This is a genomic window from Micrococcus sp. GbtcB5 (genome assembly GCF_019091605.1).
Taxonomy (GTDB): domain Bacteria; phylum Actinomycetota; class Actinomycetes; order Actinomycetales; family Micrococcaceae; genus Micrococcus; species Micrococcus luteus.
Map to the genome: position 1 here is coordinate 1 of NZ_JAGXJK010000020.1, position 49,251 is coordinate 49,251.

49 protein-coding genes and 1 pseudogene are annotated in these 49,251 nt (G+C 73.4%); 32 read left to right on the plus strand and 18 right to left on the minus strand.

From position 1 onward, the window contains the following. From KVS67_RS08535 to KVS67_RS08560, 6 genes are all read left to right on the plus strand, one after another. On the plus strand, positions 1–333 hold a 333-nt coding region (locus tag KVS67_RS08535), incomplete at its 5' end, for a crosslink repair DNA glycosylase YcaQ family protein (protein WP_217565250.1). Between the two features lie 109 nt (positions 334–442). Further along, positions 443–1,660 (plus strand): Fic family protein, encoded by a 1,218-nt coding sequence (locus tag KVS67_RS08540; protein ID WP_217565251.1) that lies wholly within the window; start codon positions 443–445, stop codon positions 1,658–1,660. 421 nt (positions 1,661–2,081) lie between these two features. Then, entirely contained in the window at positions 2,082–2,789 is a 708-nt protein-coding gene (locus KVS67_RS08545) for a GntR family transcriptional regulator (protein ID WP_135019591.1), read from the plus strand. Beyond that, positions 2,786–3,148: a CidA/LrgA family protein gene (locus KVS67_RS08550; protein WP_002855541.1), complete on the plus strand. Its 363-nt coding sequence runs from the start codon at positions 2,786–2,788 to the stop codon at positions 3,146–3,148. The genes KVS67_RS08545 and KVS67_RS08550 overlap by 4 nt, the downstream gene beginning before the upstream one ends. Beyond that, the gene (locus KVS67_RS08555) at positions 3,145–3,879 is read left to right on the plus strand and encodes an LrgB family protein (RefSeq protein WP_135019590.1); all 735 of its coding nucleotides are present in this window, start codon (positions 3,145–3,147) and stop codon (positions 3,877–3,879) included. Before KVS67_RS08550 ends, KVS67_RS08555 begins: the two co-directional genes overlap by 4 nt. Positions 3,880–4,056: 177 nt before the next feature. Then, a complete protein-coding gene (locus tag KVS67_RS08560) occupies positions 4,057–4,809 on the plus strand; it encodes a metal-dependent hydrolase (RefSeq protein WP_135019589.1) in 753 nt (250 codons plus the stop codon). Between the two features lie 12 nt (positions 4,810–4,821). Here the strand turns inward: KVS67_RS08560 and KVS67_RS08565 are convergent, their stop codons facing one another. From KVS67_RS08565 to KVS67_RS08590, 6 genes and pseudogenes are all read right to left on the minus strand, one after another. Next, entirely contained in the window at positions 4,822–6,102 is a 1,281-nt protein-coding gene (locus KVS67_RS08565) for a Wadjet anti-phage system protein JetD domain-containing protein (RefSeq protein WP_217565252.1), read from the minus strand. 44 nt (positions 6,103–6,146) lie between these two features. Next, on the minus strand, positions 6,147–9,503 hold the full coding sequence (locus KVS67_RS08570; RefSeq protein WP_135019549.1) for an ATP-binding protein: 3,357 nt from the start codon (positions 9,501–9,503) through the stop codon (positions 6,147–6,149). Further along, the gene (locus KVS67_RS08575) at positions 9,500–10,180 is read right to left on the minus strand and encodes a DUF4194 domain-containing protein (protein WP_010079828.1); all 681 of its coding nucleotides are present in this window, start codon (positions 10,178–10,180) and stop codon (positions 9,500–9,502) included. The genes KVS67_RS08570 and KVS67_RS08575 overlap by 4 nt, the downstream gene beginning before the upstream one ends. Further along, complete coding sequence (locus tag KVS67_RS08580) at positions 10,180–11,643, minus strand: DUF3375 domain-containing protein (RefSeq protein WP_135019550.1); 1,464 nt, start codon at positions 11,641–11,643, stop codon at positions 10,180–10,182. The genes KVS67_RS08575 and KVS67_RS08580 overlap by 1 nt, the downstream gene beginning before the upstream one ends. 49 nt (positions 11,644–11,692) lie before the next feature. Next, positions 11,693–12,229, minus strand: coding sequence for a GNAT family N-acetyltransferase (locus KVS67_RS08585; protein ID WP_135019551.1), 537 nt, complete (start codon positions 12,227–12,229; stop codon positions 11,693–11,695). Between the two features lie 185 nt (positions 12,230–12,414). After that, positions 12,415–12,687: pseudogene (locus tag KVS67_RS08590) on the minus strand (IS481 family transposase); the annotation flags it as partial. A gap of 187 nt (positions 12,688–12,874) precedes the next feature. On the opposite strand from KVS67_RS08590, the gene KVS67_RS08595 reads away from it, so the two are divergent. Beyond that, positions 12,875–13,702, plus strand: coding sequence for a MerR family transcriptional regulator (locus KVS67_RS08595; protein ID WP_135019552.1), 828 nt, complete (start codon positions 12,875–12,877; stop codon positions 13,700–13,702). 141 nt (positions 13,703–13,843) lie between these two features. Here the strand turns inward: KVS67_RS08595 and KVS67_RS08600 are convergent, their stop codons facing one another. Then, positions 13,844–14,404 (minus strand): hypothetical protein, encoded by a 561-nt coding sequence (locus tag KVS67_RS08600; RefSeq protein ID WP_010079833.1) that lies wholly within the window; start codon positions 14,402–14,404, stop codon positions 13,844–13,846. Between the two features lie 124 nt (positions 14,405–14,528). On the opposite strand from KVS67_RS08600, the gene KVS67_RS08605 reads away from it, so the two are divergent. Genes KVS67_RS08605 through KVS67_RS08615 form a run of 3 tightly spaced genes read left to right on the plus strand, consistent with a single transcriptional unit; the run spans position 14,529 to position 16,733 of the window. Next, positions 14,529–15,503 carry an asparaginase gene (locus tag KVS67_RS08605; protein WP_135019553.1) on the plus strand — a complete coding sequence of 325 codons (975 nt, stop codon included), beginning with the start codon at positions 14,529–14,531 and terminating at the stop codon, positions 15,501–15,503. A 30-nt stretch (positions 15,504–15,533) separates the two neighbouring features. Further along, a complete protein-coding gene (locus KVS67_RS08610) occupies positions 15,534–16,421 on the plus strand; it encodes a polysaccharide deacetylase (protein WP_135019554.1) in 888 nt (295 codons plus the stop codon). 30 nt (positions 16,422–16,451) lie between these two features. Beyond that, a complete protein-coding gene (locus tag KVS67_RS08615; protein ID WP_235186485.1) occupies positions 16,452–16,733 on the plus strand; it encodes a hypothetical protein in 282 nt (93 codons plus the stop codon). 133 nt (positions 16,734–16,866) lie between these two features. On the opposite strand, the gene KVS67_RS08620 is transcribed toward KVS67_RS08615, so the two are convergent. Further along, positions 16,867–18,369 (minus strand): long-chain fatty acid--CoA ligase, encoded by a 1,503-nt coding sequence (locus KVS67_RS08620; protein ID WP_036382418.1) that lies wholly within the window; start codon positions 18,367–18,369, stop codon positions 16,867–16,869. 265 nt (positions 18,370–18,634) lie between these two features. On the opposite strand from KVS67_RS08620, the gene KVS67_RS08625 reads away from it, so the two are divergent. From KVS67_RS08625 to KVS67_RS08650, 6 genes are all read left to right on the plus strand, one after another. After that, entirely contained in the window at positions 18,635–19,696 is a 1,062-nt protein-coding gene (locus KVS67_RS08625) for a zinc-binding dehydrogenase (protein WP_141844073.1), read from the plus strand. 89 nt (positions 19,697–19,785) lie between these two features. Then, positions 19,786–20,682 carry a MerR family transcriptional regulator gene (locus KVS67_RS08630; RefSeq protein ID WP_217565253.1) on the plus strand — a complete coding sequence of 299 codons (897 nt, stop codon included), beginning with the start codon at positions 19,786–19,788 and terminating at the stop codon, positions 20,680–20,682. Positions 20,683–20,822: 140 nt separating this feature from the next. Next, a complete protein-coding gene (locus tag KVS67_RS08635) occupies positions 20,823–22,367 on the plus strand; it encodes a sodium:alanine symporter family protein (protein ID WP_217565254.1) in 1,545 nt (514 codons plus the stop codon). 98 nt (positions 22,368–22,465) lie between these two features. Beyond that, on the plus strand, positions 22,466–23,056 hold the full coding sequence (locus tag KVS67_RS08640) for a DinB family protein (RefSeq protein WP_010079843.1): 591 nt from the start codon (positions 22,466–22,468) through the stop codon (positions 23,054–23,056). Positions 23,057–23,067: 11 nt separating this feature from the next. Then, positions 23,068–23,595 (plus strand): hypothetical protein, encoded by a 528-nt coding sequence (locus KVS67_RS08645; protein ID WP_036315583.1) that lies wholly within the window; start codon positions 23,068–23,070, stop codon positions 23,593–23,595. Between the two features lie 188 nt (positions 23,596–23,783). Then, positions 23,784–24,614, plus strand: coding sequence for an alpha/beta fold hydrolase (locus tag KVS67_RS08650; RefSeq protein ID WP_217565255.1), 831 nt, complete (start codon positions 23,784–23,786; stop codon positions 24,612–24,614). A gap of 7 nt (positions 24,615–24,621) precedes the next feature. Here the strand turns inward: KVS67_RS08650 and KVS67_RS08655 are convergent, their stop codons facing one another. Further along, positions 24,622–25,359: a Pr6Pr family membrane protein gene (locus KVS67_RS08655; RefSeq protein WP_217565256.1), complete on the minus strand. Its 738-nt coding sequence runs from the start codon at positions 25,357–25,359 to the stop codon at positions 24,622–24,624. Between the two features lie 104 nt (positions 25,360–25,463). Between KVS67_RS08655 and KVS67_RS08660 the strand changes: the two genes are divergently transcribed. Continuing rightward, complete coding sequence (locus tag KVS67_RS08660; RefSeq protein WP_020627043.1) at positions 25,464–25,913, plus strand: SRPBCC family protein; 450 nt, start codon at positions 25,464–25,466, stop codon at positions 25,911–25,913. Between the two features lie 45 nt (positions 25,914–25,958). Here KVS67_RS08660 and KVS67_RS08665 read toward each other — a convergent pair whose 3' ends face one another. Then, entirely contained in the window at positions 25,959–27,707 is a 1,749-nt protein-coding gene (locus tag KVS67_RS08665; RefSeq protein WP_217565257.1) for an ABC-F family ATP-binding cassette domain-containing protein, read from the minus strand. A 61-nt stretch (positions 27,708–27,768) separates the two neighbouring features. Here KVS67_RS08665 and KVS67_RS08670 point away from each other — a divergent pair, with 61 nt between their 5' ends. The 3 genes from KVS67_RS08670 (at position 27,769) to KVS67_RS08680 (ending at position 31,922) form a co-directional block, all read left to right on the plus strand. Continuing rightward, positions 27,769–28,947 carry a cystathionine gamma-lyase gene (locus tag KVS67_RS08670; protein WP_020627041.1) on the plus strand — a complete coding sequence of 393 codons (1,179 nt, stop codon included), beginning with the start codon at positions 27,769–27,771 and terminating at the stop codon, positions 28,945–28,947. 189 nt (positions 28,948–29,136) lie between these two features. After that, complete coding sequence (locus KVS67_RS08675) at positions 29,137–30,768, plus strand: amidohydrolase (RefSeq protein WP_217565258.1); 1,632 nt, start codon at positions 29,137–29,139, stop codon at positions 30,766–30,768. 233 nt (positions 30,769–31,001) lie between these two features. Then, positions 31,002–31,922, plus strand: a complete 921-nt coding sequence (locus tag KVS67_RS08680; protein WP_036315591.1) for a glucose 1-dehydrogenase — start codon at positions 31,002–31,004, stop codon at positions 31,920–31,922. A gap of 30 nt (positions 31,923–31,952) precedes the next feature. Here the strand turns inward: KVS67_RS08680 and KVS67_RS08685 are convergent, their stop codons facing one another. Together KVS67_RS08685 and trpB are read right to left on the minus strand one after the other, a co-directional pair. Continuing rightward, on the minus strand, positions 31,953–32,654 hold the full coding sequence (locus tag KVS67_RS08685) for a ZIP family metal transporter (protein ID WP_036337122.1): 702 nt from the start codon (positions 32,652–32,654) through the stop codon (positions 31,953–31,955). Positions 32,655–32,708: 54 nt separating this feature from the next. Continuing rightward, the gene (gene trpB, locus KVS67_RS08690; RefSeq protein ID WP_217565259.1) at positions 32,709–34,010 is read right to left on the minus strand and encodes a tryptophan synthase subunit beta; all 1,302 of its coding nucleotides are present in this window, start codon (positions 34,008–34,010) and stop codon (positions 32,709–32,711) included. A gap of 248 nt (positions 34,011–34,258) precedes the next feature. Here trpB and KVS67_RS08695 point away from each other — a divergent pair, with 248 nt between their 5' ends. Then, positions 34,259–34,834 (plus strand): hypothetical protein, encoded by a 576-nt coding sequence (locus tag KVS67_RS08695; protein WP_217565260.1) that lies wholly within the window; start codon positions 34,259–34,261, stop codon positions 34,832–34,834. A gap of 245 nt (positions 34,835–35,079) precedes the next feature. Continuing rightward, on the plus strand, positions 35,080–35,460 hold the full coding sequence (locus KVS67_RS08700; protein WP_144825851.1) for a hypothetical protein: 381 nt from the start codon (positions 35,080–35,082) through the stop codon (positions 35,458–35,460). 630 nt (positions 35,461–36,090) lie between these two features. Here KVS67_RS08700 and KVS67_RS14085 read toward each other — a convergent pair. Then, positions 36,091–36,246 (minus strand): hypothetical protein, encoded by a 156-nt coding sequence (locus KVS67_RS14085; RefSeq protein WP_236649628.1) that lies wholly within the window; start codon positions 36,244–36,246, stop codon positions 36,091–36,093. Positions 36,247–36,308: 62 nt separating this feature from the next. On the opposite strand from KVS67_RS14085, the gene KVS67_RS08710 reads away from it, so the two are divergent. Both KVS67_RS08710 and KVS67_RS08715 read left to right on the plus strand, forming a co-directional pair. Next, the gene (locus tag KVS67_RS08710) at positions 36,309–36,872 is read left to right on the plus strand and encodes a GNAT family N-acetyltransferase (protein WP_069941220.1); all 564 of its coding nucleotides are present in this window, start codon (positions 36,309–36,311) and stop codon (positions 36,870–36,872) included. 17 nt (positions 36,873–36,889) lie between these two features. Next, positions 36,890–37,921: a DMT family transporter gene (locus KVS67_RS08715; RefSeq protein ID WP_069941219.1), complete on the plus strand. Its 1,032-nt coding sequence runs from the start codon at positions 36,890–36,892 to the stop codon at positions 37,919–37,921. A 39-nt stretch (positions 37,922–37,960) separates the two neighbouring features. Here the strand turns inward: KVS67_RS08715 and KVS67_RS08720 are convergent, their stop codons facing one another. Beyond that, positions 37,961–39,196, minus strand: coding sequence for an MFS transporter (locus KVS67_RS08720; protein ID WP_049144897.1), 1,236 nt, complete (start codon positions 39,194–39,196; stop codon positions 37,961–37,963). A gap of 24 nt (positions 39,197–39,220) precedes the next feature. Between KVS67_RS08720 and KVS67_RS08725 the strand changes: the two genes are divergently transcribed. Next, a complete protein-coding gene (locus KVS67_RS08725; protein ID WP_041104137.1) occupies positions 39,221–39,730 on the plus strand; it encodes a MarR family winged helix-turn-helix transcriptional regulator in 510 nt (169 codons plus the stop codon). Between the two features lie 15 nt (positions 39,731–39,745). Here the strand turns inward: KVS67_RS08725 and KVS67_RS08730 are convergent, their stop codons facing one another. Then, positions 39,746–40,564, minus strand: coding sequence for a spermidine synthase (locus KVS67_RS08730; RefSeq protein ID WP_217565261.1), 819 nt, complete (start codon positions 40,562–40,564; stop codon positions 39,746–39,748). 35 nt (positions 40,565–40,599) lie between these two features. Here KVS67_RS08730 and KVS67_RS08735 point away from each other — a divergent pair, with 35 nt between their 5' ends. From KVS67_RS08735 to KVS67_RS08745, 3 genes are all read left to right on the plus strand, one after another. Next, on the plus strand, positions 40,600–40,854 hold the full coding sequence (locus KVS67_RS08735; RefSeq protein ID WP_020624868.1) for a glutaredoxin domain-containing protein: 255 nt from the start codon (positions 40,600–40,602) through the stop codon (positions 40,852–40,854). Positions 40,855–41,069: 215 nt separating this feature from the next. Further along, positions 41,070–41,954, plus strand: a complete 885-nt coding sequence (locus KVS67_RS08740; protein WP_063189383.1) for an Ltp family lipoprotein — start codon at positions 41,070–41,072, stop codon at positions 41,952–41,954. Between the two features lie 79 nt (positions 41,955–42,033). Beyond that, positions 42,034–42,513, plus strand: a complete 480-nt coding sequence (locus tag KVS67_RS08745) for an SRPBCC family protein (protein ID WP_069941216.1) — start codon at positions 42,034–42,036, stop codon at positions 42,511–42,513. Between the two features lie 173 nt (positions 42,514–42,686). On the opposite strand, the gene KVS67_RS08750 is transcribed toward KVS67_RS08745, so the two are convergent. Further along, positions 42,687–43,964: an acyl-CoA desaturase gene (locus KVS67_RS08750; RefSeq protein ID WP_217565262.1), complete on the minus strand. Its 1,278-nt coding sequence runs from the start codon at positions 43,962–43,964 to the stop codon at positions 42,687–42,689. A 67-nt stretch (positions 43,965–44,031) separates the two neighbouring features. Continuing rightward, positions 44,032–45,084 carry a ferredoxin reductase gene (locus tag KVS67_RS08755; protein ID WP_044659332.1) on the minus strand — a complete coding sequence of 351 codons (1,053 nt, stop codon included), beginning with the start codon at positions 45,082–45,084 and terminating at the stop codon, positions 44,032–44,034. 90 nt (positions 45,085–45,174) lie between these two features. Here KVS67_RS08755 and KVS67_RS08760 point away from each other — a divergent pair, with 90 nt between their 5' ends. The 4 genes from KVS67_RS08760 (at position 45,175) to KVS67_RS08775 (ending at position 48,579) form a co-directional block, all read left to right on the plus strand. Beyond that, on the plus strand, positions 45,175–46,404 hold the full coding sequence (locus KVS67_RS08760) for a CdaR family transcriptional regulator (RefSeq protein ID WP_020624876.1): 1,230 nt from the start codon (positions 45,175–45,177) through the stop codon (positions 46,402–46,404). Between the two features lie 99 nt (positions 46,405–46,503). Further along, positions 46,504–46,848 (plus strand): hypothetical protein, encoded by a 345-nt coding sequence (locus KVS67_RS08765; protein WP_010079880.1) that lies wholly within the window; start codon positions 46,504–46,506, stop codon positions 46,846–46,848. Positions 46,849–47,115: 267 nt separating this feature from the next. Continuing rightward, positions 47,116–48,231, plus strand: a complete 1,116-nt coding sequence (locus KVS67_RS08770) for a type I restriction endonuclease (protein WP_036314529.1) — start codon at positions 47,116–47,118, stop codon at positions 48,229–48,231. Positions 48,232–48,366: 135 nt separating this feature from the next. Further along, entirely contained in the window at positions 48,367–48,579 is a 213-nt protein-coding gene (locus KVS67_RS08775; protein WP_010079881.1) for a hypothetical protein, read from the plus strand. A gap of 35 nt (positions 48,580–48,614) precedes the next feature. Here KVS67_RS08775 and KVS67_RS08780 read toward each other — a convergent pair whose 3' ends face one another. Next, a complete protein-coding gene (locus tag KVS67_RS08780; RefSeq protein WP_020624710.1) occupies positions 48,615–49,160 on the minus strand; it encodes a GNAT family N-acetyltransferase in 546 nt (181 codons plus the stop codon). Positions 49,161–49,251 lie beyond the last annotated feature (91 nt).

Below are 49,251 nucleotides of genomic sequence, written 5' to 3' on the forward strand. Positions count from 1 at the left end.
CGGCCGGTACACCAGCTCACCCGCGAGGCCGGCGTCCTGGAGGCGCGTGGGAACGGCCGGGCGCAGCGGTACATGCTGACCGCGCGGTTCTACGAGCTGGCCGAAGACCGAGCCGCCTACCTGCGCCTGCGTCCGGTCGACCGAATCCAGCAGCGGCGGCTGATCGCTGACTACGTCCGCGAGTTCGGGTCCATTACCCGAAGCAAGGCCGCTGAACTGTGCCAGATCGCGCCCACGGCAGCGAGAGCGGTGCTCAAGAGCATGACGGAAGAAGGCCTCCTCGAATTGCGTGGGGAGCGGCGCGCAGCGCACTACGTGCTCCCGGGCTCGTAGCAGTGTGCCCGGCCGCGCGCGCCGAGGCGATCGCGCGGCTCAGCAGTGTCCGTGCACAATGATGGCTCTTACGCAACGATCGATCCATATCGTTGCGTAGGATGCCCGTATGGGTACGGATCGGACTACCAGTACGGCCATCGGCTCGGAGGAGCGCCCCTGGACCGCGGACCCCGACGACGCCGGCATCCTTACCCGGCGCGCTCGCGTGCGCGCCTCGGGCCCGTATCGAGCCGCGCTCCCGGCCCGCATCGCCCGACTCGGGCTCGACCTGCCCTCTGATCTGGCGACCGAGGTCGAGGAGGCGACGGCCGCCGTCGTGCGCTTCGATGCTGAGATCAGCCACGCCCTCCCGGGGCTCACGGGAGAGATCGCCCCGATCGACGCGGTGCTCCTGCGCACTGAGTCCGCGTCCTCCTCGCAGATCGAGCACATCACCGCGGGCGCGCGAGCCCTCGCCCTGGCGACTCTCGGCGAACGCACCCGCCCGAACGCAGCGCTCGTGGCGGCGAACGTGAGGGCCATGGGCGCTGCTTCCCGGCTGGCCGCCGACCTCGACGAGCCCGCCCTGCTGGCCGCCCATCGTGCCCTCATGGACGGCCAGGAGCATGCCCGGCCGGGCGCCTACCGCGATGCGCAGGGGTGGATCGGGGGCGGGGCGCCCACGCCGCACACGGCGCAGTTCGTCCCGCCCCACCCGGAGCGCCTGCGTGCCGGGATGGACGATCTCTTCGCCTATCTGCGACGCACGGACGTACCCGCCCTCGTGCAGGCCGCCATCGCGCACGCCCAGTTCGAGACCATCCACCCGTTCGCCGACGGCAACGGCCGCACCGGGCGCGTCCTCGTGCACGCCGTGTTGCACCGGGCCGGCGCGATCACCCGTATGGGGGTGCCCCTCTCCGCGGGACTCCTCACGGACACGGCCGGATACTTCGACGCCCTCACCGCCTACCGCGACGGCGACCCCGCGCCCATCGTGCGCCGCTTCGCGCAGGCCGCCCTGGCCGCCGTCGGCAACGGCCGAGAACTCGTCGCGGACCTGGACGAGGCCCTGACCGGCTGGCGCGAGCGGCTCACCGCCCGGCGGGACGCGGCGGTCTGGCGGGCGCTCGCGGTGATCATCGCGCAACCCGCCGTGACTGTGGACCATCTGGCTCAGGCGCTGGGTGTCTCGCGCCCGGCCGCCCAGCGGGCCGTGGACCAGCTCGTCGAGGCCGGTGCGCTGCAGCCGGTCTCCAGCCAGCGTCGGAACCGGGTGTGGCTGGCCACCGAGGTGCTCGCCTGTCTGGACGAGTTCGCCGCGCGTGCGGGCCGACGGGGTTGACGGGGGCGGACGACCGGGGCGACCAGCCTCAGTGTCGTGTGTAGTGTCCCGGCCATGGTCAGGCGAACACACGAGGTGAGGCCCGCGGGATGACTCGCGGTCCGTCAGCCACAGGATCACGTCCCCACGGGCATGCCCACGTTCCCCACCACCAGAGACACCGATCCGGCAGGGCCAGCTGAGGTCGTCCTCCCGGTGTGGGCGCAGCGTCAGGCGCGCGGTGCGCAACGGCCAGTCAGGGGCGGGGCCGCCCGCAACCGCGTACTCCCCGCGCACCCCTGACCGGCACAGGACTCGGCTGACAGCCGTCCCGCATGCCCGCTTCGACAGGCGCCGGCATCTTATGCCCCTCCCCACCCGGCCCCTTCCGAGTCCGACACAATGCATACATCCATGCATGCATCTGATTATTCTGGCCCGCATGACTCCACTCTCCGACCCCTTATGGGGCAGTCGTGCCACGGCTGCCGGCCGCCTGGCCCACGACGTCGCCTGGCGCATCGTCCGCGGTGAGATCGCCGCGGGGGAGATGCTCACCGAGGTCCAGCTCTCCACGGAGGCCGGCGTCTCCCGGACGCCGGCCCGGGAGGCCCTCCTCCAGCTCGAGCGCTGGGGCCTGGTGCGGCTCCTCCCCAAGAAGGGCGCGGCCGTGCAGGCCCTCACGCCGCAGAGCGTGGCCGACCTCACGGCCCTGCGCGGCCTCCTCGAGTCCACCGCCCTCGCCACGGTCGCCGCGCGGCCCGACGCCGTCGGGCCCCTCATCGCCACGCTCACCGCCAACCTGGAGCAGCAGCGCGCCGCCCTGGACGCCGGCGACCTCGCGGCGTTCTCCGCGCTGGACGTGCGGTTCCACCGGGACGTGATCGCCACGTGCGGCAACGCCGCCTTCGACGAGGTCGTGCGCACCTTCGCCCCCCGCCTGGCCCGCCTGATCCACGCCGCCACCGGCGGATCCGTCGACGTCGCCCGCCGCCTCCTCGATGGGCACGCCGAGATCTGCGCGCAGCTGGCCGCCGGGCGCGCCGCAGACGCCCAGCGCGCCCTGCAGGCGCACCTCGACGCCGCGGGGAGCGGCGTCGTCCCCGGCCTGCCCCCCGTGGGCCCGTCCGAGGCAGGTGAACCCCGATGATCGAGGGTCTGCTGATCCTGCTGCTCTGCCAGCTGGCGGGCACGCTCGTGGCCGACACGCTGCACCTGCCGATCCCCGGGGCCGTGCTGGGCATGCTCCTGCTGCTCGGCCTGCTCGCGTGGCGCCGGCCGGCCGAGGACGCGCCGGTGATGACGGCGAGCCATCACCTGCTCCAGCACCTGCCGCTGCTGTTCGTCCCGGCGGGCGTCGGCGTCGTCGCGGTGCTGGGCCTCATCGGGGAACACCGGGCGCTGATGCTGGTCGGCTTCGTGGTGCCCTGGCTGCTGGGGCTGGTGGTCACCGCCGGCGTCGCCGCCCCGCTCGCCCGCCGCCTCACGGACAAGGAGGACGCACAGTGAACGCCGCCGAACTCACCGATTCCCTCGCGGAGGCCTGGGACGCGCTCCTGCACACACCGCTGTTCGGCATCGCGCTGACCCTCGCCGTCGCCGTGCTCTCCCGCCGTCTGTGGCTCGCCGCCCGGCAGACCGCCCTGCTCACGCCCGTGCTCGTGACGATCGTGCTGGTGGCCGCGTTCCTGGCCCTGACCGGCATCGACTACGAGACCTACATGATCGGCGGCAGCTACCTCACCTTCCTGCTCGGCCCCGCCACCGTGGCCCTCGCCGTCCCCCTGTACCGGGCCGGCCCTGACATCCGGAAGCTGCTGCTGCCGGTCGCCGTCGGGGTCACCGTCGGCTCGCTGACCGCCATGGTGAGCGCCGTGCTGATCGTGCGGATGATGGGCGGGGACGCCGCGCTGGCCGCCACGTTCGCCCCCAAGTCCGCGACGACGCCGATCGCCATGGCGGTGGCCGACGCCGGTGGCGGGATCGTCTCCCTCGCCGCCGTGCTCCCCGTGCTCACCGGCGTGCTCGGCGCCGTGCTCGCCCCCTGGGTGCTCGACCTGCTGCGCGTGCGCGACCCCCGCGTGCGCGGCCTGGCCATCGGCGTGAGCTCCCACGGCATCGGCACCGCCCGTGCCCTCGCCGAGGGGCCGAAGACCGGTGCGTTCTCCGCCCTCGCCATGGCCTGCTCCGGCGTGCTCACCGCCCTGCTGGCCCCGCTGGTGCTGGCGATGACGGGGTGAGGGGCCGGGTGGCCGCCCCCGGCCGGGCAGCCGCCTCGACCCGCTCCAGCCGCGGCGGCGTCCTTACCGTGTCCGCCCCGCCTGCCACCCTGGTCCTCTTCCTTCCCCGCGGGCCGTCCGCCGGCCCTCGCAGGCGCAGTGACGCGGCCCGGTCCTGCGAACGAGAGGACCCCACCCATGATGGGCCCGTCCCACGCGGCCACCGGCGCCGCGGCCTGGCTGGCGCTCACGCACTGGCAGTCGCCGATCGCCGTGCTGCACCTGCCCGCCGAACTCCAGCTGCTCGGCGCCGCGACCACCGCCGGCGCGGCCATGATCAGCGACTGGGACCACCCCCGCGCCACCGTCGTCCACGCCCTGCCGCCCGTGACCGAGCTGATGGCGCGCGGCATCCGCCACGTGGCCGGCGGGCATCGACGCGGCACACACTCGCTGGTGGGGATCGCGGCGTTCACCGCCGTCGCGACGGCGGCCGCCTCCATCCAGGTGCCGGTCGCGGGGCACGTCTACACGCCGGGGCAGGGGGTCATCGCCGCGTTCCTGGCGGCCGTGGCCGCCAAGGCCCTCCGACTGCTCCCGAACCGGGGATGGAGGGCCGCGTGGGCACTCGGCATCCTGGTCGCGGTGTCGGCGACCGTCCTCAGCGACGGGCTGTGGTGGATCCCCGCCTCCGTGGCCGTCGGCGTGAGCGTGCACATCCTCGGCGACGCCCTCACCAACAACGGGGTGGCCCTGCTCTGGCCGCTCAGCCCGGAGCCCCCCGCGCGCCTGTGGTGGTGGCAGTCCTCCGGACGGTTCCGGCTCCCGCTGCTCGGCCGAACCGGGTCCTGGCGGGAGTGGGTGCTCGTCTCGGTGGTCACCGCGTTCACCGTGGTGCGGGCCGTGCGGCTCGTCCCGCTCGCCGCTCGCGGGGTGGCGGCACTGTTCTGAGCGGCGGCCCCGTCATGACGCGATCCGCCGACCGTCCGCGTCCTCGCCACCGGCGGCACGATCGCCCGCGTCGCAGAAGACGAAGTGCGCGTCCAGCGCCGAGAGCGCGTGGTCCCACCCGACCCGCTCCTGCTCGAGCCGCACGTCGCCCTCGGCACGCAGCCGCTCCAGCGCGCGCGCCTCGTCCGAGGTCAGCGTGGCCAGCGCGCCACGGAAGGGCGTGGGATCCGGGACGCACAGGTCGCGGAACGCCTCGAGGGTCCGGACGTCCATGAGCACGCTGCGCAGCTGCGGCAGGCGGGTGCGGTACCGGTGGAGGATCGCGAAGCCGTGGGAGTCCAGGTCGCCCCAGTAGTGCAGCTCCGCGCCCCGCAGCCACGGCAGCACTGTTGCCGCGGTGTCGAAGCCCCGGCCCCACACGGCGACGGCGCCCGGGGCGTCCGGCAGACACAGCAGCGTCTCGCTGTTCTCCACCACGAGCACGCGCGCGGGCGCGATCGGCCACGCGGCGGCCTGCTCCAGCGGGACCTCCAGATCACGCAGTCCCTCCGGGCGCAGGGCCGGATCGAGGATGCGGACGCGCACCGTCGGGTGGGCGTCGACGATCCCGAGACCGCCCTCCTGTGGCGCGTGCAGCGCTTCCAGCAGGGTGCGGTGCGCCCCGAACCACTTCGAGTCGACCCCGCGGATCGGCAGCTGACGCGGCCGCAGGCCCTGCACGGGCGTGGTCCGCAGCCACTCCAGCACCGCGACCACGCGCAGGAAGTCCGGCTCGCTCAGGTCGGTGAGGCGCTGCGCGTGGCGCCGCAGTGCCGCGGCGAGTGTCAGCTCGCGGGGGTCGGCGGCGGCCTCGTCGTCGTCGTCCTGTGTCTGCGGGGCTGACCCCGCCCCACCCGCAGCCGACGGGCCCGACCCGCCCCACGCCTCGGCCAGCCGCCGCATCGCTGCGACGCGCTCCGCGAAGACCCGCTGCTCCCGCGCCTCGCGCCCGCCGACCCACGCCACGAGCGCGTCCGGGGTGACCGCGTGGACGCGTACGGGCACCTGTTGCCGCCCGACGCTGCGCCAGCTGCGCTCGGCCCACTCCACCCGGATGCCCGCGGGCAGGGTGGCGGCCCGCCAGCCCCGTGCCCAGGACTGCGCGGCCTGCGGGTCGGCGAGGACGACCTGCTCCGTGGGCGGCTTGAGCGGCAGCGACCACGCGGGGGTGGGCACCTCGCCGAGGGTCCACCCGCGATGCGACCGGGCCAGGGCCCGACGCGCCAGCTCGCGCGCCGCCTCCGGAGCCACCATCGGCCAGGCCCCCGTCCCATCCCGGCCCCGTCCCGTCGCCCCGCTCACTTCTCCTCGTCCTCCCACATCACCTCGGCGATCTGGGTGAGCCGCCGCGTCGGGTTCTCCACCGTGGTGATGCCGCCGACGTAGGGGGCGATGGTCTGCAGGAGCTTCTGAGGGGTGGCGAGCACCATCTGGAAGCCGAACTCCACGAACACGTCCATGGCCATGCGCGTGTAGCGGGCGTCGGCCTTGTCGAACGCCTCATCCAAGATCACCGTCCCGTACCGCGGGCGCGGGTCCTCGGGGGCGGCCAGCTGGTAGCGCAGAGCCGCGGCGAGGCAGAAGACCACGAGCTTCTGCTGCTGCCCGCCGGACATCGCGGCGCCCGAGTCGTACGTGGCGTGGACGGCGCCGGCGTCGTCGACCTCCTGCGCGAGGAAGGTGACGTGCTCGCGCGTGTCCAGGCACTGCTGCCGCCACACCCGGTCCACGTGGTCCGAGGAGGCGAGGCGGTCCATGATCCCGGCCAGCGCGGTGTAGCGCCGCTCGGCATCGTCGAGGGAGTCGTCGGCCCACGCGTTCTCCGCCACGGCGGAGAGGTCGCGGAGGAACTGCTGCGCCGCCTCGGGACGACGCACGCGCACACGCAGGTGCAGGAACCGCCCCTCGTCGAAGGGGGAGCGCCGCAGCGCCGAGTTGATGGGGTCCACGCGGTCCTCGATCTCCCCGGGCGCGGTGCTGATGGCCCGGTGGAGCTCGCCGAAGAGCACGGAGGAGCGCTCGTGCAGGATCTGGTGGAACCGGTCCTCGTGCTCGGGCAGCCCCTGCCCCACGATGCGCTCGAGGATCGCCAGGTACGTGCCGCGGTCCTCGACGCCGGGCGAGGCGTCCGCGGCCGCCACCGCCCACTGGCGGGAGAACTGCGTGGTGAGCACGGTGCAGCGCTCCCCCGCCTGCGCACCCGCGGAACGCGCGCGTTCGGCCAGCGCGCTCACGTCCCGGCGCACGAGGTCGGCGCTCTCCGTCAGGGCGGAACGCGTGGCGGAGCGGCGCACGGCCCGGAAGCGGGCGTCGAGCTCGGCGGTGAGCTCCGCTGGGAGCGGCTCGCGGCCGGTGCTCTCCGCCTCGAGCTCTCGCGCCTCCTGGGTGAGCTCGGCTCGGCGGCGCTCGGCCTGGGCGGCGGCCAGTCGGGCCTCGTCAGCGGCCTGGCGGGCGGTCCGGAGGTCCTGCTGGGCGGCCTCGTCCCTGCGACGGGCGGCCTGCAGATCGCCGCTGGCGGCGCTGAGCTCATCCGCCTGCGCCCGGAGGTCCGCGATCCGGCGCTCCAGTGCCGCGTGGTCCACGTCCGTCCACGGGGTCTCGAGCACGCTGCGCAGAGTGGCGCGGCGCCGGCGCTCCGCATCGGCCCGCTCCTGGGCCCGCTGGACCTCGCCCTCGACGACGGCGAACGCCGCCTGGCGCGCGGCGCGCTCCTCGACCAGCACCTCCAGCTTCGCCGCCGGATCGCCGAGGACCCAACGGGAGCGGTCATCCACGCGGAACCGGTCGTCCTTCTCGTACCGCGTGGCGGAGAGCTTCACCTGGCCGGCCGCCGTCACGGCCCGCTCGTGCCGCGCGAGCTCGGCGGCCGTACTGACACACGCCAGGTCGAACCGCTCGGAGAGGCGGGCCTGGAGCCAGTCGTGGAACACGCCCTGCTTCACCGTCACCTTGTGCACGAGGGAGTCCTGACTGCTCGCGGGCCGGATGGCGGCCCGCGTCGGCCTGACCTCCTCGAACCGCAGTCGCACGCCCAGGTGGCGCCGGTCGATCCAGGTCCGGGCCGCCGAGAGCAGCCGCGTGGGGATCAGCAGGGTCAGCGAGAGCGGGGCGAGCACGCGCTCGATCGCGCCGGTCCACTCCTGATGGCGCGCGTCGACGTCGAGCAGCTCGGCCACGAAGGGCACCGCGTCCGTCCGCACGCCCAGGTGCTCCGCCAGGTCCTCCCGGACCGACGCCAGGTGCCGGGGCACGGTGCTGCCGCGGCGGCGCAGGGCCGTGATGTCCGCCTCGAGCTCGCGCACCGCCTCCCGCAGGCGGCTGAGCTCGGTCAGCTGGGCGTGGCTCGGCCCCGGGTGCTCGGGCGGCGCCTCCAGGTCCGCGGCGATGGCCGCCTGGAGCTCGCCGAACTCGACGGCGGTACTCGGCTCCGCGTCCACGTCCGCCGCGCGGAGGCGGTTCGCCAGGACGGCGCGCCGAGCCAGACGCTCCCGGTGCTGCTCCCGTGCCGCGTCGATCTGCCGTCCGAGCTCCCCGACGCGGTCCCCGCCCACGCTGGCGAGCGCGATCAGGGCGTGCTGGCGCCGCTGCTCCGCGCGCTCCTGCTCGGCGTCGGCCTCGGTGCGCGCCGCGTGAAGGCCCGCGAGCGAGGCCTGCACCTCCTCGAGCGCCCGCCGGATCTCCGCCAGGAACCTGGCCTGGTGGTAGGGGTGGATGGCGGCCTCGAGGCGGCGCAGCCTGGACTCCTCGGCGACGGCGGCCTCGTACTCCTGTGCGGCCGTGCGCACCTCGAGCAGGTGGTCCCGCTGCCGGCGCAGGTCCACGACGCGCTCGTACGCGGTGCGCAGCGCGCCGAACTCCTCGACCGCGCGGTCCGCCATGGCGAACGTCGGCGGCCGCTCCAGCATGTGGTTGCGGAACAGCTGGTCCAGCGAGTCCAGCCCCTTGGCGGACTGGGTCCGGTGCAGCAGGTGCAGCGCGGCGTCGTCGCGGATGCCGAACACCGAGCGCAGGCGCGCGTAGAACGGGCCGTGACCGCCGTTCGTGGTGACGACGGCCTGCGGCCAGCGTGCCTGCACACGGCGGGTCCTGATGCCGTCGTCGATCAGCGTCTGCAGTTCGGCCAGGTCCACGGCAGAGCGCTCGAGCAGGCACAGGTCCTTCATGTCGGCCCGGGACATCGCGGTGCCGCGCAGGAAGAACTGTCGGCACAGCGAGACGACGCCGCCCGCGCCGTCGCGATACGTGAGGACGACGCCGGCCCACGTGGCCCCGGGGCGCAGGTACGCGGAGACCACGCGGTCCTCGTCCTCGTCCTGCCGGCGGGTCCACGCGCCGCGCACGTAGGAGACCAGGCCGCGCGTGGCCGTCCGCTCCGCCCCGCCCTGCGCGGCCTGGTTGAAGCGCAGCCACTTGTCCGGGGTGAGGACGGCGGCGATCGCGTCCAGGATCGAGGACTTGCCCGAGCCCGAGGGCCCCGTGATCAGGTGCCCGCGGCGCGAGACGGGGAAGCGGTGGATGCGACCGTCCATGGTGCCCCAGTTGGCGATCTGGACCTCCTCGAGGCGCCACTGGCGGATGTCCGCTGTGTCGCGGCCGGGGAACTCGATGCCGAGGTCGAACGTGTCCTGCTCCTGCGCGGGATGAGGTGCGGTCATCGGTCGTCCTCCTGGGTCGTGACATCCGCGTCGTCGTCGTTCTGCCCCGCCGCGATCTCGCGGTACAGCTCGGTGAACGCCCGGGCCTCCTCCGGGCCGATCATCACCTTGAGCACCGGCGAGACCTCGGCGCGGTCGTCCTCCAGCTGCTGGAGGACGGAGAAGCTGTTGAGCATCTTGGTCCACGAGCTGTTCAGTCGGCGCGCCCACCCGGAGTCGTCACCCTGCTGGTACACGGCCAGCTGCTCGAAGACCTCGTCCCGGCCCACGATCACGCGGCGTTCGCCGGCCGCCGTCAGCAGGTGCTGGCGCAGGACCAGGAGCATCGCGGTGTCCAGGAACGTCATGGACTTGGAGCGCAGGGCGGCCGGCACCGCGATCTCGTCCGTCGCGACCCTGCGTGTGAACGCGAACTCGTCATGCTGGTCGATCACCACGTCGAGGAACAGGTCGTGCAGCCGCGAGCGGATGGCGGCCTCGTCGGCGATCAGGGCCTGCCACAGCTGGGGGCGACGGCGGCCGGAGAGGTACGGACCCTGGAGGAGTTCGAGCAGTGCGCGTCGTGACTGCTCTCCGAGCGTGCCGAGATCGCCCTCCCACAGCGTGGGCGCGGCGCCGGCGGTATGCGCAGCGTCCGTGGCGGGCGGAGTCGCCGCGTCGTCGGAATCCGGGGTCATCAGGGGAGCCTTTCGGTGAAGCGGTGGCGGATCACGTGCGCGGAGTGCATCCCGGCGGCGGCGGGCCAGCGGAGGAGGTCGACGGCGTCGGGGTCCACTTGGCCGTGCTGCGCGGCGAGGGAGAGGAGTCCGACGACGCTCGCCACCCCCTGCGTGGCGGGGTGCAGCTCGAGGACGTCGGCGACCGTGGCCGAGGCCGGCGCGCCGTCCTTCCCCTCGAGGGTGCGGTTCACGTTCTCGCGCAGTTCCGTGAAGTCGATCTCCGTCTCACGGGCGAGCGCACGCAGGGCGGCCATGTCCACCGTGGCCACGGCGGCGTCCTCGAGGGCAGGACCGACGTCGAACTCGCGGGGATCGTGCAGGGAGATCTCCCCGACGGAGCGCAGGGACATGCCGGTGAGGTCCAGGTCCCGCCCCGTCTGCCGGTAGGGACGCGTGGCCGGGGCGGCGTCGGCGGCGGCCCTGAGCGCCTCCCGGAGGGCCACGTGCAGACGGCGGTCCCGGTGGTACTCCTGGGAGAGGACGTAGCGGCGCAGGCCGCGGGCGAACTCCGTGAGCGTGTCCTGCACGGCGGACGAGCCGTCCTGCAGGGTGCGTGCGAGGCCACGCACCGCACGCCGCGTGGCGGGCGGCAGATCCGCGGCGAAGTCGCGCTCGAGGACGGCCCGGATGTCGGCCTGGAACGCCGCGGACATCGCGGGGTCCCGCACCATGCGGGAGAACGCGGCGAAGGTCTGGCCCTCGTCCGAGGACTCGATGAGGTCCACGCCGCGGAACACGTTCTCCAGGACGTCGCCGGGAAGCCCCTCGTCCGTGAGGATGCGACGCCGCAGCTCCTGATTGAGCTCCCCGAACCGTGCCCGGACCCGGGCGAAGTCCACGGGGAGGTCGGCCGCCTGGGTGAGCACGTCGTCGAGCCGCTCCACCGCGCGTCGCTCATCCAGCACGGTGTCCTCACCGGAGGCGATGCGCTCGATGCGCTCCGCCAGGGCCTGCTGCTCAGCCCGCAGGGCGGCCAGCCGGCGGGAGGTGTCCGGGTCGGTCTCGAGGGCCAGCTGATGGAGCGCGGTGAGGAGGGAGACGAGGCGGGACTCGGTGACGCTCGCGCGCGGTGCGAGGAGCTGCTCGACGACGCGGAGCCCCTGCCGCGCGGCCGGCGTCAGCTCGTAGACCTCCTCGCGGGCCTCGTCCGCGATGCGCCGCTCGAGCAGTCCCGCCTGCCGCCAGTCCTCGCAGTACGCCTTGGCTGTCCGCCCCGAGAGGTCCAGGTGGTCCCGCAGGGTGTCGAGCTCGGCGTCGAGGGCGTCATGCAGCTCGTGCGTGGGCAGGCTCGCGTTCGGGGCGCCCAGATGGGTGGCGAGGACGCCGGCCACGAGGGGCAGGGAGTCCATGCGCAGCATGCGCAGGGCGACGTCGTCCTGCACGAGGCGGTGGACCCGGAGCGCCTGGGCGAGAGAGGACATGGGACCAGTGTTCCAGGTGGGTGTCAGTCCAGGTCGTTCGCCGGCAGCCTCACTCCCACGGCACGGGCGTCGTCGTGCCGTTCTCCCAGTCCTGGCGGAGCATCGCATAGGCCACGGAGGCCACCGGCTCCCCACCCTCCACGGGCCAGCCCCGCCGGTAGTGGGCCTCCTTGACCCAGCCGGCCCGCTGGAAGGTGCGGAGCATCGGCGAGTTGTCCACGCGGGTCTGGCCCTCGAACCGGTCGACGTCCGGCATCGTCTCGAACACGTGACGGGTCAGCGCGGTGAGGATCTCGACGCCGAGGCCTCGGCCGCGGAACCGCTCGGCCACGCGCAGGTCGAAGAGGGGAGTGGGGTCGGTGAGGTCCTCGAGGCGCACGACGCCGACGCGACCGTGCACGTCGTGCTCGATCCAGAAGGTGCGGTTGTCCTCGTCGCCCCAGCCGCCGTCGTCGATGGCCGCGTCGACCTGCTCCCGGCTGGGGTGCGGGCGCATGTGGAACGGCCACGCGTTCCCGGTGAGGAGGGCGATGAGCGCCTCGCGGTCCGGGCCGGCGGGGTCCAGCAGGGTGAGGGTGGTGGTCATCACTGCATCGTAGAGGAGAGCACCCGGGACGGGGGCCAGGCGAGGGTGCCGGGGGACGTGCTGGGGGAGGGGCGCATCGCACGCCGCCACCGGTGCCGCAGCCTGGTTGGCCCTCACGGGCGGGTTCTCGCCGGCGGACGCCGGCAGGGGACGCACTCGTTGATCGGGATCGCCGCGTTCACGGCGGCGGGGCGCTCGTCCTCCAACGCTTCGGTGTAGGCCAGCCGGGTGTGCCCATCGATCGCCGAGTGCAGGGAGGTGTACCCCACCTTCGCGCCGGGTCCATGCTTGGCGGCCCGTACGGCCCGTGCGGCCTCGGTGCCCCGCCCGTGGGCGCGCGGGCCGCCCCCGTCGGGGATCTTGCCGATCTTCTTCACGTCCAGGTGCACCATGTGTCCCGGGGCCCGGGCGGTGATCTTCTGCGGTGGCTGGCGCAGGTCTTCCCCGGTGGGGGTCAGGGGTGCGTGAGCGTGGGTCACGAGCGGGCTCTGTTCTCCGTGGATGTGGTAGTTGAGGAACTTCCATCCCGCGGGACGGGGCCCGCTCGTCTCATCTCAGGCCGCTGGTCATGCCAAGAACCTCATGACCCACAACATCTAGACCCGGCCTTGACCCTTCCACCGTGTCACCCCACACGCTGTTGCCATGGTCACGCACACGGACCTCATGACGATCGGCGAGTTCAGCTCGCTCTCCCGCCTCTCCGTGCGGATGCTCCGCCACTACGACGCCCACGGCGTCCTGGTGCCGGAGCACGTCGACGCGCACAGCGGGTACCGCCGCTACGCCCCCGCCCAGCTGCGGGACGCCGCGGACATCCGGAACCTGCGCGACGTCGGCCTCGGCGTCTCGGCCATCACCGCCCTCCTCGCCGCCCGCGGCACCTCGACCTGGACCGATGCGCTCGCCCTGCAGCGGTGCACCCTGGTCGAGGAGCTGCACGCGGCCCGGGAACGGCTTTCCCTCATCGACCACATGCTCACCCCAGGAGAGATCCCCATGACCATCCAGCTGAACCGCACCGCCGTCCCTGCCATGACCGTCGTCGCCCTGCGCGGCACCGTCCCGTCTTACTCCGACGAGGGCCGCCTGTGGGAGAGGCTCATGCCCGCCCTGCAGCAGCAAGGCATCAGGCCCGTCGGCCCGTGCGGCGTCATCGAGCACGACGACGAGTACCGCGAGGCCGACGTCGACCTGTCCGTCTATTGCCCCGTGGCGCCGGGGACTCGGGCGGAGGGCCCGCTTGTAGTGCTCCAGCTTCCCGAGCGCGACTGCCTGGTGGCGCATGTCATCGGCCCGTACACGCAGATCTCGCAGGCACACGACCTGATCGTCCAGCGCATGGAGGCCGAGGGGCTGGCTGCCCGGCAGGACGGGTCCTTGGCCTCCAAGGTATTCAACCGCTATCTCGTGACGCCGGACCAGGCCGCGCCTGAGGATCTCGTGACGGAGGTGTGCAGGCCGCTGGCGTGAGGCCCTGGTGACATGCACCAAGGGCCGCGGGGGGAGACCCCGCGGCCCGTCGATTTGCAACCTGCGAGGGCTCGCAGTCTCTGACGAGCTGGCCCTTTACATGAGCCGGTAAAAATGGGGTGGGGCGCGTCAGGTCACGGCCTACGGCGCGCTGGACTCCCACCTGATCCGCTCGGCTGAGGTCTTGCCCTCAATCCCGTACACTTCAACCGTGTATGAGTCGCCGTCAATAGCTCTGAATGAGAACTCCCAATGGTCAAGTCTCTCAGCCTCTGACCGCAACTTCAGGTCTTTCCGACGATCTGTGGCATATCGGCGGAGAACGGCAGCTTCAGCTCGTCTCCGCGCCGAAAGGCGGTCGTCCAGGGGTGGGTTTTCTCTCCGCAGTTGCTTTAATAACCAGGCAACACTCGGGACCATTTTTGTGACGCCGAGAGCTACGGAGAGAGTGACCGGCCCGTCCGCACCGATGCCGCCTGCTCCCTTGCGGTATTGCTCTTCTATGCCGGTGTACCACTGCTGGTCATCCCGCAGGTGTTCAGTGAGTTCCTCCAGGGCCCCGAGCGACCAGCCCTCCCCCGGGGTGCAGATCAGGATCTCGTCTTCCGGGGTCTGACCCAGATGCCCCAGGTAGATTTGATAATCGAGGAAGGTGTTTGCGAAGTCGTGAACGGATGTCTCGAAGCTCTCTGACATGCCCATGACCGCAGGGTAGGTGTCGGTGTCTGACTTGTCCAGCGTCGTTGCGCAGGGTGGAGACCCCCATCCGTTGACCCACCTCTCCCGCCCTTGTCACGCTGGCACGCATGAGCCCAGGAGCCTCCCGATGACCCGCGTCCACGTCCTCGCCACCGGCGGCACCATCGCCTCGCGCTCCGGCGAGGGCTCCGGCGCCACGGCCGCACACGCCGCGGAGGCCCTCCTCGCGGGCATGGACGCGACCGCCGACGTCGAGATCACCGGCGAGGACGTGATGACCGTCGGCAGCTACCGGCTCGGACTGCCGGAGCTGGCCACGATCGCCCGCACCGCACGTGAGCGCGCGGCGGACCCCGGCATCGACGGCGTCGTGGTCACGCACGGCACGGACACCATGGAGGAGACCGCGTTCCTCGCGGACCTGCTGAACGGGACGGACACCCCCGTGGTGTTCACGGGCGCCCAGCGCGCCGCCGACCACCCGGACACCGACGGCCCCCGCAACCTGCGCCAGGCCGTCCTCGCCGCCGCCCAACCGGACGCCCGCGGGCTCGGCGTCCTCATCGCCTTCGACGGCGCGCTGCTGTCCGCACGGGGCACCCGCAAGGGGCACACGATGGCCAGCCAGCCGTTCACCGGCGGCACGCTCGTGGGCACGACGCACGGGGACGGGTTCCACCTGCACGCCCGCCCGCATCGCCCCGGCACCCTCGATCTCCCGGACTCCGGACTGGACGGCGTGCGCGTGAACCTCGTGACCGCCCACCCCGGCGCCGACCCCGCCGCGCTGACCTGGGCGGCGGACCGGGGCGCCGACGTCGTGGTGCTGGCCGGCACCGGCCTGGGCAACGCGGGCCCCGGGCACGCCGAGGCGGTGGCGGAGCTGGCGGACCGCGGCGTGCCGGTGGTGCTCGCCACCCGCACGCTCGCCGGGCCGGTCCTGGGCGTCTACGGCGACGGCGGCGGAGCGGACATCCTCGCGGCCGGCGCCGTGCCCGCCGGGGAGCTGACCCCCTTCCAGGCCCGGATCCTGGCGGCCGCCGTCGCCGCCTCCCACCCCGACCCCCCAGAGTTCAGGGCGCAGTTCGAACGGCTGCGCTGACCCCACCCACGATTCCGAGGAGGAACCCCCATGGCGAAGAAGATCTACGTGAGCGTCGGCATCGATGTGGACGCGGTCGGCGGCTGGCTCGGCTCGTACGGCGGCGAGGACTCCCCGGGTGACATCTCCCGCGGTCTGTTCGCCGGCGAGGTGGGCGTACCGCGTCTGCTGCAGCTCTTCCAGCGGCGCGAGCTGCCGGTCTCCTGGTTCTGGCCGGGGCACTCGATCGAGACGTTCCCGGAGCAGTTCGACGCCGTCGTCGCCGCCGGTCACGAGATCGGCGTGCACGGGTACTCGCACGAGAACCCCATTGCCATGACCCGGCAGCAGGAGACCGAGATCCTGGACTACTGCACGGACCTGATCGAGCGCCGCTCGGGCACCGAGCCCGTGGGCTACGTGGCGCCGTGGTGGGAGTTCTCCACGGTGACCAACGAGATCCTGCTGGACCGCGGCTTCCTCTACGACCACTCGCTCATGCACGACGACCACACCCCGTACTACGTGCGTGTGGGGGACAGCTGGACGAAGATCGACTACGAGGCCGCGTCCGCGCACGCGTGGATGAAGCCGCTCGTCCGGGGCGAGGAGACCGACCTGATCGAGATCCCGGCGTCCTGGTACCTGGACGACCTGCCTCCCATGATGTTCATCAAGTCCAGCCCCAACAGCCACGGCTTCGTCTCCCCGCGGGACATCGAGCAGCTGTGGAAGGACCAGTTCGACTGGGTGCACCGCGAGATGGACTACGCCGTCTTCCCGATCACGATCCACCCGGACGTGTCCGGACGCCCCCAGAACCTGCTCATGCTGGAGCGGCTGTTCGACCACATCCAGGGGCACGACGGCGTGGAGTTCGCGTTCATGAAGGACGTGGCCGCGGACTTCGCCCGCCGGTTCCCGCGCGAGCGCGGCTGAGCGCGGATGTGCGGGGCGTGCGGGCGCGGGGTGGCGTCTCCGACGACGGCGCTCCTCAACGAGCACGGCCTCAAACGGCGGGCCCTGGCGCGGCTGCGCGGCGAGCTCGCCCCGGGGTGTCGACTCACGCTCGAGGGGGACGCCTGGACGCTGATCCGCCGCTCGGGACGCGGTGAGCACCACGCCGACGTCGAGGGGTTGATCGCCAGCCTCGAGGGTGGCGCCGCGGGGGACTGGGCCGGGGCCGAGCCGCCACGGGAGGTTGTCGCGGCTGTGACGGCGGGGGTGGTGGCCCGAGGTCGACCGACCTGACGGCCGCGACACGACCTGGGGTCTGCCGTCAGATCATGTCGCGATCGACAGGTCATCCCGAATCCATCGCCGCCCCCCTCACGCCTCCGCCAGCACCTCGGCCCACACGCGGGCCCGGGCGGTCATCCCGAGATCACTCCGCCGGCGTCAATTCCCGCTTGAGGATCTTGCCCGTGGCGGTCTTGGGCAGCCCGTCCCGCACGTTCACGGTGCGCGGGTACTTGTAGGGGGCCACCTGGGACTTCACGTGCTGGATCAGCTCCTCCTCCGTGGCGTGCGCGCCGGGGGCGAGCACCACGTGCGCGGCGACCTCCTGGCCGAGCTCCGGGTGGGGCACCCCCACCACGGCGGCCTCCGCGACGGCCGGGTGCTCGTAGAGCACCTCCTCGATCTCGCGCGGGTACACGTTGAGCCCGCCGCGCAGGATCATGTCCTTCGTGCGGTCCACGATGTAGTAGTTGCCCGCGGCGTCGCGCCGGGCGAGGTCGCCGGAGCGGAACCAGCCGTCCTCGGTGATGGCCTGGGCGGTGGCCTCCGGCTTGCCCCAGTAGCCCTTCATCACGTTCTCGCCGCGGATCCACACCTCGCCCAGGGTCTCCTCGTCGCCCTCGGGCACGACGGCCCCGTCCGGCGTCACCAGCTGCAGTTCGCACCCGCGGACGGCGCGTCCGATCGAGCCCGGCTGATGCTTCTCACCCGGATGGTTGAAGCACGCCACCGGGGAGGTCTCGGACAGGCCGTAGCCCTCGAGGATCTCGCACTTGAAGGTGGCTTCGAAGCGGCGCAGCAGCTCCACGGGCAGGGCGGATCCGCCGGAGACGCCCAGGCGCAGGCTGGCCAGGTCCTCCGGACGGTCCTTGGCCGCGGCCAGCACCGCCCCGTACATGGTGGGCACGCCGATGAACACGTCCACCGCGCACTCCCGGACGGTCTGCACGGCCACGGCGGGATCGAAGCGGGGGATCAACGCCAGGCTGGCGCCCGTCGTCACGGACGCCATGAGCGCGCACGTGAGGCCGAAGACGTGGAACAGCGGCAGGCAGCCGAGCACGGTCTCCCCGTGCTGGAGCTGGATCAGCGTCTCCGCCGCGGTGTCCGCGTTGGTGCCCATGTTCCGGTGGGTCAGCTGGGCCCCCTTGGGGCGGCCGGTGGTGCCGGAGGTGTAGAGGATGACGGCGTCGTCCTCGAGGTCCCGCTCGACGGTCTCGGTCACCGGGCCGGGGCTCTCCGCGAGGTGCGGGGCGAGGCCGTCCTCGCCGAGGGTGCGCAGCGGCACACCGCGCTCGCGGGCGCCCTCCACGGCTTCCTCGGACGGCACGGACCACAGCATCGACGTGCCCGAGTCCTCCAGGTAGTACTCGATCTCGCGGCGCTTGAACAGCGGGTTCATCGGGACGACGACGGCGCCCAGCTGCAGGGCCGCGAAGAACACCACCGGGAACGCCGGGATGTTCGGCACCATGAGCGCCACGCGGTCCCCGGGGCCGATGCCCTCCTGCCGCATGAGCCCGGCCAGGCGCTGGGACTGGTCCTGGAGCTCCGCATACGTCATGCGGTTCTCGCCGAGGATCAGGGCGGTGGAGTGCGGATGCTCGGCGGCGGTGCGCTCGAGGCGGGCGGACAGGGTGGGGGTCACGACGGGCCTCCGAGGGGAGTCGGATGTGATGGGAACCACAGTGTAACGCCCGGCGGCGCTCGTTCGCTGTGAGCCGAGCGGGGTGTGTCGGCCGACCTCACGCCAGCGACATCACCGCGGTTCTGCCCGGCGGTGATGTCGCTGGCGCGCGGTCATCCACCGGCCCCGCCTGCGACGTCGATGTGTCGTCTCCACGGCCCAGGGGCGCAAGACTGGTCCCCGCACACCGCCGCCCGGACCGCCGGGCCAGACCGGAGGACAGACCATGACCGCACAGACCCCCGCCACCCCTGCCATCCCCGCGACGATGAAGGCGGTCGTCATGCGTGCGCCGGGCGACGTCGTCGTGGAGGAGGTGGACACTCCGCGCGTCGCCCAGCCCACGGACGTGGTCCTGAAGCTGGCCGCCGCGTGCGTGTGCGGCTCGGACCTGTGGCCCTACCGCGGCCACAACGACGTCGACAACCGGCGCATGGGCCACGAGTACGTCGGCACGATCGTGGAGAAGGGCGAGGACGTCGCCACCCTCGAGGTCGGCGACTTCGTGATCGGCTCCTTCATGCTCTCGGACAACACGTGCGAGATCTGCCAGGCCGGCTACCAGTCCCGCTGCGTCAACGCCGGCGAGTACACGGGCAGTCAGGCGCAGTACATGCGCGTCGAGCTCGCCGACGGCTCCCTCGTGAAGGTGCCCGGGGGCGAGCCCTCGGACCCGGACCGCCTGGCCGACTACCTCGCCGCCTCGGATGTGCTCGGCACCGGCTGGTACGCCGCCGTCGCCGCGCAGGCCGGCCCCGGCAAGACCATCGCCGTGGTCGGCGACGGCGCCGTCGGCCTGTGTGCCGTCCTGGCCGCCAAGACCCTCGGCGCGGAGCAGGTCATCGTGTTCTCCCGCCATGAGGATCGGGCCGCGCTCGCCCGGGAGTTCGGTGCCGACGTCGTGATCGCCGAGCGCGGCGAGGAGGGTGCCGCCCAGGTGCGCGAGCTCACCGGCGGCTACGGCGCGCACGGGGTGTGCGAGGCCGTCGGCACGCAGGGCTCCATGGACCAAGCTCTGGCCTCGGTGCGCCCCGGCGGGTACGTCGGGTTCGTGGGCGTCTCCCACGACCAGACCCTCGACGGCTCCGACCTCTTCGGCCGGCAGATCCACCTCGAGGGCGGCCCCGCCCCCGTCCGCCGTTTCCTGCCCGAGCTGATCGAGCGCATCCAGTCCGGGGAGATCCAGCCCGGCCGCGTGTTCACCGCGCGCATGCCGCTCGACGACGCCGCCGAGGCGTATCGGGCCATGGACGAGCGCCGCGAGATCAAGGTGCTGCTGGAGGTCTGAGGCCGTCGGTCTCGAGCAGGCTGGGCGACGCTTGACCCTCCCCTTGGGGGAACGCCCACGCTGGGATCACCTGAGAGAAAGGCCGCCCCATGAGCCCCCTGATGACCGTCGGCGAGTTCGCCCTCGCCACCGGACTGAGCGTGAAGGCGCTGCGCTTCTACGACGAGCGTGGCCTCCTCGCTCCCGCCGACGTCGACGCCCACTCCGGCTACCGCCGCTACGAGCCCGGCCAGATCCGGACGGCCGCGCAGATCCGCGTCCTGCGGGCGGCCGGCCTCACGGTCGACGACGTCCGGTCCGTCCTCGCGGACCCCGCCTCCCTGTCGGCGCGGCTCGAGGCGCACGCGGCCGAGCTGCGACGCCGCCGCGACCTCGAGGACCGCGCGCTCGCGCTCGCGGCCGCCGGTGTCTACGCGGCCCCGGATCCCGACGACGACGGCGGCCCCGCCCGTCCCGGCCCCGTGGCGGAACGCACGGTCGGGCCGACGCCGTGGGCCGGCGTCGTGCAGCGGGTGGCCCTGGACGAGGCCGGTGAGGAGTCGACCACCGAGCGCGCGAACGCCGCCTTCGCGACGCTGTTCCAGGCACTCGCGGAGGCGGGGTCGGCACCCGCCGGGCCGCTGTGGACGGCGCTGCGTCCGGTGCCGGGCGCCGCCGACGTCGTGGAGACCGTCCTGGCCGTCCCGCTGAGCGGCCCGGCTCCCGCGGGCCTCAGGGTCGACGGGCACGAGGTGGTGACCGGGACGCTGCCACGCCGCGTGGAGCGGTACGTGGACGTGCGCGCCGATGCGGGCGAGGTCGACCTCCTCGACGACGTCCCCGGCGGCGCGCTGCCCCATCCGGACCTGCTGGGACTGATGGACGCGTTCGACGTGGAGGACGCCGGCGTCGCGCCGGAGTTCCGCCAGATCCTCGCGGACCCGGAGGCCGGGCACGTCGAGGTGGTGGCGACGGTGCGGGAGGTGGCGGGAGCGGGGCAGGGGTGAGCCGGTGCGGGGACGGCACGGCGTGTCTGGCCGGCCGACCCTGTCGGTCCCGCGCAGACCCCCGGGGGGGCTCAGGGGTGCGCGGGGTGGCCCGAATGTGATGGAGTGCACGGATCCTGTCCGCGACCTGGGAAGTGACCATGGAGCAGTTCGTCACCGCCGCCAACTCGATCATGTGGAGCCTGCCCATGGTCGTCGGGCTCCTCGCCCTGGGCCTGTACTTCACGATCCGCATGGCGGCTCCCCAGGTGCGGCTGCTCAAGGACATGGTGGGTCAGCTGGCCAGGGGAGGATCGTCGTCGGCGGGGATCAGCTCGTTCCAGTCGTTCGCCATGGCCCTGGGCGGGCGCATCGGCGTCGGCAACATCGCGGGCGTCGCGGCCGCGATCTACCTGGGCGGCCCGGGCGCGCTGTTCTGGATGTGGGTGACGGCGATCCTCGGCGCCCCCGTGGCGCTCGTGGAGAGCTCGCTCGCACAGCTCTACAAGCACAAGGTCCGCGGCGAGTACCGCGGCGGGCCCGCGTACTACATCCTTGAGGGGCTCGGCCGGAACTGGCGGTGGCTGGCGGTCGCCTACGCCGCGGCCACCGTGTTCGCCACGGTCTTCACCGGCCCGCAGATCCAGGCCAACGCCGTCACCGCCGCCACGACCGAGGCGTGGGGCTGGGATCCGCTGTGGGTGGGTCTCGGGATGGCCGTGCTGTTCTGCGTGATCGTGTTCGGCGGCATGCACCGCCTGGGCCGCACGGTGGGCCTCGTGGTCCCGTTCATGGCCGGCGCGTACATCCTGGTGGGGCTGCTCGTCGTCGGACTCATGTGGCAGCAGGTCCCCGCGATGTTCGGGCTGATCTTCTCCAGCGCGCTGGGCCTGGACTCGGTCTACGGCGGCATCCTCGGCGCCGCCGTCGCGTGGGGCGTGCGCCGTGCCGTGTACTCCACCGAGATCGGCACCGGTTCGGGCGCCCAGGCCTCGGCGGCCGCCCACGTCTCCCACCCCGTGAAGCAGGGCCTGGCCCAGGCGTTCTCCGCCTACGTGGACACCCTGTTCGTCTGCACCATGACCGGCCTGATGATCCTCGCCACGAACAGCTTCAACGTGCTGGGCCCGGACGAGGAGAGCCTCCTCGCGGAGCACGTGCCCGGCGTCGAGGAGGGCCCGGCATGGGTCCAGATCGCCATCGACGAGGCACTGCCCGCCTTCGGACCGTCCTTCGTGGCGATCGCCGTCTTCCTGTTCTCCTTCACCACCCTGCTCTCCTTCGCGTTCTACGCGGAGACGAACGTCGCCTACCTCATCCCCAACAAGACGGCGCAGCGCGCGGTCATCGCGATCGCCCGGCTGCTGCTGGCCGGCTCCATGGTGTTCGGGTCCGTGCAGGCCTCCGCGTTCGTGTGGTCCCTCGCGGACTTCGGCGTCGGCCTCTACACGTGGGTGAACATCGTGGCGCTCATCCTGCTGAGCCCCGTGGCCATCCGGCTGCTCAAGGACTACGACCGTCAGCGCCGAGCCGGCCAGGAACCCGTGCTGGATCCGCACGCGATCGGCGTCCGCAACGCCCGCCTGTGGGAACAGATCCACGCGGCGTACCAGCAGACCGGCGACCTCGACCGCGCCATGGAGCACGTCGCCGACACCGCCCCGGACACCCGGGCCATCACCGTGGTCCCGCGCCGGGAGGGCTGAGGACCGACGACGGCGGCCCGGGGCGCCGGACGTCCGCGACGACGTCGGGCCACGGGCCAGGGCCGTCCGCGCGGCCTGAATCCCGGCAGGCTCACCCCATGGACCACAAGGAGATCCTCCATCAGGGGCTGCGCCGGCAGCGCGACGCCCTCTTCGCGAAGCTGGACGGCCTGCCCGAGCGGGAGGTCCGCCTGCCCCGCACCCCCACCGGCACCAACCTGCTGGGCCTGCTCAAGCACGCGGCCACGTGCGAGCTCGAGTACTTCGGCGAGGTCTTCGGCCGCCCCGCCGGCATCCCCCTGCCCTGGGACGCGCCGGGGGTGGGCGAGGAGGACGGCGCGGACCTGTTCGCCGCCGAGGACGAGACCCTCGAGGACGTCCTCGACTACGCGCGGCGATGCTTCGCGCACGCGGACGCGACCATCGAGGCCCTCGTCCTCGACGCGCGGGGGCGGGTCCCCTGGTGGCCCGCGCACCTGGCCGAGGTGACTCTGGCGCAGATCCTCTCCCACGTGGCCCTCGACGCGGCCCGCCATGCCGGCCACGCCGACATCCTGCGCGAGGGGATCGACGGGCAGGCCGGCCTGCGCGGCCCCGGGGACAACCTGCCCGGCTGGGACGCCGAGCGGTGGGCCGCGCACGTGCGGCGGCTCGAGGGGATCGCCCGGGGTGCGGGCCCGGTGCGCTAGCGTCCGCGGTGATGACTCCCCGCTCGCTCGCCGGTCTGGCCCTCACCGTCGCCGCCCTGATGTCCGCCTTCGTGCTGATGGCGCCGACGGCGCCGGGGCTGTTCGTCGGCGTGCTCACGGTGGGGACCTTCGGGTTCGGCCCGTTCTACGGGGAGCCCTCGCGGCAGCTCGTGGACCGGCCGTGGAGGCGGGACACGCGCTGGCGCGATCTCGCCCGCCGGGTCCGCACCGACTGGCTCTCCCGGCAGCTGGGCGCCGTCGGCTGGAACGCGGCCATCAGCCGCCGCATCACCGGCCGGGCCGACCTGCGGCGCATCCGCACCGCCGCCGTGGGCTCCCTCGTCAGCCACGCCGCCTCCGCGGGTCTGCACGCGGTGGCGGGCGTGGCGCTGGCGGCCGTCGGGCATCCGGTCTGGGGCGTGGTCGCGGTGGCCCTGGGGCTCGTGGTGCACGCCTGGCCGGCCCTGCTGCAGGTCTCCGTGCTCGGGCGCATCGACGGACTCCAGACGCAGATCCGCGGGGACCAGCTGCTCTGGTGACCGGCCGGCACCGGGCGGCCCGGCCGAGCACTTTGTGGGCCGAATCCGACGGATGAGCCCCTGAATCGGGCACGGGAGCGTCGCATTCGGCCCGCAAAGCGGTGGGGAGGGGGCAGCGGGGAGAGGGCGGCGAGGAGAGGGCGGCGGGGAGAGGGCGGCACCGCGCGCTCAGCCCTACGCTCGGACCCATGACCGAGCACACATCCGAGCACACCCCCGAGAACCCCCACGTCGTCCGCCGCGGCTCCGGCGTCCCGCTGATCGCGGTGCACGGCAACAGCGTGGACCACCGGCTGCTGCTGCCGCTCGACGACGCCCTCGCCGAGGCCGGGGAGGTCGAGCGGATCTACGTGGACCTGCCGGGCTTCGGCCGGACCTCGGCCCTCCAGGACGACGGCGGCCTCCCCGAGCTCGCCGCCTGGCTCGTGGACTGGATCCGCGCGGAGGTCGGCGAGCGGCCGTTCGCGGTGCTCGGCAACTCCCTCGGCGGCCTGCTCGCCCGGCACGTGGCGGCCGAGTTCGGCGCGCAGGTGTTGGGGCTGGGGCCGCTCGCGCCCGTCGTCGACCCGGACGAGGACCGGCGCACCCGCACCGACCTGGTGGTGCGCGAGCGCGACGACGCCTTCATGTCTACCCTCGACCCCGACGACGCCGCCCCGTTCCTCGAGATGTCCCCGCGGCTGACGCGGGACACGTGGGAGCGGTTCCGCGAGCACGCGCTGCCGGGCGTCCGCGCCGTGGACGAGGAGGCGCTGAAGCGCCTGTCCGCGCGCTACGTCCTGGACGCCGTGCCGGAGGAGGCCGCGCCGCCGTTCGAGGGGCCCGCCCTGATCCTCACCGGCCGGGAGGACCACCTCGTCGGCTACCGGGACCAGGCCGCGCTCCTGGAGCATTACCCGCGCGCCACCTACGCGGCGCTCGACGCCGCCGGCCACAACGTGCACCTGGACCAGCAGGAGGTCGCCGAGGCGCTCGTCCGCGCGTGGGCGGTGCAGGTGGGCCGCGCGGCGTCGGACTGAGGCGGGGTCAGGGGGAGGGACGGGCCTCCACCCGGGCCTCCGCCTCGGCGCCCGCCCCCACCCCGACGCCGGCCCGCGCCAGCAGGCCGTCGGCCACCCGCAGCAGGGCGGCGACCGCCACGAAGAACACGAGGATCGCCACCACGTAGACGGCGACGCCGTCGTAGCCCAGCCGCGGGACGTCCAGGATCGTGTACGGGTACCAGTCCAGCCACGGCCCGCGCAGCAGCGTGAACGCCAGCCAGGCGAGCGGGATGAGCGTGGACAACCACACCACCCGCCACGCGATCTGCCGCCGCGGCCCGAAGACCGCCCACAGCACCGGGGTGAGGATCGGCGTGACGATGTGCTGCAGGGTGTCGTTGAACCGCTCGACGGCGGTCATCGGGTCGGCGTCCCGCAGCAGCACGTTGAACACCACGCCCGTGATCACGATGCACACCACCCCCGTCACCCGCAGCACCCGGAACAGCGTGCCCGGCCGGTGCAGGCGCAGCGCCAGCAGCAGGGACGTCAGCCCCACCAGGAAGTTCGAGAGGAACGTGAAGTACGTGGGCTGGTTGAGCATGTGCTCCCAGCCGCCCTCGAGCACGCCCGCGTAGCCCGCGTCGGCCGGCAGGTCCGAGGACTTCCACGAGCCGATCCACAGTGAGAGCAGGTTGCCGCCCAGGGACAGGGCCGCGGCGACGGCGAAGGCAGGCCGCGCCGTCGTCGTCCAGCGGCCGGAGGGGGTGGGGAGGGTCATGCGCCCATCCTGCCGGAGCGCGACGCCGCCCCCGGTGCACTGGCCGAGCCGCTCGGGCCGGCGGGCGTGTCCCGGCCGGCGGTCCGGACCCTACGCTCGGCACCATGATCCGGACCCCCTGGACCCGCACCCCCGCCGGCGCGAGGCGCGCGCGCCGCCCCCGACAGTTCCGCCGCGTGACGACGACCGGGCCCGCCGCCGTGGACGTGGCCTGGGCCCGCTACGCCGACCTGCGCCTGTGGCCGCGGTGGGCTCCGCAGATCCGCGCCGTGGAGGCGCCACGGCGCCGGCTGCGGGCCGGGCTTCGCGGCGTGGTCCACGCGCCCCTGGGGCTGCGCGTCCCGTTCGTGGTCGAGGAGGTCGACGACGACGCCCGCACCTGGCGGTGGACGGTGCGGGTGGCCGGGACGGCGGTCTCCATGACGCACGACCTCACCGCCACCCCCCGCGGCACCCGGGCGGGGCTGACGGTCCACGGGCCCGCCGTCGTCGCCCTGGCCTACCGACTGCCGGCCCGCGTGGCGCTGCGGCGGCTGTGCCGGGCGCACCTCTGAGGGCGGACCGCCGGGCCGGGCCTGTGGCCAGGGGCCCCGCCCGCCTCACACCGCCGCGGCGTCGGTCCGCAGCTCGACGCGCGGCCAGTCGGCGAGGTCGGCGAGCATCTGCCGGTCGTGGGTCACCACGACGACGGCCTGCTCCGTGACCTGCAGGGCCTCGGTCATCTCGTCCACGAGCGCGGGGGAGAGGTGGTTCGTCGGCTCGTCCAGCAGCAGCACGTGGGGGCGCTCGATGAGCACCATCGCCAGGTGCAGACGGGCCTGCTGCCCCTGGGACAGGCGTCCGACCGGGGTGTCCGCGGCCTCGGCGGTGAGCAGCCCGAGCGAGGGCAGCGTGGGGGCCGGCAGGGGACGGCCCAGGTCGTCGACGCCGGCCTCGTCCGCGCCGACGCGGCGCACGTGCTCCTCGAACACGGCGGCGGCGGTGCGCTCCTCGTCCCACGCGGGGGTCTCCTGCGCCACGAGGCGCACGCGCACGTCGGCGCCCACGGTCACCAAGCCGCTCGTGGGCTCCAGGTCCCCGGCGAGCACGCGCAGCAGCGTGGACTTCCCGGCCCCGTTCGGGCCCGTCACCAGCACGCGGCCGCCCGGCACGAGGGCCGCGCCCATCGGCTGCTCGAGCCGCCCGGCCACGCGCACGGCGTCCGCGGTGAGCAGGACGTCGTCGCCCGCCGTGCCCGGCCCGCCCGCCGTGCCCGCCGCCGCGTCCGCGCCGTCCCGCGGGTCGCCGTCGGGCATGTCCGCGAACGGCCAGTCCAGGCGCAGGGGCGGCTCGGGCACGGTGATCCGGTGCGCCTCCAGCTCGTCGAAGCGCCGGTTGAACATCTGCACGATCCCCGCCGACCGGCTCGAGCGCTGGTGCTTGCCGGTGCCCTTCGGGGGCCGCCACGAGCCCTGCATCTGCTCCCGCGCGTCCTCCACGGCCAGCTCCAGCCGCTCGCGCTCGGCGTTCTGCTCGGCGTACTCCTGCTCCCAGGCGGCCCGGGCGCGGCGGCGCCCCTTCGCCCAGCCGGCGTACCCGCCGGAGTACCGCCGCGGCCGCCCGTCCTGGCTGGGATCCAGGTCCACGATGTCGGTGCACACGGCGCGCAGCAGGGCGCGGTCGTGGCTGACGACGGCGACCCCGCCCGGGTGCTCCACCAGCCGGCGGGTGAGGAAGTCCAGGGCGACGTCGTCCAGGTGGTTGGTCGGCTCGTCCAGCAGCAGCAGGTCCGGCCGGGAGCCGAGGGTGACGGCCAGGCGCACCCGGTGGCGCTGGCCGACCGAGAGCGATGTGAGGGGGCGCTCGCGGTCCGTGCACGCGTACAGCCCCTCGAGGTCCATGTCCACGCGCCGGCCGGCGTCCCAGGCGTCGTAGAGGTGGGCCCGCTCCAGCGCGGTGGAGTACCGGTGTCCGGCGCCGGCGTCGTCGGGGGCCTCGGCCAGGGCGGCCGCGGCGGCGTCCAGGGCCTCGAGTGCGGCGTGCGGGCCCGTGAGGGCGTCGCGGACCAGGTCGCCCACCGTGCGGGAGCGCCCGTCGGCCCGCGCCCGCAGCGCCTGCGGGACGAACGCGAGCGTGCCCGCCCGCGTCACGCGGCCGACGTCGGGCGTGATCCGGCCCGTGAGCACGTGGAGCAGCGTGGTCTTGCCGCGCCCGTTCTCACCCACGATCCCGAGCCGCGAGCCGGCGTTGATCCGCACCGTGGCGTCCGTGAGCACGCGGTGCCCGCCGAGCGAGACGGTCAGGTGCTCGCCGCGCAGGTGGGCGGCGGGCCCGGCGGGCAGGGCGGGGGAGGGAGGGCCGGAGGTCATGTCCGCCAGTCTAGGGAGGGGGCGCGCTGCCGCGTCCGGGGTCGGGACTACGCTCGGGGCCATGTCCGCCGCCCCGCCGCCGCCCGCCTTCGGCACCGTCCTGCACCACCGCGCCCACGGGATGGCCCCGGGGGAGTCCATCTCCCCGCCGCTGGTCCACGCGAGCGCGTTCCACCTGCCCGGCGCGGACCCGGACGGCGCCCCCACCGCCCCCGGCGCGGACGTGCCTTTCCAGTACGCGCGCTGGGCCACGCCCACCTGGTCCGCGCTCGAGGCCGCCCTGGGCGCGCTGGAGGACGCCGACGTCGCCGTGGTCCCCTCCGGCATGGCCGCGATCGCCGCCGTCCTGCTGCCCCTGCTGCACCCGGGGGACCGCGCCCTCCTGCCCGCGGACGGCTACGGGCCCACCCGCGCCCTCGCCGCCGAGCACCTCACGCCCCGAGGCGTGCACGTGGACCTGGTCGCCACCCAGGGGCTCGCCCATGCGGACCTGAGCGGCTACGACCTGGTGCTCGTGGAGACCCCCTCCAACCCGGGGCTGCGCGTGGCGGACCTGGCGGACGTCGCCGCCCGCGCCCACGCGAACGGCCGCCGGGACGGCGCGGGGGCCCTCGTGGTGGTGGACAACACGCTGCTGACCCCCCTGGGGCAGCGCCCGCTGGAGCTGGGGGCGGACGTGGTCGTGGCCTCGGACACGAAGGCCGTCAACGGGCACACGGACGCCCTCGGCGGGCACGTGGCCAGCCGGGACCCGCAGGTGATGGCGCGGGTGCGCGGCTGGCGGACCCTGGCCGGCGGGATCCTGGGCACCCACGAGGCCTGGCTCATCCACCGCGGTCTCGAGACCCTCGAGGTCCGCTTCGCCCGGATGTGCGCCTCGGCGCAGGCGGTCGCGGAGCTGGCCGCGGGCCACCCGGCGGTGCGCGCCGTGGTCTACCCGGGGCTGGCGGACCACCCGGACGCGGAGGTCGTGGCGCGTCAGATGACGGCGGCGGGCGGCCTCGTCGGGCTGCGGTTCGCGGACGCGGCGGCGGCCGAGCGGTTCATCGCCGCGGCGCAGTACGTGGTGCCGCAGACCAGCTTCGGCGGCACGCACACGGCGGCCGAGCGCCGCGCCCGCTGGGGCGACGACGTCCCGGACGGTTTCGTGCGTCTGTCCGTGGGCGTGGAGCCCACCGCCGAGCTGCTGGCCGACCTGGAACGCGCGATGACCGCCGCGGGCGGCGGGCCGACCGCCTGACCCGCGCCCTCCGCACTTTGTGGGCCGAATACGACTCTCCCGGGGGCTCTGGGGCCCGGGAGAGTCGTATTCGGCCCTGAAAGTGAGCGCCGCCGAGACCTCACCCTGACCCGCGTCCCGGCTACGCTCGCGGACGAGGCCGCCCACCCGCGCCTCGCCCGCCCGCCCCGTCCCAGGAGGCCCCGCCCCATGCAGCTCGACCTGATCGTGGAGAACGCCCGCCTCATCACCGGCGACCCCGCCCGCCCGTCGGCCTCGCGGCTGGGGGTGTGGCGGGGCGCCGTCGTCGGGGTGGACGAGGAGCTGGACGGCCTCGCAGCGCGCGAGCGCCTCGACGCGCGGGGGCGCACCGTCCTGGCCGGGTTCAACGACGCGCACGCGCACAGCGTGTGGTTCGGCCAGTCGCGCCTGGACGTGGACCTCGAGGGTGCGCGCACCGCGGAGGAGGTCCACCGCCGGGTCCGCGCCCGCGCCGCCGAGCTCGGCCCCGGCGCCTGGGTGACGTGCACCGGCTTCGACCCCGGCCACCTCACCGGCCCGCAGCCGGACCGGGACAGCCTCGACGCCGCCGCCTCAGGGCGCCCCGTGCTCATCCGCCACAACACGGGCCACGCCGTCACGGTTTCCGGGGCGGTGCTGGTCCTGGCCGGCGTGGGGGAGCAGGTGCTGCAGCAGCCCGAGGGCGGACGGATCCTCACGGATGCCGCCGGCCGGCCCACCGGTCTGTTGGAGGAGACCGCCATGAGCCTGGTGACCCGGCTGCTGCAGCCGGAGTCCCACGAGCACATCGGCGCGTGCCTGGCGCGGGCCTCGCAGGAGTACGCGGCCGAGGGCATCACCTCGGTGACGGATGCGGGGGTGGCCGGCGGGTGGATCGGGCACAGCCCGCTCGAGTTCGGCGCGTATCAGCGCGCCCGGGACGCGGGGCTGCTGTGCACCCGCTTCCAGACGATGGTCACCCTGGACGCGCTGCGCCCGGTGGACGGCCATCCCGACGACGGCACGCACCTCACCCTCGACGCCGGCGTGCGCACGGGCGTGGGCGACGAGTGGCTGCAGATCGGGCCGGCGAAGGTGTTCACGGACGGGTCGATGCTCGGACAGACCGCCGCGATGACCGAGGACTACTGCGGCCACGGCCACGGCCGCGGCTACCTACAGCAGGACGCGGGGGAGATGCGCCGAGCGTGCCTCGGTGCGGCGGCCGCCGGCTGGGCGCTGGCCCTGCACGCGATCGGCGACGCCGCCCTGGACTTCGCCCTCGACGTGATCGCCGAGGCGCGGGGCCGGTTCGGGCGGCCCGTGATGCCGCACCGCGTGGAGCACGGCGGGGTGGTCCGCGACGATCAGGTGGCCCGCATGGCCGAGCTGGAGGTCGTGATGGCCACCCAGCCGAACTTCATCAGCGCGTTCGGCGGGTCGGTGCGGGAGCGGATCGGGCCGGAGCGGGCCGCGCTCTCGTACCCGGCCGGGCGGCTGCTGCGCGCGGGCCTGGTGCTGCCCGGCAGCTCGGACCGTCCCGTGGCCGGCGGCCGCCCGCTGGAGGTCATCCAGGACTTCGTGCTGCGCCGCACCGAGACCGGCGAGCAGTACGGCCCGGACGCGGAGCGGCTCACGGTGGCCGAGGCCCTGCACGCCTACACGGTCGGCTCCGCGGAGGCGACCGGCTGGGGCGGCCGCAAGGGACGGCTCGTCGCGGGCCAGCTCGCGGACTTCACGGTGCTCAGCGAGGACCCGCGCGCGGTGCCGAGCGATCAGATCGCGGCGATCGACGTCGTCGCCACCGCCGTGGGAGGGGAGTTCGTGCACGGCGGGCTGTGACGCCCGGCCCCGGCCCCGACGCCCCGCGACACCCGCCCCCCGCGACGAGCCCTGCGATATGGCCCCTACCCGCCCGGTTTAGGGGCCATATCGCAGGGCTCGTCGTCCAGGGGAGCGGGTGGGGCACGTCCGGTGACCCGGCGGTCAGCCGTGGCTCTGCCGGGGGGCTGCTCCCTACGCTCGGAGAACGGCGCGCAGACCGCGCGCCGCCCCGAGACCATGAGGAGCACCCCGTGGCGCACGACGACGCGAACACCACCACCACCGACCAGCTCACCCTGCAGGACCCCACGAAGCGCTACCCCGTGATCAGCCCGCCGGAGCAGTCGTTGCCCGGCACCGGCCTGGACGCGGAGATGACGCCGAAGGCCGACCTGGGTGAGAAGTCCTACCGCGGCACCGGCCGTCTCGAGGGCCGCAAGGCGCTCATCACCGGCGGCGACTCCGGCATCGGCGCGGCCACCGCGATCGCGTTCGCGCGCGAGGGCGCCGACGTCGTGATCACCTACCTGCCCGAGGAGGAGAAGGACGCCCAGCACGTCCTCGAGGTCCTGCAGGCGGAGGGGCGCACCGCCGCCGGGATCCCCGGCGACCTCCGCGACAAGACGTTCTGCGCCGACCTCGTGGCCCAGGCGGTCGAGAAGCTCGGCGGGCTGGACGTGCTGGTGAACAACGCCGGCAAGCAGGTGGCGCAGGACTCGATCGAGGACATCGACGACGAGCAGCTCGAGGCCACCTTCGACGTCAACATCCTGGCCCAGTTCCGCCTGGTCAAGGCCGCCCTGCCGCACCTGAAGCCGGGTTCCACGATCATCAACACCACGTCCGTGGTGACCTACATGGCCCCGCCGCAGCTCGTGGACTACGCCTCCACCAAGGCCGCCATCAACACCTTCACGAAGGCCCTGGGCCAGCAGCTGGCCCCGAAGGGCATCCGCGTGAACGCCGTGGCGCCCGGTCCGATCTGGACCCCGCTGCAGCCCTCCGGCGGCCAGAAGCCGGAGGCCCTGCCGGAGTTCGGCCAGTCCACTCCGCTGGGCCGCGCCGGGCAGCCCACCGAGCTCGCCCCGGCGTACGTGTTCCTGGCCTCGCCGGAGTCCTCCTATGTGGTGGGCGCGACCATCCCGGTGACCGGCGGCATGCCCACCCCGTGACCGGAGCCGGGCGTTCCTGTCCCTGGGCGGTCACACCACCAGGGACAGGAACGCGCCGAGCGCGAAGCCGACCACGGTGAGCAGCCCGGCCTTCTCCCCGCCCTTCTCTCGGGCCTCGGGGATCATCGTGTCGATCAGCATGACCAGCAGGGCGCCGGCCGCGAAGCCCTGGATGCCGCCGGTCAGGGCAGGGGAGGCGACGTCGGCGATCAGCCCGCCGCCCCACGTCGCCAGGGCGCAGACCACCGCCACGAGCGACCACTGGATCAGCAGGTGGCGGCGCGTCTTGCCGCCGTCGAGGGAGTCGGCCGTGGCGGCGATGGACTCGGGCAGGTTGGACATGAAGATCGCCACGAGCAGCGCGAGGGACACGCCCTCGCCCGCGACCAGCCCGATGCCCAGCACGAGCTGTTCCGGGATGCCGTCCAGCAGCGCGCCCACGGTCAGCGCCGCGCCCGAGGACGAGCCGCCGGACCTCGCGGCGGAGCGCTCCACCGCACGGTCGCCGAGGAAGTAGGCGGCCGCGCCGAGCGTCAGCCCGATGCCGACGGCGGCAGGTCCGGCCGCCTGCACGCCCGCCTCCGCGAGCTCGAAGGACACGGACGCGATCAGGGCGCCGGCGCCGAAGGCGAGCACGAGTCCGATCGTGCCCATGTGCCAGCGGCGCAGGGTCGCCAGGACGGCGCCCACGAGCAGGGAGGACGCGGCGACTGCGCCCCACATCAGGGTCATCACGGCAGCCAGGCTACGCGCTGACCGGGGGCGACGCCGGGCCGCCGCCTCAGCTCACCGCACGACCTCGGCCGCCTCGCCCGTGAGCCCGAGCTTCTCCGCCACGTAGTCCACGTCCTTGTCCCCGCGGCCGGAGAGGTTGACGAGGATCCGCTCGTCCCGGCCCATCTGCGGGGCGAGGCGGATCGCGTGCGCCACGGCGTGCGCGGACTCGAGCGCGGGGATGACGCCCTCGAGCCTCGTGAGTCGCTGGAACGCGTCGAGCACGGCCGCGTCGTCCTCGGCCACGTACCGGACACGGCCGACGCTCGCGAAGTGGGCGTGCTGTGGGCCGACGCCCGGGTAGTCCAGGCCCGAGGCGATCGAGTGCACGGGGTCTGGGGTGCCGTCGTCGTCGGCGAGGACGAGGGTGGCCATGCCGTGGAGGACGCCGTCGCGGCCCTGGGTCATGGTCATCGCGTGCTCGCCCTTGGTCGCGGAGCGGCCGCCGGGCTCCACGCCCACGAGCGCGACGTCGGCGTCGTCGAGGAACGCGGTGAACGCGCCGATCGCGTTGGAGCCGCCGCCCACCGCGGCGACGACGGCGCTCGGCAGCGCCCCGAACCGCTCCTGGAACTGGGCGCGGGCCTCGCGGCCGACCACGGACTGGAAGTCGCGGATCATCGTGGGGAACGGGTGCGGGCCCACCACGGAGCCGATCGCGAAGAGGTACTTCTCCGGGTCCGCCGCGTACACCTCGAACGCCGAGTCCACGGCCTCCTTCAGGGAGCGGCCCTCGCGCTCCACCGAGACCACCTTCGTGCCGAGCAGGCGCATGCGCACCACGTTGGGGTGCTGCTTGGCCACGTCGATCGCGCCCATGTGGATCTCGCAGTCGAGGCCGACCATCGCGGCCGCCGTCGCCAGGGCCACGCCGTGCTGGCCGGCGCCGGTCTCCGCGATCAGGCTGCGCTTGCCCATGCGCTTGGCGAGTAGCGCCTCGCCGATCGTGTGGTTGATCTTGTGGGCGCCGGTGTGGTTCAGGTCCTCGCGCTTGAGCACGATCCGTGCGCCGCCGAGCTCGTCGGAGAGGCGGTCCAGCGGGGTCAGGGGGGACGGGCGCCCGACGGCGTCGCGCAGCAGGCGTCGGTATTCGGCGTAGAACTCGGGGTCCTGGCGCGCCTCGGCGTACGCGCGGGCGACCTCGGCCATGGGGCCGGCCAGCTGCGGGGGCAGGTGGGCGCCGCCGTACTGGCCGAACATGCCGTCCGCGGAGACGTCCAGGTCCGGGGTGGTGACAAGGTCGCAGGCCTCAGCGAGGGTGCGGGGTTCGGCGGCGCCTCTCAGGGCGTTGTCCTCGGGGTTGCGGTGGGTCATCGGGGGTCCTCCTGGGATGGGGCCCGCCGGAGCCGCTCATGACCGAGCCGCCCGGCAGGCGAGCGGCTCGTCGTGTCAGATGCGCATGACCGGGGCCGCCCTCAGGCGGTCCACCACTGCTGCGCGCGCATCTGCATGGGGCCAGCGTACTGCACATCGGGGCAGGCGCGAGTCTCACCATGTGGCTGCAAATCTCAGAATATGGACATCGCTCCCCGTCTCAGTGAATCGCGATTCACCCTGGATCCATGACCATCACCGCCGTCGACACCCAGTCCCTGACCGCCGAGGCCACCGCTGTGCTCGCCGCCACTCCGGGCATGCGGTACGCCGAGTTCCTCACCGCCGCCCCCGCAGTGCCCGGCATCGTGGCCGTGGTGGCCGAGGAGTCAGCCCGTGCCGCCCTGGGCCTCACCCCCGCCGCCGGTGACGTCCTCGCCGTCGACGTGGCCGACGAGAGCCTGCAGTGCCGCGACGTCCGCGCCGCCTTCCAGTCCGGCCGCACCGGCGCCTCCCCGCTGCGCCAGGGCATGGCCGCGCTGCTCAGGGACGTGGTCGCCCTGGACGTGGAGCGCACCAGCCCGGGCGCGGCAGGGGCGGGCTTCGCCCTCACTCCGGAGTCCGAGGAGACGCTCACGGCGTGGATGCGGGAGCACCTGACGCTGCGCGCCTGGGTCGCCCAGGACGCCTCCGCCCTCGAGGGAGTCGCCCGAGAGGTGGCCGCCGACCTCGCCCCGGCCCTGCAGCCGGGCGCCCTGGCGGCCCCCGTGGCGCAGCGGGTCGCGGCCATGAGGGCTTCCGCCCGCCGGTCCGCCACGCTCTGAGCCGGCTGGTCGCCTCGGCCTCAAGGGAGTGGGATCGGGGGCTGGAGTGCCCCTTTCTCGTTTAGAGTTCCTTACGCGTTCATCGCTTCCCGTTTCTTCTTCGAGAATGGACCACTATGACTCAGTCCGCGTCTGTCCCAGAGGGATCTTCCGACACCTCGGCGGAGCCTGCAACTGCCCCTCATCAGTGGGGGCACGGCTTCCAGCCCGGGGGAGCCCCCGGGTCTGCGTCGAAGAAGGGAAAGGTGAAGAAGCCCCGCGGGGGGAAGTTGCGGGTGAATTGGCCGGTCGCTCGTTTCTGGTGGGCCTTGGCTATGCTCATCGGATTCTTTCTATCCTTCATCGCGACTGTTCCAAGCGGGGCCGCGGGGGACTGGTCGAAGGACTTGAGCGCTACCGAGATCAAGTATTCCTTTCAGGCGAGTGATGCGAACAGCGCGCCTCAGCAGGCCGTATTGAACGGCTGGTACACGAATGATCTCTTGAGTATCCAAGGCAAGATCGCCGGGGACCAACGCGATCAGTCCCATCGTCTTACGGCACTTGTCTTCTTCCTGGGGCTTGGTCTCCTGGGGGACCTGGTGCTGCGTAATGCAGAGGCCTTTCGGGAAGGCAAGGGGAGCTGAAGCTCAGCTCTGCTCACCATGGCAGGGCGCCCTGATCCCTGGCGGTTCCAGCAGGAGGCGGCGTGCGAGCACCCCTGGTCACTCGAAGGGCACTTCTAGGACATAGAACCTAGAGGGGAGAGCCGAATGCATAGCGTCCTCCCTCACTGTCCCCCAATGAGCTCCCAGGGGGGGGCAAACGTGACTGAGGTGCAGGCCCTTTCCTTGTTCCTTTGCGAAGCCCACAGATGCGACGGGGATGTTTTTCGGGACTGGTAAGGCCCGAGGCGTGCGGGCAAGGGCTCGTCACTCCGCGGCGCTGAGCATCAGTGTGACGTCCTGCTGGGCTCGCAGGGTTTCGCCCGCATCGGCGGCGGGGGAGCGTCGGGGCGCTCGGTCTCGTCATACTGCAAGGGGCCGTCCTTGAGCTGGCCGATGGCCTTCTCGGGCTTTCTCACAGCACTCGCCAGCTGGGTCCAGATGTTGCGGGAGGAGAAAGCCCTGCAGCGTGAGGGTCTTGGTCGCCGCCCACCTTGTCGAAGTAGACGTCGAGGCCGTCCGGGGCCGCCTCCGTGCGCGGGTCCACCACGCCGAGGCAGGCGAGGTCAGGCACGGAGGCGCCCACAGCGATGTCCGAGGCGCGGGATTCGGTCAGGGTGCCGACCCCGCCGCCGTCGAGGGGGCGCCCACCTCGATCGGGGCCATGTCGGACGCGACGTCGTTCATGTGGCCACGCATGCACGGGTCCACGGACATGACGGTGTTGGCGACGAGCACCTGGCCCTCCTCCAGCTCCGCGAGGGTCATGGTCTCGAGTCGGAAGTCCTCCGGGGTGGGGGACGCCTCGAGTCCGCTGACAGGATGGGTGCATGAAGCACGAGATCGTCCTCACCCGCGGGGACCTCACCCTGCGCCCCCTCACCCCCGACGACGGCCCCGCCCTGCGCGAGCTCGTCGACGCGGCCATGTGGGCGGGGAACAGTGCGCCCCTGCCGGTGGACGGCGCGGCCATGTCCGCGCACCTCGCCGAGCTGATCGAGCAGGAGGGCACCGTCGCCTTCGCCGTCGAGCAGGGCGGGGAGCTGGTGGGGCGCACGAGCCTCTACGACCTGGTGCCCGGGCTGCGGGTGGAGGTGGGACACACGGTCTACGCCCGTCGGGTGTGGGGCACCTCCGTGAACCCCGGCTGCAAGCTGCTGCTGTTCGGGCACGCGTTCGAGGAATGGGCGCTGGAGCGGGTGGCCCTGCGCTGCGACCACCGCAACGCCCGTTCACACGCCGCCATCGCCCGCCTGGGCGCGACGTTCGAGGGCACTCTGCGCCGCTTCCGCCCGGCGGCGGACGGCACGATCGCCGACGTCGACTACTTCAGCGTGGTGCGCGAGGAGTGGCCCGCGGTGCGCGCCGGGCTCGAGGCGCGCCTGGCCGCCTAGAAGTGTACAACGGGGGGATGCCACCCGAATCCTCTGCCCCGTCCGCCGAGCGCGGACCCGCCCGCCCCCGCCCGGCCGACGTCGCCGCCCGCCCGGACGCCCCTTCCCCGCGGGCGACCGCCCTGCTGTTCGCGCTCGCGGTGGCCGCCGGCTCCGTGATGCCGCTGCAGGGCCGCATCAACTCCCGCCTCGCCCACCTGACGGGCGACCCCGTCCTCGCCGCGCTGTGCTCCTTCGCGGCGGGCTTGGTCGTCATGGTGCTCGTGAGCGTGCTGACGCCGCGGGGCCGCCGGGGCCTGGCCCGCATCCGCCCGGCCCTGGCCGCGGGGTCCGTGCGCCCGTGGTATGCGGTGGCGGGCGTGATCGGCGGGCTCCTGGTGCTCACCCAGTCCGCGACGATCGGCCCCCTCGGCGTGGCCGTGTTCACGGTCGCCGTGGTCACCGGGCAGGTGGTCGGCGGGATGGTCGTGGACCGGCTCGGGCTCAGCCCCGCCGGGGTGCAGCGCCTGACGCCACGGCGCCTCACGGGGGCGGCGCTCGCCCTGGCCGCGGTCGCCCTCGTGGTGTGGCCCTCGCTCGGCGAGGCCGGCGGCGGGCCCGGCTGGGCGCTGCTGGCCCTGCTGCCCCTGCTGGCCGGCCTGGCCACCGCCGGACAGCAGGTGTTCAACGCCCGTCAGACCACGGCCTACGGCACCGCCATCCCGGCGACCCTGGTCAACTTCACCGCCGGCGTCCTCTTCCTCGGGATCGTGTGGGGCGGGATCGCCCTGGCCTCCGGCCACGGCCTGCCCGCGCTGCCGCACGACTGGCGGCTCTACCTCGGCGGCCCGCTGGGGTGCGTGTTCATCGGGGTGGGCGCCATGGTCGTCCCGCGCCTGGGCGTCTTCGCCGCCACCCTCGGCCTGGTCTCGGGCAACCTCCTGGGCTCCCTCGTGGTGGACCTGGTGGCCCCCACCGACGGATCCACGGTCACCACGACGACGGTGCTGGGCACCCTGGGCGCCCTCGCCGCCGTCACGCTCGCGTCCATGCCGGCACGGCGCCGTTAGCGCCGCCCGCGGCGGCAGGCCGCCGTCACCGCGCGGGACTCAGGCGCGGGCCACGGTCTCCCGCCGCCCGTGCCGGCGTCCGTGCATCACGAAGTAGTACCCGGCGGCGACCACCAGCACGCCCGCCAGGGCCGCGTACATGGCGCCGTAGCCGGCTGAGGCCACAAGCCCGCCGAGGAGCACGGGACCCAGGCCCAGCCCCACGTCCGCGAACAGCATGAGGGTGGAGATGCCGGCGCCGAGCTGGTGGGAGGGCACCGCGTTCACGGCGATCGCCTGAGCCGCGGGCATGAGCGTGCCGTAGCCGAGGCCGCTCAGCGCCCCGGCCAGCACCACCTGCCAGTCGCGCGTGGCGAAGGCCAGCACCAGGAGCGCGGCCGTGAAGCAGAGGAGTGCGGGGTAGACGACGGCGTCGTCCCCCCGGCGGTCCTGCAGGGTGCCCAGGGTGAGGCGCATGACGAGCATCGCCGCGGCGTAGGCCAGGAAGAAGAGGCCGGCGCCGGCTGTGAGCCCGCGCTCCACCGAGTAGGCGTTCAGGTAGGTGAGGATCCCGGCGTAGCTCAGGCCCACCAGCAGCATGAAGCCACTGATCGGCAGCACCGCCGGGTGCAGCACGGAGCGCAGGCGGAAGCCCACCGCGGGGGCGGGGTGCTCCAGGGGGACCTCGCCGGCGGCGCGCTCGCCGTCGACGCCCGCCGCGGCGGGCGCCTCGCGCACCAGCAGGCCCAGCACGAGGCTGACCACCGTGATCCCCAGAGTCGCCCGGAACAGCCACACGTAGCCGATGGAGCCGGCGAGGAAGAGCCCCAGGGCGGGGCCGATCGCGGTGGCCAGGGTGGTGCCCAGCGCGAGGTGGCCGGTGGCCTCCGCGCGTCGCCCGTCGGGGATGGCCGCCTGGGCCAGGGCCATGACGGCGGTGCTGGCGAAGGCGTAGCTGGCGCCGTGGAGCATGCGCACCGCCACCAGGGCCGGCAGTGAGGAGGCGACGAGGTAGAGCGTGCAGGACAGCGCGACGGCGACCAGGGCCACCACCAGGACGCGGCGCTTGCCGAAGCGGTCCACCACGTGGCCGGTGACCACGCGGCTGACGGTGGCGCCGATGACGAAGGCGCTCGAGGCCAGCCCCGCCCCGGCGTCCGAGGCGGCGAACTGCCGGACCGCGTACACGGCCATGGTGGTGACGAGGGCGTAGAACGCGAGGAACTGGAGGAAGGAGACCACCCAGGCGAGGACGAAGGTGGGGGAGGCGATGCGTTCCTGCTCGGCGATTTGCATGATGCAAAAGGTAGCATCGTTTGCATGATGCAATCATCTGAGGGGGCGTGGGTCGACCCGGTCGAAGGGATCATGTACGAGCACATGCTCCTGCTGCGGGTGGCCACGCAGGGGGTGGCCCCCTACGGCCGGTCGAGCGCGCTGGAGCGCAGCGCCACCGTGCTGCTCGCCCGCCTGGAGGCGGGCGGGGCCATGAGCATCGCCGAGCTGGCCGAGGCCTTCGACCTCGACGTCTCCACCGTCCACCGGCAGGTGGCCGCCGCCATGAAGGCCGGCCTCGTCGAGCGGGTGGCGGACCCCGACGGCGGCTCCGCCCGGCTGCACCGTCCCACGGAGGAGGGACGCGCCCGCCTCGCCGCGGAGCTGAGCTCCCGCGCGGACAACGTGGCGCAGATCGTCTCCTCCTGGCCCGCCGAGGACGTCGTCGAGTTCAGCAGGCTCCTGCGTCGTTTCAACGAGGGGGCGGAGGCGCGCCGGGGCCACCCGTGGCCCCGGCCGCAGACGGGCCCCGGTGCGGAGGACCCCCGGCTCTGAGCACCGCGCCCGCCCTCAGGCGCGACGGATGCGGGCGGCCAGCGCGGCCGACTCCGCCGGGTCCAGCACGGCCGCCGGATGCGGCCCCGCCGCGGCGAGGCGCTCCGTGCAGCCGGCCTCTCCCAGCGGCGCCCCCGCGGCCAGCACGACGTTGCCCCAGTCCAGACGCTCCAGCATCCCGTGGTCCGCGAGCGTCCACGGGCCGGGCACCCCGGCCTCGGCGGCCGCCTCCTCGAGGGCGCCCAGCTCGGTGCCCAGGAAGCGCAGGCCGGCGTCGTCGCCGATGTTCACCAGCAGCACCCCACCCGCCGTCAGCAGCTCGAGCAGCTCCCCGTAGAACACGGCGCCGCGCAGGTGCTCGGCGCCCTCCTCGCCGGTGCCGATGTCCAGCACGACGGCGTCGAACCGCTCCCCGTCCATCGCGAGGTCGACGGCGGCCAGGCGCGCGTCCGCGACCACGGAGACGAGGTCCGTGCCCGCCGGCAGGGGCAGCTCGGCGAGCACGAAGGACACGAGCTCCCGGTCCAGGTCGACCACCGTCTGCTCCGAGCCGGGCCGGGTCGCCTGGAGGTAGCGCGGCAGGGTCAGCGCGCCCGCGCCGAGGTGCAGGACCCGCACCGGCGCGCCCGTCGGGGAGGCTGCGTCGAGCACGTGGGCCATGCGGCGCAGGTACTCGTAGCGGATGCGCGAGGGGTCGGCCAGGTCCACGTGGGACTGGACGGCCCCGCCGATCTCCAGGACGAACCCGCCGAACTCGTCGGGGGCGATGCGGGCGTCCACGCCCGACGTGGACAGGTGGACGGTGCGGCCGGAGGGGGAGGGCTGGGCGGGCATGCCCCCAGCATCCCACCCCTCAGTACGCTGGACGGATGAGTCAGAACGTCCTCACCGTCTACGGCGCCGACTGGTGCCGCGACTGCCTGCGCACCAAGCGCCAGCTCGACGAACTCGGCGTCGCCTACGACTACGTGGACCTCGTCGCCGACCCGGCCCAGGCCGATGCCGCCGAGCGGATCTCCGGGCGGAAGAACATCCCCGTGGTCGTGTTCCCCGACGGCGACCATCAGGTGGAGCCGACCAACGAGGAGACCGCGGCCAAGCTCACCGCGCTGGGCCTGATCTGAGGTCGGGGGCCGCGCGGCCCCGGCACAGGAACCGCGGCGTGGACGCCAGACCCAGGACCAGACCGCACAGGATCACGGCCGCGCCCGGGTCCTGCGCGGGGCGGACACCGTTATCGTGTCCGCTGGGTCGTTACTGTGAGGACGGTGAACACTCGCCGAGTGTTCGCTTCCTATCGCTGGAGGCCGACCGCCTCCCCTCGTCGAAGGAGAGCGCCATGCTCCGTCCTCGTCTTGCCCGCCCCACCGCGCTCCTGACCGCTGGCCTTGCCGCGCTCGCCCTGCTCACCGGATGCTCCGTCGATGGGGACGCCGCAGCCGGGTCGTCCGCCGGCTCGCCCTCCGCCGCATCATCCTCGAGCGCGGCGTCCTCGTCTGGCCGGGTCTCCGACGGCGCGGCATCCTCCTCGTCCCGCGCGGCCGGCTCGTCGTCTGCGGTGGCGAGCGCCAGCCGCGCCGCGGAGTCCTCGCAGGCGGCCGAGGCCAGCCGTGCCGCTGCCGCCTCGAGGGAGGCCGAGAAGTCCGCCGAGGCCGCCGCGGCCGAGGCGTCCCGATCCGCCGAGGCTGAAGCCGAGGCCGCGGCGGAAGCGGAGCGTGAGGCGGAGGCATCGGCTGAAGTCGAAGCGGTGGCCGCCGAAGAGGAGTCGGCCGCGTCGACGGGTGGCGGCGGGCTGTCTGCGGAGGGACAGCAGGCCGCGCGACAGGCGCAGTCGTATCTGAGCTTCACCGCATTCTCCCGGAGCGGCCTGATCGATCAGCTCGAGTTCGAGGGCTTCTCGAACGCCGACGCCACAGCGGCTGTGGACAGCCTGGACGTGGACTACGCGGCGCAGGCTGTGAAGCAAGCCCAGTCGTACCTGACTCACACGGCGTTCTCGCGGACCGGTCTGATCGATCAGCTCGAGTTCGAGGGCTACTCGAATGCTGACGCGACGGCCGCCGTCGACGGCCTGGGCATCGACTACAACGAGCAGGCCGCGAAGCAGGCCCAGTCGTACCTGAGCCACTCCGCGTTCTCCCGTGCTGGTCTCATCGACCAGCTCATGTTCGAGGGCTACTCCGCCTCCCAGGCCGAGTACGGCGTCGATGCCGCCGGGCTGTGAGCCCGGGTTGGGGGGCCGGGCATCCGGCCCGGTCCGCCGACCCTCTCGACGGCGGTGTGGGAGGGTCTAGCGTGACGGCATGGAGCACATCGACGAGACCGCCCTGCCCGCCCCCGAGGACCGCGTCGTGTCCGCGACCCACCACGTCGACGCGCCGGCCGGCGTCGTCTTCGAGCTGATCGCGGACCCCTCCCGCCAGCCCGAATGGGACGGCAACGACAACCTGGCCGAGGCCGCCCCCGGGCAGCGGGTGACCGCCGTCGGGGACGTGTTCGTGATGACCCTGCAGAAGGGCGTGGACCGCGCGAACCACGTGGTCGAGTTCGAGGAGGGCCGCCGCATCGCCTGGAAGCCCTCCGAGGTCGGCGGGGAGCCGTTCGGCCAGCTGTGGCGGTGGGAGGTCGAGGGCGACGACGAGGGCGGCTGCCGCGTCACCCACACCTATGACTGGACCGCCCTCACCGACCCGAAGCGCATCCAGAAGGCGCTGCGGACCGGAGAAGAGCAGCTCCGCGCGTCGATCGGCCGGCTCGCGGACCTCGCCGAGCGTCAGGGCTGACCGGCCTGCCTCGGCTCATACGGAATCCGTTGCGGTTCTGACCCTTCTGACGGCCGAACCGGCGGCCAGAAGGGTCAGATCCGCAGAAGATCCGGCCCCGGCCCCGGCCCCGGCCCCGGCCCCGGCCCGGGCGCGGGACGGTGCCGACGTGGTCTGCCCCGTCGTGCGCCGCTTCACGGCAGCGCCAGCCGGAACACCTTCTTCCACGCGGAGCCCACCTGCCGCAGCAGCGGGCCGGTCGTGTACGGCAGGCCGTAGCGGGCGCAGATCTCGCGGACCCTGGGCGCCACCTCGGCGTACCGGCTGGACGGCAGGTCCGGGAACAGGTGGTGCTCCACCTGGTGGGAGAGGTTGCCGGTCATGAAGTGCATCAGCTTCGAACCGGAGATGTTCGCGGAGCCGATCATCTGCCGCACGTACCAGTCGCCGCGGGTCTCGCCGTCCACCATCTCCTCGGAGAACGTCTCCGCACCCTCCGGAAAGTGCCCGCAGAAGATGACCGCGTGCGCCCAGATGTTGCGCAGGCCGTTGGCCAGCAGCGTGCCCGCGAGCGTGGCCTTGCCCGAGCCCGTCAGCACCTCGGCGACGGCCGGCGTGGCCACGTAGTCCTTGGCGAACTGCCGGGCCGCCTTGACGCCCACGGAGCGCAGATCCGTCATCAGCTCCTCGCGGGACTTCTCGCCGCTCTGCACGCGGTCCAGCTCGAGGTCGTAGAGCGCGATGCCCCACTCGAAGATCGGCGCCAGCCCCGCATTGATCACGGGGTTGAGCAGGTGGCGGGGCCGCCACGGCTCGGACTCGTCCATGCGCAGGACGTTGTAGCCCACGTCGCGGTCCTTGCCCACCACGTTGGTCCAGCGGTGGTGCAGGTCGTTGTGGGTGTTCTGCCACGCCCGCGACGGCGTCACGAAGTCCCACTCCCACGTGGTGGAGTGGATGTCCGGGTCGCGCATCCAGTCCCACTGGCCGTGGAGCACGTTGTGCCCGATCTCCATGTTCTCCACGATCTTCGCGACCGTGAGCATGGCTGTGCCCGCCACGAACGCGGCGGGGTGGCGTGCGTTGAGCAGGAGGGCGCGGCCGCCGAGCTCGAGCCGGCGCTGCCAGCGGATGACGCGGCGGATGTAGGCCGCATCGGAGGCGCCGCGGCGGGCGAGCACGTCGTCGCGGATCGCGTCCAGCTCACGGCCCAGCTCGGCCACCTGCGCGTCCGTCAGGTGGGCGGCGCCGGGCGGGCGCACCGCCGGGCTCCCGACGACGCCCGGCAGCCCCGGCGTCGTGGCGGCGGCACGGGACTCGGCGGTGCGGGGAGCCCAGCTCGTGGTGTCGGGGCGGTCCTGCGGCAGGACCCGGGCGGCGCGGCCGCGCACGGTGGTGCCGGGGATGGCCAGGGCCAGATCGTCCGGGGCGGTGGCGCCGGTGCGGTCGGGGGCGGTGGGGGTCTGGGTCATGTGATGCTCCTGGGGGCGGGAGGCGGGGATGGTCGGGGAGGCCCGGGTCGCGGGCCGGGCGTCAGGTTCACAGGCTGAGGCTCAGCGGGCCGGCGGCGGCGCTCACGCAGGTCTGGACCAGCTCGCCGGGCTCGCCGTGGACCTGCCCGGTCCGCAGGTCCGTGACCCGGCCCGAGCGCAGCGGCGTGAGGCACGCGTGGCAGATGCCCATGCGGCAGCCGGCGGGCGCGGCGACGCCGGCCTCCTCGGCCACCACGAGCAGCGGCACGTCGCCGGGAGCGTCCACCTCCACGTCGGCGTGCTCGAACACCACGCGGCCGCCGGCCCCCGCCACGCCCGGGGCGAAGTCGGCCTGGAACCGCTCGATGGTGAGGTCCGCGGCCGCCTCGCGCCGCCACAGGGCCTCGGCGTCGTCGAGGAACCCGGCCGGCCCGCACGCGTAGCCGGCGCGCTCGCGCCAGTCCGGGCAGAGGCCCTCGAGCTGTGCGGGGGAGGAGAGGTCGAGGCGGCCCGTCTCCGCGGTGTGGTGGTGCACCACGCGCAGGCCCGGGAACTGGTCGGCCAGCTCGGCCAGCTCCTCGCGGAACAGGGCGTCCTCGGGGGTGCGGGAGGAGTGGATGAGCACGACGTCGGCATCCCGGCGCGTCGGCACGAGCGTGCGGATCATGGACATCACCGGGGTCAGGCCCGAGCCGGCGGTGAGCATGAGCAGTGGGCGCGGCTCGTCCGGCAGGGTGAAGTCGCCCTCGGGGATGTCGAGGAAGAGGACGTCGCCGGGCTTCGTGTGGCGCACGAGCGTGCCGGAGACGAGGCCGATGTCGGACACCGTGATCTCGGGGTCGGCGCCCGCGGGAGCGGAGAGCGAGTAGGAGCGCCACTGGCGCACGCCGTCCACGTCCACCCCGATGCGGGCCCACTGGCCGGCGTCGTGGGCCCGCCAGCCCGGGCCCGGGCGGAAGGCGATGGTGGCGGTGCCGGGCGTCTCGCGCGTCACGGAGGTGACCACGCCGCGCAGCTGCCGCGAGGAGTGCACGGGGTCGAGCAGGCTGAGGACGTCCTGCGGGGCGAGCGGGTGCAGGAGCGTCGACGCCAGACGGGAGAACAGAGACGGGCCGACCATGGCTCCAGTCTATGGCTCGGCATGCCGCAGTTCTTCGTCTTCAGCGTACGATCTGGGCCATCACTTCATCGCGAGGAGACAAGATTGAGTGTGACGCAGACCACCCCCGCCCCCGACTGGCGCCCGCCCTGGCAGTCCCTCCCCGACGACCTCGCGGAGCGCCTGGCCCCGGCGATCCCCGGGATCATGGAGCGCATCATCGAGACGGTCCCGGACCAGATCCCCGCCTACGCGGCGGCGCGCGACGGCCACTACGGCAAGAACCTCACCGCCGGCGTGACCACCGCCCTCGAGCAGCTGATGAGCCTGCCCGGCACCACCCGCCCGGCCCTGAACAGCGAGTCCCGCGTCCTCATGGCCCGCCTGGGGGCCGGCGAGTTCCGCGAGGGGCGCTCCATGGACGCCCTGCTCGGCGCGTACCGCACCTCCGCGCGGATCGTGTTCCGCGAGCTCTCCGCCGAGTGCGCGCGCCTGGGCCTGGAGATGTCCGTGGTGATCGAGCTGGGCGAGTCCATCTGGGCGTACATCGACGAGCTCTCCTCCGTCAGCGCCCAGGCGTACGCGGAGGCGCAGTCCGCCCAGGCGGGCGTGCTCGAGCTGCACCGCGCCGCCCTCGCCACCGCCCTGGTCCGGGGCGGGACCGAGGAGAAGGAGGTGCAACGGCTGGCCGCGCTCGCGGACTGGCGGCTGCCGCGCCGGCTGGCGGTGGTGGTGCTGCCCGCGGACGCCGGCGTCGCCGTCCGGGAGAGGCTGGGCCGGGCCGGGCTCGTGGTGGAGCGGGACTCGGAGGTGGTCGCCGTGATCGACGCGACGCCCTCCCAGGGCCGCCGCGAGCGCATGCTGCGCCTGCTGGCGGGGACGGCCGCCGTCGTCGGGCCGGCCGTGGACTGGCCGCTCGTGCCCCACTCCTACCGGGTGGCCCGCACGCTGGCCGTCCAGGAGGCGGCGGGCCGGACGGCGGAGCCCGCGCAGGGGGAGGACGACGACGGCGCCCCGTCCCCGATCCTCGCCGCGGACCACCTGGCGCGCGTGGTGCTGGGGGCCGAGCCGCGCGTCGTGACGCAGCTGGCCGAACGCGTGCTGGCGCCCCTGGACGAGGTGAGCGAGGCGAAGCGGGCGGTGCTGGAGGAGACCCTGCTCGCCTGGCTCACGCACTGGGGCCAGCGGGCGCCGATCGCCGCGGAGCTCGGCGTGCACCCCCAGACCGTGGGGTACCGGGTGGGCCGGCTGCGCGAGCTGTTCGGGGAGGCCCTCGAGGACCCCGACGCGCGGTTCGACCTGGAGATCGTGCTGCGGGCGCGGCGGGACGGGGTCGGGTGAGCGGGGCGGCAGGGGGTGCCGTCTGACGGGGGCCTTCACTAGCGTGGGTGGACCACGCATCCCGACGAGGGACCCCGACGAGAGAAGAGGGACAGTGCCATGACGAACGCCCCGAACCGCGACGAGCTCCCCCTGCCGGACTACGACCACATCCCCAACGGCACGCTGCCGACCCGGATCACCGGCCTCGACGAGTCGCAGGTGGAGCAGCTGCTCGCCTACGAGCGCGCCCACGGCGACCGCCTGCCCGTGGTGCAGGTCCTCGAGACGCGGCTCGAGGCGCTGCGCTCCGGCGCCCAGCCCTCCGGCGATCAGGTGCCGGACACCCCGGAGGTCGGCGGCTCCCGCACCGGCTCGCCCGTGACCCCGGAGACGAGCGGCCCGCCCGTGGAGCCCCTGAGCCGCGGCATCCCGGCCGACCCGCAGCACCCCGGCAACCGCTGAGCCGGCCGGGCGTCGCCTGACAGGGCGGCCCCCCGCGGAACGCGGCCACGACGCCCCGTCTCCTTCCCGTGAGAGGCGACGCGTCGTGGCCGCCTCGCGTTCCGGGCGATCCCGCGGTCCGGCCACGGAGCGCCTGCGAGGGTCCCCGTAGCGTGTTTGTGAGCTGGGTTATATTTCGACACAGCTGCGGCGGGCCTTCGGGCGCTGACGTGCGAGGCTGCCGGATTCCCGGCTGTCCGGCTCCTACTCACGGATGGGTGAAACGGCATGACTGAATTCGAGGACAAGCTTGCGCAAGTGGCTCGGCGAGCCCGCGACTACGCAAGCTCCCTGGACACGGAAGAGGCGACGAAGAACGCGCTCGTCATGCCATTCATCTCGCAGGTGTTGGGCTACGACGTGTTCGATCCCCAGGAGGTCGTCCCGGAGTTCGTCGCAGATCTGGGCCTGAAGAAGGGGGAGAAGATCGACTACGCCATCATGCGGGAGGGGAAGGTCAACATCCTCGTGGAGGCCAAGAAGGTCGGCTCGGAGCTGTCCCTGGCGCACGCGAGCCAGCTGGTGCGCTACTTCCACACCAGTGAAGCGCGGATCGGCGTGCTCACCAACGGGCGGGTGTGGAACTTCTACACGGACCTCGACAAGGCCAACATCCTCGACGAGCGTCCGTTCCTCGTCCTCGATCTTCTGGACATCGACCCGGTCACCGTGCCGAAGCTCGAGCAGCTGGCGAAGGGATCCTTCGATCTCGACTCGGTCATCGCCGCAGCCGAGGAGCTGAAGTACGTATCGGCCATCAAGCGCGAGATTTCTGCCGAGATGGCTGCGCCGAGCGATGAGTTGGTGAAGGTCCTCGCCAAGCGCGTGTACTCCGGGTACATGAACGCCAAGGCGGTGGAGACCTTCACCCGGCTCACCGAGGAGGCTGCGCGCCAGTACATCAACGATCGCGTCAACGCGCGGCTGAAGACTGCCCTGGGCGACCAGGTCGCTCCGGTACTGGCGGCTCCCGCTGAGCCCGTGGCCACCGGCGATCAGACGGTCCTGTCCGACGAGGAGAACGGTCAGGAGGGCCAGCTCAAGCCGGGCGTGGTGACGACCGAAGAGGAGATCGAGGGTTTCCGCATCATCAAGGCGATTCTCGCCGGAATCGTGCCGATGAACCGCGTCTACATGCGCGACGCAGCCTCGTACTGCAGCGTCATCCTGGACGACAACAATCGGAAGCCGATCGCGCGCCTTCACTTCGACGGGAAGGTGAAATATCTGGTGCTGTTCGATGCGGACAAGAACAGGACGCGGGCCGACCTCGAGAACTTGGAGGACATCTACGAATCCGCCGAGGCACTGCGGAGCGTCGTCAGCTCCTACGTCGGGGCCTGAGCGGACTCTGACCCGCCTACTGACCGGATCCGGCCCGCGGGCGGGCAGGACTGTGCCCCGCCGCCGTCGATGCGCCACCCTGGTGCGCACGCCCCGGTGGGACAGACCCGCCGGGCGCCGACCCGAGAGGACGTCATGACCCATCACGAGCGCGACGACCGCCAGGCCCTGGCCGCCGGCGAGACCTACCTGATCCACGTGCTGGAGACCTCCGACCCGCCCGGCAACCCGGACCACTACCGGATCACGGACGCGGTCGAGGCCCACCACGCGTCCACCGGCTCCTACGACGTCGAGGCCGGCGGCCTGGACGCCGCCCGCGAGCTGCTCGCCCGCCACGCCAAGTGAGCGACCGGGGCTGAGACGTCCGGCCGGGCCGCGCCTCACGCGCCCGGCCGGAGCCTCATCCCCAGCACGGTGCGCGCCTCGAGCCCCAGAGCCGCGCGGGCCTCGGGCGCGCCGGTGCGGTCCTCGCCCACCACGGTCATCCCGATCCGCTCGGCCACCCGGCGCGAGGCCGTGTTCTCCGGGTGGATGATCGCCACGAGCTCGTGGTGCCCCAGCACGTCCCGGGCGTGGTCCCGGCAGGCGGCGGCCGCTTCGGTGGCGTAGCCGCGCCCCCACAGGTCGGCCCGCACGTGGTAGCCGACCTCCAGGCGAGGCTCCCCGTTGACCTCCTGCCACGTCAGGCCGCAGTCGCCCACGAAGCCGGGCCCGCCGTCGTCGTGGGTCTCGATGATCCACAGCCCGTGCCCGTCCTGCGCGTACCGGCGCCGGTTGCCCGCGATCCACGCCGCCGCCTCCGCGCGCGTGCGCGGGGCGGGGTAGAAGCGCATCACCACGGGATCGGCGAGGAGGCCGGCCAGGTGGTCGAGGTCGGCGTCGGCCATCTCGCGGAAGCGCAGACGGGCGGTGGGGGCGGGCGGCATGCGCCCAGGCTAGCTGTAGGAGGGCATGACGTTGTTGACTCGGGCCGGTGCCAACGAGGCCGGAGGAGCGTCTCCGCAGGAGGTATGAGGC

Bases quoted from the DNA above. Each gene is read 5' to 3' on its own strand.
- KVS67_RS08570 (WP_135019549.1), bottom strand. From the start codon at position 9,503: ATGACCGCACCTCATCCCGCGCAGGAGCAGGACACGTTCGACCTCGGC.
- KVS67_RS08750 (WP_217565262.1), bottom strand. From the start codon at position 43,964: ATGACCCAGACCCCCACCGCCCCCGACCGCACCGGCGCCACCGCCCCG.
- KVS67_RS08630 (WP_217565253.1), top strand. From the start codon at position 19,786: ATGAGCCCCCTGATGACCGTCGGCGAGTTCGCCCTCGCCACCGGACTG.
- KVS67_RS08745 (WP_069941216.1), top strand. From the start codon at position 42,034: ATGGAGCACATCGACGAGACCGCCCTGCCCGCCCCCGAGGACCGCGTC.
- KVS67_RS08605 (WP_135019553.1), top strand. From the start codon at position 14,529: ATGACCCGCGTCCACGTCCTCGCCACCGGCGGCACCATCGCCTCGCGC.
- KVS67_RS08695 (WP_217565260.1), top strand. From the start codon at position 34,259: ATGACCATCACCGCCGTCGACACCCAGTCCCTGACCGCCGAGGCCACC.
- trpB (WP_217565259.1), bottom strand. From the start codon at position 34,010: ATGACCCACCGCAACCCCGAGGACAACGCCCTGAGAGGCGCCGCCGAA.
- KVS67_RS08675 (WP_217565258.1), top strand. From the start codon at position 29,137: ATGCAGCTCGACCTGATCGTGGAGAACGCCCGCCTCATCACCGGCGAC.
- KVS67_RS08625 (WP_141844073.1), top strand. From the start codon at position 18,635: ATGACCGCACAGACCCCCGCCACCCCTGCCATCCCCGCGACGATGAAG.
- KVS67_RS08635 (WP_217565254.1), top strand. From the start codon at position 20,823: ATGGAGCAGTTCGTCACCGCCGCCAACTCGATCATGTGGAGCCTGCCC.
- KVS67_RS08640 (WP_010079843.1), top strand. From the start codon at position 22,466: ATGGACCACAAGGAGATCCTCCATCAGGGGCTGCGCCGGCAGCGCGAC.
- KVS67_RS08765 (WP_010079880.1), top strand. From the start codon at position 46,504: ATGACGAACGCCCCGAACCGCGACGAGCTCCCCCTGCCGGACTACGAC.
- KVS67_RS14085 (WP_236649628.1), bottom strand. From the start codon at position 36,246: ATGACCCTCGCGGAGCTGGAGGAGGGCCAGGTGCTCGTCGCCAACACC.
- KVS67_RS08670 (WP_020627041.1), top strand. From the start codon at position 27,769: ATGTCCGCCGCCCCGCCGCCGCCCGCCTTCGGCACCGTCCTGCACCAC.
- KVS67_RS08655 (WP_217565256.1), bottom strand. From the start codon at position 25,359: ATGACCCTCCCCACCCCCTCCGGCCGCTGGACGACGACGGCGCGGCCT.
- KVS67_RS08575 (WP_010079828.1), bottom strand. From the start codon at position 10,180: ATGACCCCGGATTCCGACGACGCGGCGACTCCGCCCGCCACGGACGCT.
- KVS67_RS08685 (WP_036337122.1), bottom strand. From the start codon at position 32,654: ATGACCCTGATGTGGGGCGCAGTCGCCGCGTCCTCCCTGCTCGTGGGC.
- KVS67_RS08710 (WP_069941220.1), top strand. From the start codon at position 36,309: ATGAAGCACGAGATCGTCCTCACCCGCGGGGACCTCACCCTGCGCCCC.
- KVS67_RS08660 (WP_020627043.1), top strand. From the start codon at position 25,464: ATGATCCGGACCCCCTGGACCCGCACCCCCGCCGGCGCGAGGCGCGCG.
- KVS67_RS08725 (WP_041104137.1), top strand. From the start codon at position 39,221: ATGATGCAATCATCTGAGGGGGCGTGGGTCGACCCGGTCGAAGGGATC.
- KVS67_RS08600 (WP_010079833.1), bottom strand. From the start codon at position 14,404: ATGGGCATGTCAGAGAGCTTCGAGACATCCGTTCACGACTTCGCAAAC.
- KVS67_RS08565 (WP_217565252.1), bottom strand. From the start codon at position 6,102: ATGGTGGCTCCGGAGGCGGCGCGCGAGCTGGCGCGTCGGGCCCTGGCC.
- KVS67_RS08715 (WP_069941219.1), top strand. From the start codon at position 36,890: ATGCCACCCGAATCCTCTGCCCCGTCCGCCGAGCGCGGACCCGCCCGC.
- KVS67_RS08540 (WP_217565251.1), top strand. From the start codon at position 443: ATGGGTACGGATCGGACTACCAGTACGGCCATCGGCTCGGAGGAGCGC.
- KVS67_RS08545 (WP_135019591.1), top strand. From the start codon at position 2,082: ATGACTCCACTCTCCGACCCCTTATGGGGCAGTCGTGCCACGGCTGCC.
- KVS67_RS08740 (WP_063189383.1), top strand. From the start codon at position 41,070: ATGCTCCGTCCTCGTCTTGCCCGCCCCACCGCGCTCCTGACCGCTGGC.
- KVS67_RS08650 (WP_217565255.1), top strand. From the start codon at position 23,784: ATGACCGAGCACACATCCGAGCACACCCCCGAGAACCCCCACGTCGTC.
- KVS67_RS08580 (WP_135019550.1), bottom strand. From the start codon at position 11,643: ATGTCCTCTCTCGCCCAGGCGCTCCGGGTCCACCGCCTCGTGCAGGAC.
- KVS67_RS08665 (WP_217565257.1), bottom strand. From the start codon at position 27,707: ATGACCTCCGGCCCTCCCTCCCCCGCCCTGCCCGCCGGGCCCGCCGCC.
- KVS67_RS08645 (WP_036315583.1), top strand. From the start codon at position 23,068: ATGACTCCCCGCTCGCTCGCCGGTCTGGCCCTCACCGTCGCCGCCCTG.
- KVS67_RS08585 (WP_135019551.1), bottom strand. From the start codon at position 12,229: ATGACCACCACCCTCACCCTGCTGGACCCCGCCGGCCCGGACCGCGAG.
- KVS67_RS08780 (WP_020624710.1), bottom strand. From the start codon at position 49,160: ATGCCGCCCGCCCCCACCGCCCGTCTGCGCTTCCGCGAGATGGCCGAC.
- KVS67_RS08775 (WP_010079881.1), top strand. From the start codon at position 48,367: ATGACCCATCACGAGCGCGACGACCGCCAGGCCCTGGCCGCCGGCGAG.
- KVS67_RS08730 (WP_217565261.1), bottom strand. From the start codon at position 40,564: ATGCCCGCCCAGCCCTCCCCCTCCGGCCGCACCGTCCACCTGTCCACG.
- KVS67_RS08770 (WP_036314529.1), top strand. From the start codon at position 47,116: ATGACTGAATTCGAGGACAAGCTTGCGCAAGTGGCTCGGCGAGCCCGC.
- KVS67_RS08560 (WP_135019589.1), top strand. From the start codon at position 4,057: ATGATGGGCCCGTCCCACGCGGCCACCGGCGCCGCGGCCTGGCTGGCG.
- KVS67_RS08735 (WP_020624868.1), top strand. From the start codon at position 40,600: ATGAGTCAGAACGTCCTCACCGTCTACGGCGCCGACTGGTGCCGCGAC.
- KVS67_RS08755 (WP_044659332.1), bottom strand. From the start codon at position 45,084: ATGGTCGGCCCGTCTCTGTTCTCCCGTCTGGCGTCGACGCTCCTGCAC.
- KVS67_RS08595 (WP_135019552.1), top strand. From the start codon at position 12,875: ATGGTCACGCACACGGACCTCATGACGATCGGCGAGTTCAGCTCGCTC.
- KVS67_RS08550 (WP_002855541.1), top strand. From the start codon at position 2,786: ATGATCGAGGGTCTGCTGATCCTGCTGCTCTGCCAGCTGGCGGGCACG.
- KVS67_RS08610 (WP_135019554.1), top strand. From the start codon at position 15,534: ATGGCGAAGAAGATCTACGTGAGCGTCGGCATCGATGTGGACGCGGTC.
- KVS67_RS08720 (WP_049144897.1), bottom strand. From the start codon at position 39,196: ATGCAAATCGCCGAGCAGGAACGCATCGCCTCCCCCACCTTCGTCCTC.